The sequence below is a fragment of the Bombiscardovia coagulans genome, assembly GCF_002259585.1.
GTDB classification, from domain to species: domain Bacteria; phylum Actinomycetota; class Actinomycetes; order Actinomycetales; family Bifidobacteriaceae; genus Bombiscardovia; species Bombiscardovia coagulans.
Map to the genome: position 1 here is coordinate 690,918 of NZ_MWWS01000004.1, position 41,335 is coordinate 732,252.

28 protein-coding genes, 1 tRNA gene and 2 rRNA genes (1 of these 31 running past the window's edge) are annotated in these 41,335 nt (G+C 48.3%); 4 read left to right on the plus strand and 27 right to left on the minus strand.

Translation table 11 applies throughout. From position 1 onward, the window contains the following. On the minus strand, window positions 1–356 hold the 5' end (the start) of the coding sequence (gene metG, locus BOCO_RS04705; RefSeq protein WP_094722889.1) for a methionine--tRNA ligase. It extends 1,510 nt beyond the left edge of the window; the window shows 356 of its 1,866 coding nt (coding positions 1–356); it begins with the start codon at window positions 354–356; its stop codon lies beyond the left edge, outside the window. A gap of 1,122 nt (window positions 357–1,478) precedes the next feature. Between metG and BOCO_RS04710 the strand changes: the two genes are divergently transcribed. Beyond that, a complete protein-coding gene (locus tag BOCO_RS04710) occupies window positions 1,479–1,721 on the plus strand; it encodes a variant leucine-rich repeat-containing protein (RefSeq protein ID WP_094722977.1) in 243 nt (80 codons plus the stop codon). A gap of 28 nt (window positions 1,722–1,749) precedes the next feature. Here the strand turns inward: BOCO_RS04710 and rsmI are convergent, their stop codons facing one another. Next, window positions 1,750–2,733 (minus strand): 16S rRNA (cytidine(1402)-2'-O)-methyltransferase, encoded by a 984-nt coding sequence (gene rsmI, locus BOCO_RS04715; RefSeq protein ID WP_094722890.1) that lies wholly within the window; start codon window positions 2,731–2,733, stop codon window positions 1,750–1,752. A 152-nt stretch (window positions 2,734–2,885) separates the two neighbouring features. Here rsmI and BOCO_RS04720 point away from each other — a divergent pair, with 152 nt between their 5' ends. Next, on the plus strand, window positions 2,886–4,433 hold the full coding sequence (locus tag BOCO_RS04720; RefSeq protein WP_244568738.1) for a dolichyl-phosphate-mannose--protein mannosyltransferase: 1,548 nt from the start codon (window positions 2,886–2,888) through the stop codon (window positions 4,431–4,433). A gap of 29 nt (window positions 4,434–4,462) precedes the next feature. On the opposite strand, the gene BOCO_RS04725 is transcribed toward BOCO_RS04720, so the two are convergent. The 21 genes from BOCO_RS04725 to BOCO_RS04825 form a co-directional block, all read right to left on the minus strand. Continuing rightward, window positions 4,463–5,899 carry a GH1 family beta-glucosidase gene (locus BOCO_RS04725; protein WP_094722891.1) on the minus strand — a complete coding sequence of 479 codons (1,437 nt, stop codon included), beginning with the start codon at window positions 5,897–5,899 and terminating at the stop codon, window positions 4,463–4,465. Window positions 5,900–6,413: 514 nt separating this feature from the next. After that, window positions 6,414–13,340 (minus strand): RCC1 domain-containing protein, encoded by a 6,927-nt coding sequence (locus BOCO_RS04730; RefSeq protein ID WP_094722892.1) that lies wholly within the window; start codon window positions 13,338–13,340, stop codon window positions 6,414–6,416. A gap of 378 nt (window positions 13,341–13,718) precedes the next feature. Then, window positions 13,719–13,791, minus strand: a tRNA-Ala gene (locus BOCO_RS04735). Between the two features lie 122 nt (window positions 13,792–13,913). Then, entirely contained in the window at window positions 13,914–14,570 is a 657-nt protein-coding gene (locus BOCO_RS04740) for a DedA family protein (RefSeq protein ID WP_094722893.1), read from the minus strand. 311 nt (window positions 14,571–14,881) lie between these two features. Next, window positions 14,882–16,609, minus strand: coding sequence for a pyruvate oxidase (locus tag BOCO_RS04745; RefSeq protein WP_094722894.1), 1,728 nt, complete (start codon window positions 16,607–16,609; stop codon window positions 14,882–14,884). A gap of 237 nt (window positions 16,610–16,846) precedes the next feature. Further along, window positions 16,847–17,707: an ABC transporter ATP-binding protein gene (locus BOCO_RS04750; protein WP_094722895.1), complete on the minus strand. Its 861-nt coding sequence runs from the start codon at window positions 17,705–17,707 to the stop codon at window positions 16,847–16,849. Window positions 17,708–17,787: 80 nt separating this feature from the next. Next, a complete protein-coding gene (locus tag BOCO_RS04755; protein WP_094722896.1) occupies window positions 17,788–19,002 on the minus strand; it encodes an ABC transporter permease in 1,215 nt (404 codons plus the stop codon). 20 nt (window positions 19,003–19,022) lie between these two features. Continuing rightward, complete coding sequence (locus tag BOCO_RS04760) at window positions 19,023–20,345, minus strand: ABC transporter permease (protein WP_094722897.1); 1,323 nt, start codon at window positions 20,343–20,345, stop codon at window positions 19,023–19,025. 9 nt (window positions 20,346–20,354) lie between these two features. Next, a complete protein-coding gene (locus BOCO_RS04765) occupies window positions 20,355–21,629 on the minus strand; it encodes a DUF2318 domain-containing protein (RefSeq protein ID WP_094722898.1) in 1,275 nt (424 codons plus the stop codon). A gap of 57 nt (window positions 21,630–21,686) precedes the next feature. Beyond that, window positions 21,687–22,322 (minus strand): iron transporter, encoded by a 636-nt coding sequence (locus BOCO_RS04770; protein WP_094722899.1) that lies wholly within the window; start codon window positions 22,320–22,322, stop codon window positions 21,687–21,689. Between the two features lie 19 nt (window positions 22,323–22,341). After that, on the minus strand, window positions 22,342–24,048 hold the full coding sequence (locus tag BOCO_RS04775) for an FTR1 family iron permease (protein WP_094722979.1): 1,707 nt from the start codon (window positions 24,046–24,048) through the stop codon (window positions 22,342–22,344). A 628-nt stretch (window positions 24,049–24,676) separates the two neighbouring features. Beyond that, a complete protein-coding gene (locus tag BOCO_RS04780; protein WP_094722980.1) occupies window positions 24,677–26,398 on the minus strand; it encodes a DEAD/DEAH box helicase in 1,722 nt (573 codons plus the stop codon). A 442-nt stretch (window positions 26,399–26,840) separates the two neighbouring features. Then, a complete protein-coding gene (fni, locus tag BOCO_RS04785) occupies window positions 26,841–27,968 on the minus strand; it encodes a type 2 isopentenyl-diphosphate Delta-isomerase (RefSeq protein ID WP_094722900.1) in 1,128 nt (375 codons plus the stop codon). Further along, a complete protein-coding gene (locus BOCO_RS04790) occupies window positions 27,965–29,203 on the minus strand; it encodes a phosphomevalonate kinase (RefSeq protein WP_211278681.1) in 1,239 nt (412 codons plus the stop codon). The genes fni and BOCO_RS04790 overlap by 4 nt, the downstream gene beginning before the upstream one ends. A 38-nt stretch (window positions 29,204–29,241) precedes the next feature. Further along, window positions 29,242–30,333: a diphosphomevalonate decarboxylase gene (gene mvaD, locus BOCO_RS04795; protein WP_211278682.1), complete on the minus strand. Its 1,092-nt coding sequence runs from the start codon at window positions 30,331–30,333 to the stop codon at window positions 29,242–29,244. A gap of 152 nt (window positions 30,334–30,485) precedes the next feature. Next, entirely contained in the window at window positions 30,486–31,442 is a 957-nt protein-coding gene (mvk, locus tag BOCO_RS04800) for a mevalonate kinase (RefSeq protein ID WP_211278683.1), read from the minus strand. A gap of 695 nt (window positions 31,443–32,137) precedes the next feature. After that, window positions 32,138–32,692, minus strand: a complete 555-nt coding sequence (locus BOCO_RS04805; RefSeq protein WP_094722901.1) for a heat shock protein transcriptional repressor HspR — start codon at window positions 32,690–32,692, stop codon at window positions 32,138–32,140. Window positions 32,693–32,730: 38 nt separating this feature from the next. After that, window positions 32,731–33,756, minus strand: coding sequence for a DnaJ C-terminal domain-containing protein (locus BOCO_RS04810; protein WP_094722902.1), 1,026 nt, complete (start codon window positions 33,754–33,756; stop codon window positions 32,731–32,733). Window positions 33,757–33,818: 62 nt separating this feature from the next. Beyond that, the gene (grpE, locus tag BOCO_RS04815; protein ID WP_420835394.1) at window positions 33,819–34,517 is read right to left on the minus strand and encodes a nucleotide exchange factor GrpE; all 699 of its coding nucleotides are present in this window, start codon (window positions 34,515–34,517) and stop codon (window positions 33,819–33,821) included. Continuing rightward, on the minus strand, window positions 34,507–36,384 hold the full coding sequence (dnaK, locus tag BOCO_RS04820; RefSeq protein WP_094722904.1) for a molecular chaperone DnaK: 1,878 nt from the start codon (window positions 36,382–36,384) through the stop codon (window positions 34,507–34,509). Before dnaK ends, grpE begins: the two co-directional genes overlap by 11 nt. A gap of 387 nt (window positions 36,385–36,771) precedes the next feature. Beyond that, complete coding sequence (locus BOCO_RS04825; RefSeq protein ID WP_244568740.1) at window positions 36,772–37,485, minus strand: histidine phosphatase family protein; 714 nt, start codon at window positions 37,483–37,485, stop codon at window positions 36,772–36,774. Between the two features lie 63 nt (window positions 37,486–37,548). Between BOCO_RS04825 and BOCO_RS04830 the strand changes: the two genes are divergently transcribed. Further along, the gene (locus BOCO_RS04830; protein ID WP_094722905.1) at window positions 37,549–37,926 is read left to right on the plus strand and encodes a DUF4235 domain-containing protein; all 378 of its coding nucleotides are present in this window, start codon (window positions 37,549–37,551) and stop codon (window positions 37,924–37,926) included. A gap of 128 nt (window positions 37,927–38,054) precedes the next feature. After that, window positions 38,055–38,879, plus strand: a complete 825-nt coding sequence (locus BOCO_RS04835; protein ID WP_094722906.1) for a nitroreductase family protein — start codon at window positions 38,055–38,057, stop codon at window positions 38,877–38,879. Window positions 38,880–38,899: 20 nt separating this feature from the next. Here BOCO_RS04835 and BOCO_RS07560 read toward each other — a convergent pair whose 3' ends face one another. The 4 genes from BOCO_RS07560 to BOCO_RS04855 form a co-directional block, all read right to left on the minus strand. Further along, window positions 38,900–39,148 (minus strand): hypothetical protein, encoded by a 249-nt coding sequence (locus BOCO_RS07560; RefSeq protein WP_094722907.1) that lies wholly within the window; start codon window positions 39,146–39,148, stop codon window positions 38,900–38,902. A 76-nt stretch (window positions 39,149–39,224) separates the two neighbouring features. Beyond that, window positions 39,225–40,160, minus strand: coding sequence for an aldo/keto reductase (locus BOCO_RS04845; RefSeq protein ID WP_094722908.1), 936 nt, complete (start codon window positions 40,158–40,160; stop codon window positions 39,225–39,227). A gap of 535 nt (window positions 40,161–40,695) precedes the next feature. Next, window positions 40,696–40,812 (minus strand): 5S ribosomal RNA (rrf, locus tag BOCO_RS04850). A 192-nt stretch (window positions 40,813–41,004) separates the two neighbouring features. Beyond that, window positions 41,005–41,335: ribosomal RNA gene (locus BOCO_RS04855) — 23S ribosomal RNA — on the minus strand; the annotation flags it as partial.

Sequence of the window (41,335 nt, forward strand, 5' to 3'; positions counted from 1 at the left end):
TTGTAGATGTATCCGTTCTCTAAGCACTGCTTAAAGAGTTCTTGGACTACGTGCTCATGATTACTTGTGGTGGTGCGTGTAAAAAGGTCGTATGACAACCCTAAATTACACAAATCCTTGACGATAACCTGATTGTAACGATCCGCAATCTCTTGAGGACTTACACCCTCTGCTTCTGCCTCTACCAAGATAGGAGTCCCATGCTCATCAGTACCTGAGACCATCAGTACTTGATTACCCTTCATACGCTGGTAACGGGCATAGACATCCGAAGGCACACCAAAACCTGCCACGTGTCCGATGTGGCGGGGGCCATTGGCATAGGGCCAAGCGACAGAAACGAGAATATTGCTCATACTGGTAGATTATCGGCTTAGCCGTACAATAAAGCACTCTTTATTTCAGTCTGAATTCAACCGTTAGTATTACAAGTCGCAAACAAAAGAGCATACTCGAAGTTACACCTAACTATGCCAACATCTTGGAAACACCATAGTGCAGTTTTCACATTCTTATCCACCAATTGACTCAACTGGATTCCAGACATCCACATCATCACTACCTTTCAGTAAGCTGATTTTGCAGGCTTCTACGGCTTTTTAATCTGGTGCTATGACTTTCAGCAGAACACCCACTATCTCCAATAGACCAGCTGTCTTACCGGTAACCGCTAGAACAGCTAGCGCTCGTCCTCAAAAGCAAGAAGTGTCCAAAGGCAGACACACAATTCCCCCAAACTTTCCAACAAGAAACCAGCGGAGGACCTTACAAGGAGGCAGGTCACTACACACAGACAATGCACCGATTCCCACCTTAGTTACACTCAGTACCCTACCCGGCCCCAGCAGTATGCACTTACTCATGGTCCTCCGACTCCTCGAACCATTCAGTTCAAGCTGCGCCTTTTTACATACTCGAACAACCAGCTTGTACGGCCGCGCTTCGCTTGTGGAGTTACTCGTACCCTACGATGTTGCCGCTTGTAACCAATTAGCTGCATGGATATGGATCGGTGGAGTCTTTCCCCGCAGGCTCGACATCGTTTCCAACTCACACTTTCGCACCCCTGTATACGGACTTACCCTACGTGTTCATAACCGCCAATTGGCTCAGGAGCAACTGATGACGTTGGGAAGACTCCGGATAACAACGCCGGTACGCACAGCATGCGATCTGGCCTGCGATCAGTCCAGTAACTTCGATGAACAAGCAAAACTATCAACTATCTACAGTATTTTAGAACGCTACCACATACCATGCAGGGCTTGTTTAACCTTGCTCAACAATAACCCTCGCTGGCATGGCCATTCTGCGGGCATTCGCCTTTTTAACCGCCTGAGAAAGATAATGTAATGTGCTGGATATTCTCTTCCCGCTCAGCTCAAGACCATGAGTGTACTACCGATAAACTGAGAAACATACAGAACACCAACCGGAAGCCAGCTGTCAGAAAAAGTAGTCAATTAGACAGCAGATCCTTGTCAGAACGCAACCCCCCTCCTCCTCCTCTTGCCCTAACAGCAGATATTGCGTGTAATCCTGAAACAGATCCAGCAGTGCTTTGGTATATAGCCAAAGAACTGCCCGAACTACGTCGATGGATAGTTGCCAACCCTAAAGCTTCCCCACAACTACTGGAAGCTATCTCTCAAATGGGCGGACCAGGAGTTAAAGATGCCTTGACTGTTTTACTTGATTCACTCGACCATAAACACAGCTGAACGGCATTGCCTTTTCACCTAGCCCAAACTAGCTGGTCTTGTTCTCTAACTGTAAGACAGCTGTATACACTGCCTTACGCTTTGGTAATGAACCGTCTGGTAGTGGGTGTTCAGCTACAACCGTTGCAATTGCATCCTTGATACGCACACCCTCTTCCCGTGAACGAGCGAGCGCCAGCTGGGCCAAGTCAAGTACGGTAAGAATATTAGTATCAGCCGCAGCTGCCTCTTGCGCGGTCGCACCAGCGACAACAAGCACAATCTCACCCCTGGCAGGATTGGCTTGCACAAATTGGCAAATCTGTCCTATACTTCCTCTCTTTACCTCCTCATACGTCTTCGTCAGCTCCCTACACAAGGCCATGCGACGTTGCGAACCAAATACCTCCAGCAAATCAGCCATCGAATCTGCCAGCCTTCTCGGTGACTCATAGAAGACTAATGTACGCTGTTCTGCCAGAAGTGTATGCAAATATTGACGCCGTTCAGAAGACTTACGGGGCAAAAAACCTTCATAGCAAAAACGGTCAGTGGGCAGACCAGACAGTGCCAGAGCATCAAGTACAGCACTAGGTCCAGGAGCACAAGTAACAGGCAGATCTCGTTCAATAGCCCGACGGACAATAGCCAATCCTGGATCATTAATGGTAGGCATTCCAGCGTCCGAAACCACAAGGACGGTGGCTCCTTGCTCAACCTCATCTAACAGACGGTCTGCTAGCTGACGCTCATTGTGGTCATGGTATGCAATAACCCGACCGTTGACGTGTACGCCGAGACGGTTGGCCAATCCATACAGTCTTCGAGTATCTTCCGCGGCTACTATTGTCGCGCCAGCCAGTAGATCCTTCAATCGCTGCGAGGCATCGCCCACATTACCTATTGGTGTTGCAGCTAACACCACAGTGCCTAGCGGAAGGTCTGTAGTTTGCATCTGATGATCTTCGTTAGCAGTATGCCCTACTTGCTGTACCAGCGCGTCTTGTGTTGATTTTTGCTCTGCCTCAGTCATGCTTTCCAGTATCGCTTAACCTAGAGATGATGAGTAGCTTCAACTTGAATCCATTACCACACAAGCTCAGAACGATTGGAGCAACCAGTATCCGTCTTGTAGACAGCCTGCGTAAACAACCACAATTTTGGGAGTGCTTATTATGCACGCTCATGGCACTCTTTGCTGGCCTACTTCGCTTCGTGCGTTTAGGGACACCGCATGACATCATTTTTGACGAAACATACTATGTCAAAGACGCATGGACTATGTTAATGACGGGAGAAGCCCGTAATTGGCCTGAAAAAGTCGGAGCTGCCCATACCCCTATTGATCAATTGTTTGCAAGCGGTCAAACTCATCTCTGGCTTTCGAGTGCAGAATATGTAGTCCACCCTCCGATTGGTAAGTGGTGCATTGCTCTGGGGCTTCGTCTGTTTGGTGGTGCGAGCAACCCCTTCGCATGGAGAGCTGCCACTGCTCTAGCTGGCACCATAGCAGTATTGCTTTTGTGCCGGGTAGCATTTCAACTGTTCCATAATCTTCCTATAGCGCTCATGGCAGGCTTCCTTATGTCCATAGACGGCCTGGGTATCACTATGAGTCGAACCAGTCTTCTCGACAACTTCATTATGCTGTTTGTGCTGGCAGCCTTTTCATGCTTACTGTCCCATCGGGACTGGGCACTACATCGTTTGCAGGAAGCATACAAGCATGATAGTCATACAGGCAACTTCACAGTCGTTGAGACCACTCGTGTTTTTGGTGGACGGCGACAACAAACCAAATTACTCTTGAACGCTCGCGGTCCATTCATAGCTTGTTCTTGGTGGAGGCTAGCCGCGGCCATACTGCTGGGCTTAGCTACAGCTACCAAATGGTCTGGAGCCTACTTTTTTGCTATTTTTGCTGTCACTAGTGTCCTGTGGGATTCATATGCCAGGCACCAGGTTGGCTACCGTTCTTGGTTCACGTCAGCCATCCTGATTGATGGTTTACCTGCAGCAGCATATATGCTGCCGGCATGGGTGATAACGTACTTAGCATCATGGGCTGGCTGGTTCATCCACCCAGACTCGTATATGCACAACTGGGCAGCATCCCATCGAGGAGAAGGCGTAACCTGGCTGCCCGACAGTCTGCGATCCTTTGCGGAATACCACAAGGAGATGTGGCTCTTCCACACAACGCTAGATACACCCCATCCCTATATGTCCAATCCCTTGACTTGGCCCTTACAAATCCGCCCAACATCCTTTTATTGGGAAGAACTTGCCAACAACACCGGCCTGTGCAAGCTGGCACCACATGCAACCTGCGTTGCTGCTATTACTTCCCTAGGTAACCCCATCCTATGGTGGTTGGCCTGCATCTGCTTCATAACTGGACTGGTAATTTGCGTGTTTTCCCAGCATGGTGACTGGCGATTTTTAGCTGTAACGGTAGGACTACTGGCAGGCTGGCTTCCCTGGACCCAGTACCTCCACCGAACTACGTTTACCTTCTACTCAATTGTGATCTTGCCGTGGATGATACTGGCAATCTGCTATGTAGCCGAGTGGCTTCGAAAAAATCTAACCAAGTCAAACTATCGAATAACATGCAGGATCACCCTTGTCGTTATAGGGCTTGTTTCGGCCTTTTTCTACCCTATTTGGACCGCGGTACCGGTTCCTTACGACTTCTGGCTGGCCCACATGTGGTTGCCCTCTTGGCTCTAAGACAATCATCCCGCATGCGCTACTTCTCCTTAGAAAGCATTAGCGCGCACAATTTCACGGAAGTGCAGTCCAGAGTCCTTCCAGATACGCTCCTGGGTCTCGTAGTCCACTCGGATGATGCCAAAGCGCTTCGAATACCCTAGCGACCACTCGAAGTTATCAAGCAAAGACCATGCGAAGTAACCCACAACGTTAGCCCCAGACTCGATAGCATCGGCCAGGGCCTTGAGGTGTACGTCCATGTACGCTACTCGTTTGGGATCGTGGACGATTTTCCCGTTGGTAAAGTTCAGAGAACTGGAATCTGTACTTACATTATCCTGCCAGGCAGAACCATTCTCCGTAACCATTAATGGCAGACCAGGAAAACGCTCAGAAAGTTCAAGCAAGAGGTCTCTCAAGCCTTCTGGCTCCTGATTCCAACCCATATCGGTGAGTTCGCCAGTTGGGGCCAAACTTTCAACTCGTTCTTGAGCGGGCATGGGATTACGACCGGGGGTAGGCCTTCCTGATGGGCCTGGCGCAATTTCAGGCTGAGGATCACAAGCTCGGACGTAGACCGTTGAATAGTAGTTAACTCCAAGAACGTTCAACGGTTGCTGAATAATCTCCATATCTCCAGAACGGTTAAAGGACCAATCAGTTATACCGCTCGTAGCTTTAATGATCCGTTCATCATACCGACCTTCCAGCATGGGTCCTAAAAAGACCTCATTAGCAATAAGATCCGCCCGCTCTTTAGCAGCCAGATCTTCGGCAGCAGAGGAAGCAGCTCGAGTAACTTGTAGGTTGAGCGTAACCGAAACTTGTGCACTCTCGCCAAGTTCAGCACGCACTGCCTGAACTCCAAGACCGTGAGCAAGGTTCAAATGGTGAACAGTCTCCAAGGCCTGAGCATAATCGCTAATTCCAGGAGCATGGCAACCATTACCATAACCCAAGTATGCAGTACACCAAGGCTCATTGAGCGTAGTCCAGACCTCAACACGGTCTCCTAAAGCATGTGCCAGGGAACTAACATAATCTCCGTAACGCATCGCTATATCTCTATTGGCCCAGCCACCAGCATTCTGCAAATACTGAGGCAAGTCCCAGTGATACAAGGTCACTACTGGTTTGATACCAGCATCACGCAAGTCGTCTAGAACTTTCTTATAGTAGTCAACTCCCTGTTGATTTATCTTTCCGTCTGCTTGTGGAACAATCCGCGGCCATGCCACTGAAAACCGATAGGCACCGACACCAAGTTCCTTCATAAGGTCAATATCTTGGCCATATCGGTGATATTCATCGCAGGCTACATCACCATTCGATGAATCCAGAATGTTTCCAGGTACTGCACAATAGGTGTCCCATATCGAATCAGTACGCCCGCCCTCATGAGCACCACCTTCAACTTGAAACGAGGCCGTAGCTGTTCCCCAGGTAAAATTATCAGGAAAAGTATAGTGTTCTCTATTTTCCATATACTGTCTCACTTCCTCGGTAAGTCACTCCATCAATTGCAGTGAAGAGTCTGTAGCCAACACTGATGTGAATCCGCCATGGATGTTCGTGTATGTGGTTACAACTTACAGATAGTCTACCAACTATCGTGCACTACAATAGAGCGAACGAATCGAATCTTCGTTACTCAGTTCCATTCTCATTCAGAGCACCAGTCTTTTACCTTTTATGCTTGCAGATGGCTCTTTTTCACACGTGCACGAACTTTTTGTCATTAGCAGGAAAATAGTAATCGACGATTTGAGCTCCCCCGCGTTTATATGGCTTTTTACCGGATTCACAATCATGAGGGCATTGGTTCCGTTGTACTGTATTTTGCTGTTGTCTGACTACCGAGAAATAGTGAATCAGTAATCCTGCACGAAAACGGTATCCTACCTCAACCTAAATACCGTACACACAGTTGAAGCCGCTAACCTCTCTTGATGTGAGGTTAGCGGCTTCAACTGTATAACTACTCGGCTTTTTTACTAACTAACTGTGCTTCCGAGCGTTGTGACGTCCTGCCTTGCCTTGTAGAGCATACTTTCCTACGAAAGCCGATCCTGCAAACAGACTCAATAGCAACATAGCTAGACCACTGAGACGCACAAGCGGTAGCGCTCCTGCATATGGCAATTTAAAGCGCTTATCTACATACTCGTATCTGAAGTCTTTATCGGGTGGATTAAAGTTTCTTTCGTCACAGAATATATAGTCGTCATCTAAATTCCAGTTTACAGCAACGTCCACCTTGCCGTCTGGGTGAGGAGGTGTCTTCATGTTCCAGTCGTTTCTATTTCTAGGATCTGGTGGATTGACTACCTTTGCAAGTCCTTCAGCTTCAAGGTTCTTAAACTGACCGTTCGTATCTGATGGGTCGAAGGTTACCTTATAGAGAACAACTTTAACCTTAACAGGTTCAGGATTGAACCTTGCTTTAAGTTCCTTTCCTGCAGTCTGCCCAACATCAACAGGCTTATCATCACCGAGCTTACCCAGCACATTTTCACCCCAGCTGTACATTTTTCCATTTTCGTCTATAGCCAACGAATGGTGATCAGCTCCACCGATTTTACTGATTTTTATGGAAGGGTCCATGGCTATCAACCTTGGTAATTGCTGATTTGGAGTACATCTACCTATCCCATCAGTTTGATTTATGTTGGCATCGGTATTGCCCGCGATCTGGCAATATATATTTTCACCCCAGTTCCACATCCGTCCTTGAGTATCTAGGGCAATATCATGGTAGGATCCAGCACTGATCTCTTTGAACTTTACGTTTGGATCAGAATCGATTTTTCCAGGTTTCAAGCGCTTACTTGGCACTGGATTACCTGGCGCTTGAGCGCCCGTTGCCAAAGCTATACCCCATGTCCATACTTGGCCTTTGTCGTCGAGACCCATAGAACCGTCAGCTCCAGCACTTATAGACTTGAAATATATACTTTCATCAGTATGTACTTTCTCCATCTCGAATCCGCCACCTCCATTTGTGCCATTTCCGAGCTGCCCAAAGTCATTTTCACCCCAACCATATGCGTTTCCACTATCGTCAAGAGCTAAGGAGAAACCTGTGCCGGCACTAATACTGGTAAATTTAATGTTGTTGGGATTAGGAATTTTGATTGGTTGGAGTGCCCCACCTCCATATATTCTTAAATTAGCAATCTCTGAGTGACCGTTGTAACCCCAACCATACAAACTTCCATCTTCTGCCAGTGCTAGTGAATGATGGTCACCAGAACTGATACTCTTGATTCTGAGCTGAGGGTTGCTAGGATCAATATTGAGTTTTATAGGAGTTGTTTCATAACGCCATATTTTGGGATCTGAAGCCGGCCTGTTATTGTTTTCTTCGACATCTTCATGACCATTCCCCAAATCACCCACATCGTTACGACCCCAAGTATAGACTTGTCCATTTTCTGACAACGCTACGGTAGAAACATATCCTGCATCAACCTGAGTGAAATGTAAACCTTCTGGAGTATGTACTCTAACCGGCACACTAGAGTCTCCAGCGACGGTGTTGACGTTACCATTACCTCTCCCATCACCTAAGACCCCTCTTAAGTTTCTTCCCCAAGAGTAGATACGACCATCAGAGCCTAGCGCCACAGAGTGGTTGAAACCTCCGCTCACTTGGAGAAATACGATGTCTTTTGGCGGATCTGGAGCTTCGACAGTAAAATCTTTATGTCCAGAAGTTGGTCCACTATCTGGTCGTCTGTCAAACTTGTAAGGCTCCCACTTAGCTACTAAGGTCATATCCTTAGTGACAGGGTCATTGAAGTCCCATGCTTTCCCAGTCGTTTTATCGAACCAGCCATCGAACCAATGTTTTCTCCATTTATCCTTGTATGCTGGCCACTTGACTTGCTGACCATCAGCGACATCTTGCGGTGGAATATTATGTGGTCCGGGTGCGTCTGGATCATTTATTTCGAAACGGACCTTGTGACTCCCCGCAAAAAATGGCAAGTACTGGAAACCATTGTTTTCAGCCTTTTGGAATATCCAGTCATCCTGAGGGTACCCGCCCAATTCCCAATTGACAGTAACATCAACGAAACCTTCTGGATGAGCCGGACTACTTACCTGCCAAGCAGTTCTATCATTTCCGACCATACTTGGTTTTGGATTGGTTTTGTTCGTATCAAAGGTTACATCAACCAAATTAACTTGTTGCTTGCTAACATCTCCGGGCAGAGTTGCGTATGGAGTCGATGTACCAATCCCGAGCTGACTTTCGTCATTTCTTCCCCATGCCTGCAATTTGCCATCCATATCCAGTGATACAGAATGCCCATTGCCCGCAGTTGATGTTTTCATCTCCGGAGACGTAGATATTTGCACTGGCTCGGTCTTGTTGACAGTATCTCCGCTTCCAAGTTGTCCTTGGGCATTCGTTCCCCAGCTCCAACGATAACCGCCCAAACCTGTTGCGAGCGAATGATTGAATCCTGCACTTATATCTTTAAAACGAGTACCAGAATCCACCTTAACTGGTGTTGGAGTTGTACGTGGTGTATTCGTTCCATCACCCAACTGCCCATAGTTATTAGAGCCCCAAGCATAGGCTTTTCCACTAGTATCAAGACCGATCGAGTGGAACTGACCTGCACTTATCTTAGTAAATGATATGTCAGACTTTACTCTTACTGGGTGCCACTGGCTTATATTACTGCCGTCACCTAACTGATTATATTTATCTGCACCCCAGGCCCAAACTTTACCATTTGTATCTAGAGCTAGAGAATGCCAACCACCACCACTGACACTGGTAAATTTAACACCTGTCAATGCTTCTTTATTCGTTGCCCGATCAATTGGTGTAGGCGTTAGTTGAACAGCAGTAGATTGGTTTCCAACTTGACCGTCCGTATTCAAACCCCAGCCATATACTTCACCGTCAGTACTCACTGCCAGAGAATGCCAACCACCAGCACTAACATTAGAGAATTTAATATTCGTATTTATACGAACAGGAGTTCCTACAGGTTCAAGACCAGCTGCACCGTTTCCAACCTGACCATTGGAGTTATAACCCCACCCGTAGAGATTACCATCAGTGTCAATAGCTAAAGAGTGGTTGTATCCGGCGCTCACTTTGAGGAAACGGACACCAGGTGGTGTTTTGACACGTACAGGTGTACTGCGGTTGATGTTAGTTCCGTCACCTATCTGTTTAGTACCATTCCAGCCCCAACCGTAGATGAAACCATCTGATCCAATTGCCAAGGTGTGTGCGTCGCCTGCATCAATCTGTGTAAACACAAGATCCTGCGGAGGCTTGGGGGCAGTAATAGCTACTGGTGTACCTCCACTAACAGGGCCCTTATGTGGGTTCATCTCAAATTGATAGCTTTCCCAATGGGCTTTGAGTACCATATCCCGCGTAACTGGATCGTTAAAGTCCCAAGCTTTTGTACCGTCGAGAAACCATCCATCGAACCAGTGGTTGGCCCACTTAGGGTTAGCATCAGGCCATTTGACAGGTTCTCCACTCTTTACCTGTTGGGGAGGCAGATTCGGGCCGCCATTATCTACCTGAAAAGTAACCGTGAACAAGTCAAAGTAGTTGTAGCCTCTGATGAAAGTATCGTCATTACCTGAATCCCAATGGAAGGTTACATCAACCCATCCTTGTGGGTGAGCTGGAGTATTAAGTGTCCAGACCTTGTTTGAAGCATCCCATACCGGTTGGCTCCCGTCACTTTTGTCGAAAGTTACGCTCTTAAGTCCAACAAATGGGCGAGCAATACCTTCAGGAGCTCTTGTCGATGTACTATTCCCGTTACCAAGCTGAGAAGCGGTATTACTACCCCATGCATGAATATCTCTTATGTAACGTAAAGCAACAGAATGGGCACCTCCAGCAGATACCATCCTAAACAAATCGGGTGTTCTGACTTTTACTGGATGCCACTGTTGGGTAACGGAATCATCACCTAATTGTCCCTCAGAATCAGCACCCCAGCTATAGCCCGAACCATCGGTAGTTACTGCTAAGGAGTGAGTACCACCAGCACTGATACTTCTAAACTTTAAACCACCAATAACTTTAACAGGATGCCATTGTTCTACATTGCTGCCTATTCCTAGTTTTCCATTATCATTACTGCCCCAAGCCCATACGTCTCCATCATCGGACAAGGCGAGTGTATGATCCTTACTTGCACTCACACTGGTAAACTTCACACCAACTGAGGAATCAGAGTTTATAGTACGTACGATCTTTACCGGATGCCATTCCTGATGATTTGGAAATTCTTCAATACCGAGCTGTCCACCGGTGCCAGGGTGGGTAGGGCTTTCATTAGAACCCCAAGTCCACACTTCACCAGTAGAATCCGAGGCTACTGTATGGTATCCACCAGCACTCACGTCGGTAAACTTCACACCCTGAACTTCAGGATTTATTGTACGGTTAATCTGTACTGGATGCCACTGCTCACCAGCAGGTTTCTGATCTCCCAACTGTCCATAATTGTCGAAACCCCAGCTCCAGATGTCACCATTTGCGTCGAGCGCTGTTGAGTGTTCTCCACCAGCACTCACCTTAGTAAACTTCACGCCTTGCACTGCTGGATTAACAGTTCTATTGATCCTAACAGGCGTATTTTGTTGAGCGGTACTCTGATTGCCTACCTGACCATGAGCATTGCGACCCCAACCCCAGACATCACCGGTCGTATCGAGGGCCAGAGCATGACCACCTCCTGCACTCACTTGAGTGAAACGTATGTTTGTCGGAGTATGTACCCTCACTGGTTTGGTCCTATTGGATGTTGTGCCATCACCCAACTGACCAGTAGCATTATTTCCCCAAGAGTACAGGTATCCATCGGCACCTACAGCCAAAGTATAGTTATCACCAGCACTGATATCTGTATAACCAAGACCTGTACGATCAGTCGGATCTCTTTTAACAGTCACTTGCTCGCCGCCGCTAGTACGTCCCTCTTTAGGATTATAGGTGATACGGTACGGCTCCCATCTGGCCACTAGCGTCATACTTTTATTCACAGGATCGTTGAAATTCCAAGCACCGTTTTCCTCACCTCCACCTTCCACAAACCAACCATTAAACCAGTTGTTATCTTTTTTGGGATTAGAGTCTGGCCAATGTGCCGGCTGCCCTCCAGCGAATTTCTGATCCGGCGCATTGCCTGACCCCCCGTTTAAATTAAAGTGAACTGTAACTTCGCTCGGTTCTGGCTTTGGATCGGGCCTCGGTTCCGGAGATCCTGAATACGTATAGTGCAGAGTCGCAGGTCTTCCACTCGGAACTCCGTTCACCGTATATGAAACTACTACATCTACTGTCCCGGGTCCATGCTGGGGAGCCCTGACTGTCCATTCTCCAGAAGAACCTATTGAGTCAGGGTTAACAGATGTACCACCAAAAACTACTCCGGTTATTCTGTAGTCTGACGTAGATATCTTATCGTTTATCGATTTCAATTGCCAACGTTGAACACTTGGGTCTGAACCATCGCCTAGTTTGCCTTTTGCATTTTCACCAAAAGTGTATACGGTTCCATCGTTGCCTAATCCTACAGAAAAACCAAGCCCTGCGCTAAGACTTTTAAGATTCGTAGGAGGATCATATCCTGGCACGGTTCCGAACCGCGCAGGAGTTGCCATCCTCGTTTTTTCATAGTCTGAGTAATTATTGCTACCTATCTGATAGTGTTCAGCAGCTCCCCAACCCCAATTATAATAGTTAGTATCATAGCCATCCTGCGCAATTCCCAAAGAATGATTCCAGCCTGCGTCGATAAAGCGTGCACGGCCATATGGTTCTGGAGCAAACTCAAAACTATTACCATCCACCGCTCGTGCGGTAGTGAAAGGCAACTTACCGTAGTCAAAACCTTTTGATATAGGGTAGACTATCGGCTGGTCTCGAGGCGTACCATTTCCAACCTGCCCACTATGGTTGTCACCGCACCCTATGACATAAGACTCAGTCATAATAATAGTGTGATATCCACCTGCACTCACACCGAGCAATCCAGGCATATTGTACCTTATAATAATTGCGGGTGCACTCCGGCTATTATCACCTCCACCAAGTTGTGCCTCATTGTTTCTACCCCATGTCCAAATGGTGTCGCCCACATCCACTGCGACTGAATGGTATCCACCAGCACTCACACTTTTTGCTTTATAGTCTTTTCCATCAACATCCCTCAGTATTATCTTGTCAGGATAGCCTTGGTCTACACCTCGTTGGTTGTCACCAACCTGACCGTCAGAATTCGATCCCCAACCCCATGCATTAGCATCAGTATCTACTGCTAAAGAATGGAAACCACCAGCACTGATGTCTTTATATTTCCTGCCCTCGGGTGTCTTCACCTGCATAGGCCGTGGCTGGGAAGAAGTATCGTCCCCGATTCCCAGCTGTTTATTAGCGTTATATCCCCAGCTCCAAATTTTACCATCGCTATCCAGGGCTAAGGAATGATTTTTGCCAGCACTGATCTTGGTGAAGACTTTACCTGCAGGCGTCAGCACCCGTACTGGAACATTACGAGTCCCGCCTATGCTTCCGATCCCTAGTTCACCGTTGCTGTTGTCTCCCCAAGCATAAATGCTGGTTCCATCGTCCGAGAGTGCTAGAGCGAATTCACCAAAAGCAGAAATCTGAGAAAACTTTTTTGTTGGACCGCCGCTGGAGCTTGAACCAGGAGGTGTGATTTTCACAGATGTACCAACTGGACCAGCATTGGGGTCAAGAGTAAAACCGTCAGCAGAATCTACTGCACGAGTAAGACCAGCCGTTTGCATATTGTTGATCTTGCTTTCAGGAGCAGCATGCGTTAAGGCACTCAGCCCTCCTCCTATAAAAGTGCATGCTAAAGCTAGCACTATTATACCGATGTTACGCATCTTACGCATTTTCATAATCCCCTTTAAGCACGAGCAAACGACTCGTGAGAGTACCCCAAGTTCTTATCATGCTGTGAAATCCCCCAATTCCACACACGAGTAAAGACACTTTTCCCATGTATATGTCTGTATAGTATCACTGTTTATTGAACAAATAGCAGTGAAAAAATGTTCAATATATCACATTTATGTAATTGGTAAGTCATAACGGTGCCGTCGAGAACCATGGAGTTCCCCAATTGACAGAAAGCCTAGCAGACAATACTTTCAATAGAAGGACAGAATTATAATTGGTTGAACCAGCACAACGAACAGTCTTACATCTGCTGCAACAGCTGACTTTCTTTTATGCTACACTTACGCTCCCAGACTCAATCTGAGTACAAAACCTTGTGGAGCTGAGGGTAGTCGAAACCCCGACCTCTTCGATGCGAACGAAGCGCTCTACCAACTGAGCTACAGCCCCAAGTTTTACTTTGCTCTTCTGAGCAACGATGTAACTTTATCGCTTGGTAAGGTCAAATGCAACACGATACGTTGCTCACCAGCAGACTCAAGCTTGTGGTCATGTGCACTTGAAGCACCATCTCATGATGAATGCTTCTTACCAAACTTAGCCTTGCACAGTCCAATAACTGTAGGCAAGACCGAAATAAGCAAAATGAGAACGATAATTAACTCAAAGTGTTCTTGTACAGTTGGAATCCCTCCGAAGAAGAAGCCCAAGAGTGTAAAGAGCGAGGACCAAATAAAGCCACCCAAGATTGAAAAAGGTGTAAAACGTGACCACCGCATTCCAGAAAGACCACATATAAAAGGCATAAAGGTACGAATAAACGGGAAAAACCGACCAAGAAAAACAGCCAGAGGTCCCCATTTTTCAATCATGCCTTCAGTTTTTGCGATGCGCTCGGGGGTCATAGCTTTTACCCTGCCTGAGCGCAGTATTGCCTGACCAAAAAAATGCCCGATAACATAATTACTTTGGTCACCAATGATGGGGGCAAGCCAAACCACCGGAAGAAGGATACTTAAGCTCATGCCAGATTTAGGATCATGGGCAAAAACTCCAGCAGCGAAAAGAAGAGAATCACCGGGCAAAAAGGGCATGAATACCACACCGGTCTCAACAAAGATGATAAGGAATATAAAGGCGTAAGTTGGTACCAAACCCATAGCTATCCATGAAGCAATAGCAGATCGTGGGTCCTTCAAGAGTCCAAGAATCCAATATATAAAGCCCATAATTGGCAAGTCCTATTCATCTGGTGAGCAAAACTCATGCGCTAGCAACCTTAGTTAGCCTACCAAGGGGAGCGGAGAGAAAGAAGAAATATCAACTTCTGCCGGTAACTAGCTCGGACCATACACCGGATAATCTTAACTGCCCCGCAGATAGCATGCTAGTGTCATCCCACCATCTTTGTAGATCACCAACCGGATACTAAGCCACCTAGTGAACAGCCAGTTCTACATACTGCATGATGTAAAACTGGCTGTTTCTTCATAACGATTTCAGCTTAAGTGCATAGCACAAGCCGGCAGTCTCCTCCGGCTCAGAGGAACTGGCGCATAATTTCGCGCAGTGGTGGCATTTCTGGAATACGGAACTGTTCGCGCATGTACCCCATTCCAAATTTCATGTAGCCCTCGGCGTCATCCCAAACAATCTTGCCTGGAAGAGGTGCCTCATCTGTCGATGCACAGTTAATCAGCACTGGGCGATCAGGGTTTCGGTACTTTTCGATAGCTGCATCGAATTCCTGGTCAGTACTGACATTCACGCCAATGCCTCCACAAGCTTCAGCGAACTTTGCAAAGTCGATATCAGCTAGGTCAATACCATAGTTCTGCTGTCCAGCAGACTGCTGCTCATACTTGATGAAGGCAAGCAAATGGTTATTGAGAACAACTACAACCATTGGTAGCTGATATTTAACAGCTGTAACAAAGTCCTGCATCACCATAGAGAAAGCACCGTCACCACAAATGGCATACACCGGTCGGTCTGGCATGGAAATCTTAGAAGCGATTGCTCCCGGCAGGGCACAACCCATTGTTCCCAGCCAAGCAGAAATAATGTACTTTTGGGTGGATTTGGCAGTAATGAAACGTGCCCCAAAGGCAGTAGCAGTACCCACGTCCACGGACCACACTGTATTATCTGGTGCGATATCACTCATCTTAGAAAATGCGCGAGAAGGTAGAACACCCTGGTGCGATTTCGTAGTGACATCCTTCATCCACTTTCGCCAGGTCTTCATATTCTCTTGACAAGCCTTGAGCCAAGCAGTTTCAGGAATATGTTCACCACGCGAATTCAGTAGAGTCAAAGCATCCTTCGCATCCGCCACCATACCGACTTCTACCTGGTGGCGTTTGCCTATGTGGGTAGGATCAATTTCGATTTGGATAGCAGGGATTTTACCGTTGAGATAAGGTGCGTAAGGATAATCTGTACCAACTAAAATTAGTAAGTCTGCATCAAACATAGCTTCATAAGCAGGTTTTGTGCCCAGCTTACCAATCTGTCCTAAGGCGTTGGGATGGTCATCGTCAATGGTTCCTTTGGCAGGCATAGTCTGAATGAAGGGCAAGGAATACTTCTCAACAAACTCTTTAGCCTCAGCTTGGGCACCTCGGGAACCGACACCGAAGAAAGCAACAGGCTTCTTGGCAGCATGAATCATTGCAAGAGCGCGGTCAACATCCTCAGGATTGATAGCAGGGTGCGACTCATGGAACAACTCTGCGGTGGGATGGAAAGAATCTTCAATTTTGTTATCCGGCACATTGTCTGGAATTGTTAATACTGCCACTCCCTTATGGAGATAAGCCATGCGGATAGCTTCATCCATAACCTCAGGCAAGGTCTGAGGGCTAACAACCAACCTATTAAACACAGCCACATCGTCACATAGCTTGGGAGTGTCCACTTCTTGGAAGTAACCAGTGTTTAATAACTGGGATTGAACCTGCCCTATGATAGCTACGACAGGTACATGGTCCATTTTGGCGTCATACAAACCGTTAAGCATGTGAATAGCACCGGGACCACCAATGGAAAGGCACACACCTACTTGACCAGTCAACTTTGCATGGGAGGCGGCAGCCAAAGCTGCAACTTCTTCGTGGCGAACATGGGTGAAGGTAATCTTGTCACGCTCCCTATAGAGCGCTTCCACTGTCGTATCGACAGAGTCCCCCGGTAGACCATACACATTATCGATACCCCAAGCTTCCATCACTTGAACCATCTTGTCAGCAGCATTTATTTTCGCCATTCTTTGTTTACCTCGTTGTTTAGCGATTGATATGTAACGTGGTCAACCATAGCACTCGCGAACCTATCAGAACCGCATAAATGTTGGGTTTGCACTCATGAATCATATGAGTTTACTCACAGTTACCCCACACTTACTAGAGTTGGAGAACTCCACTACTGGTTAGCTACCACCTGTGTTTACAACCGTGTGCGGAAAATAAAATGCTTAACTCTGCAAAACCAGTTTCAAGTAAACTCACTGCTGAGAAATCGAACGAGGTACACCCTCCTCTACAGAACCGGTAAATCCTACTGGAAGATCTTCAGTAAGCAGGTCAACAGGAATACCTCCACTGACATCTGCAAGCGCTGATCTACCACCAGCAGCTAAGTATGCTTGGTGGGCATGGTCATCATTCCAGTGTTCGCCTACCAACTGACCGTGACTGAGCATAATCTCCCGTTGGGCACAAGAAGCCACCAGGGCATCATGCGTAACGACAATCAAGGTGGTACCTTGTTCATGCAGTTGCTGGAACAGTTCCAACACCAACTTTTCGTTAGCTTCGTCAAGATTACCTGTCGGCTCATCCGCCAAAATAAGCTTGGGCTCATTAATCAATGCGCGCGCAATACAAACCCGCTGCTGCTCACCACCGGAGAGTTCAGATGGCAAATGGTGGGAACGATCTACCAAGCCAACTCTTTCCAAAGCTCTCATAGCCTGATCCTGGTCTACAACCGAATGATAATACTGGGCAACCATTACATTTTCTAAAGCAGTGAGGTGAGGCACGAGATAAAACTTTTGAAAGACCAACCCTATAACATCTTTGCGTATGTCGGTCAGCTGAGATTGGCTCATATCTTCCAAAGCTTTTCCGCTAAGGCGTACCGAACCTTGGCTCGGTGTATCCATACAGCCTAAAATATTCATGAGAGTTGTCTTGCCTGATCCCGAAGAACCCACAACAGCCAGCCACTGGCCTTCATTCACTTGTAAACTCACATCATCTAATGCATGTACGTCACCGTAAATTTTAGAAACATGTTCTAAATCAAGTAAAAGTTGGACCTGAGGCTGAACTGTATGCCGCTCATCATTTCCCTCTGTCATTCTCATTTTCCTTCCACTTGCCTTCTGAAAAACTCTGGAACTCTCAACTTGTGTGTTGTATTGTGTATAACCTTCACGATTCACTCCTCTCGCAGCACCACAGCAGGATCAATGCGAGATGCTCGAACAACGGGATGTATGGAACCGATGACAGCAATAATGGCACTCAGTAATACCGAAGATATACCCAACCACCAGTTGAATATTAAGGCACGCCCAAACACTGAAGAGCACAGCCAGTAGGCGAAAGCATATCCCAGTCCAGTACCCACTAGTCCACCCAATAATCCGTATGCACCAGATTCCACAAAAAACTCAGATGCCAGACTTGCAGCGGAAGCTCCCAAAGCCTTGCGTAGACCAATTTCGCTGCGCCGTTGAGAGACCATAGAAGTTATGGTGGCTCCTACACCAACCAATGTAAGCACTAAAACCACTAATGAGATCATCCAGAAGAGCGTCTGCAACATAGTAATAATTCGCGTATCTGCAGATGAAATTTTCGTAACAGTTTGTGCCCTCACTCCCATAGAGGTCATCTCGTTGATGCTGTCAGCAATTGCTGCAAGCTCTGGTCCGACTGCGCTAGAAGAGTACTCGATGACATCGGTACCACGTTTGAGATGGGTTACATGTTCCATATCAGCCAGAGTTGCATACACGATTTTATCTTCAGCACCACCAGTATCAACAATTCCAGCTATTTGATAGTTTGCCGCGCCGATGATCTGGTCTTTCTGCCACTGACCAGCAACTTTAGGCTCTTGACTATCTTCACGCAAGAAACGAGCTTCGACCGTACTCCCTATAGATACTCCCAGATTATCTGCCAAATCTCGACCGACAAGAATCTTTCCAGGGCTAGGCCAATGTCCAGTTACATTCCAGTGTTGGTTGAGGGCATGCACCTGACTAGGATCAATACCCGCCATCAGGTAGGAGGCGTTGTTAATCCTCACATTCTCATAACGGTAACAAGCATGACGAGCAGAACTTTTGGCAGTGACCATCTCAGTGGTATGTTCCACCATCGCATTGTCGATGTCCCGACGAGCATGATCACCTCGTTCAATGGGAGCTACAACTAGATTGGCTCCATAAGCCCTCATCTCTTGATTCATTTGTGCTGGTACTGCTATACAGACCGCAGCTAAGCAAAAGAGTGTTGCCGCTCCTACAGCTGAAGCTAACACTGCCATGAGGGCTCGGCTGCGCCTACGAAAGAGGGCCCCATATACCATCCTGAAAAACATCCGGGTATTGCCGCTCGTGGTAACTTTTGTATTCTTTTTCATAAGACTCACTACCTCAAATGTCAGCGCCCGTGCAGGGCCTGGGCCGGGCTCAAACGAAGAATGGAACGAATAGCAGAAACTGAGGCCAGTAAAATCACGAGAGCAAGCAATACAAACACCCACACAAAGACCATCGGATGCATGTCAATGGAGGCATGGAATACCACCATGCCCACAATCTGCGCCATGCCAGTACCTAACAGTGACCCCACTATCGCGCCAAACAATCCAATGCATCCTGTTTCAGCGAGGATCAACCGATAGATAGACCCATCTGTGGCTCCCACTGCTTTGAGAAGAGCAAACTCTGAGACTCGTTCAGTGATAGATGAGGCCAGAAGATTTGCCACAGCTACTGCGGCGGCAAGTAGACTCAATACAGTCATGAGCAGCATCACCGCTTGAGTCTTGTTGAGTACATCTCCCTGGAGGGCAGCAACCTGCCGAACCTGCTTGGCGACCGAACCGGAGATAACTTCCTCAATTTGGTAGGCGATCGATGAGGCATACGCTGTGCAATACCAAGTCTCCCACTCATCTTGAGTTAAAGCAGCGGGATTACGGGCTGCTTTACGGGCTAATTCATTTTCAGGAGTTGTCAAAGCTTTGACTTCTACCCTGTCGACTTGTCCAGGCATAGCAGCAAGTTCTTGAGCCACAGCAGTGGGAAGGTACAGGGAAGAAGAATCATCATCACCAGAATCGAAGCTACCTACTATGACCACTTCTACTTGCTGGCTTCCCAGGCTCAAAGTCAGCCTATCGCCTACACCCTTTCCTCCTAATTCAGCCATCAAGTCTTTTCCTATCATGGCTTCCTTGGTGTTGTCTCGCGGCCATTTTCCTTGCACTTTCCACCAAGGACGCAGGCCAGGCATTCCGACCTGACTGCTGCCGCCAGAATCTAACTGGAGGGTCTTATGAAACCAAGTGCCAACAATAGGGACACTAACTCCATTGCAATTGGCCGTAATATCTAGGCGGGGAGCAAAATCCTCAATGTTGTAGGCCCAAAAAATGCTTTTAATCTTAGCTACTTCAGACTCTTGAATCACTGCACTAGGAGTTGCCGAACCTGCATTGGGGGTAGAAAGCTGTGATGAGGATTCAGCTGATTTTTCAGAACGAGTGTACAAATCTGCAACAACGGCTTGCGACTTGGGCTGCACGGTAATGTTCGAACCGTAAGTCGAAAGCTCAGCATTGAGTTTATCCCCTACATCAAAAACTACACCTAGCATAGCCACAGCTACGCACGCAGAAAGACCGACAGTAAGCGCAATAAGCAGCTTGCGCCCCTTCTGCCGTTTGAAGGAACTAGTTATCATTTTCAGGAAAAACATATCAATCCTTCATCCTTGAAAGACAGCCGACAAGGCATCTAGAGTGGATGTTTGGATCACAATGTTCCCCTGTGCGGTGGTATACGCAAAGGGTATTGGGTTACAGCCACCCTTATAACCAATAGTCGCAATATTGATAGCCACGTCACAACGCTTGCAAATAATCTTGCCGTCGCGCTCATAGTAACCTGCTGAACCACAATTTTCACAAGCGTCCAAACCCACACCGTAAGCTCCGCCGTTCTTTTTAATAGCAATAAAGCGCATTAGGGTTCCGTCTTTGGCTTTGTACTCAAAGCGGTGAAGGTGTCCATCTCCAATCTGAGACAGAGGAATAGCTATATGGTCAGCCTTGCGAGCGTATGCCTCAGGCGGAGAAAGCACTGGCTGCTTATAGGCTTGTTGCACCCCGACAGTGAGCGCTGTGGTGACACCAATTATTGCCAACAAACTCCATGTAGCTCCTCTAATGGCCTTTCGCCTAAATGCCTTATGGATACGGGCCTGTGCTAGGTCAGGTGCCTGCAAAGGCATTTTGTATCCGGCAATGACTGAACCAAGAGCTGGAAGGAGGAAAATACCCACCTGAGCGATAGTTAGACTTCTCTTTGCGTTGTACAAGTATGCCATCAACCTAAAAGCAGTCCCATGCAAGACCAGATTGCCACTATTTTGCAGTACAGCAGCAAGAGCAGTCACCTGTTGAATGATAATCAGAGCAAGAAGCAAACAACTGGATACAGTAAAGGCTATTCGGGGGCTTGTCGCCCTCAGACTCCGGAAGATACATGCAACTAGTACGGCAGTCAAACATCCTAGGAGGAAACCAAGAGCCCTGAGCAGCATGTCTGACGTAAACATAGGTGCGCCAGGTTCCACAAAATTAGTTAGTTGAAGGATAACATCCGGTAAAGCACGAAAGATAGTCAACCCAAGAGAAGTGCCAGCTACCGCGTTCAACACCAGCATGAACTTCGTGTGCTGCTTCCCATTATGAACAGCACTGCTAGCACATATTACCAATGCCAAAGACAGCATATTAACAATCACGCAGGCCCAGAGAGTTGGCATATTGATCATCGTGCGACGATTAATAACAGCCATGGCCCGCATGCCAGCGAACACCAGAGCAGCCAGTATGCCCAATACCAACCCCAGCAAACGAACATAAGCACTGGCTGGTTTCTTTCGACTGTTACCTGGTGATAACAGGACGCTATAAGCCATGGTGAGGAGAGCAGGACCTAAAACCCCTTGTAGGGCCGTTACGAATTGCACCAACATCAGTCTCGCTCTCCTTTCACCTTAACTACGCCACTATTTCACTATGTAAAACATGGTTTACCACTCGTGAGGAGTGTAATCCCAATCCCAAGAAACAACTATAGGCTCAGTCCAAAAATGCCCTTTGACGCCAGTCTCCGGGTCCGTATGCAGCATCCATCCTCGACGCGCAGGTGATTCAATGGTATACGTGAGTTTATAGGAACCAGCCTTATCCATCTTGATGTTGGCACCATAGTGAGGTCCATCAGATGCGTTCATTTGCATGAAGGTACCCTCTTGAGGTTGGCTGGCGCCACTCTTATCTTCGATTTTGTATTTCACCGTCAAATCGGGGACAAACTCACCCTTAGCATAGCCTAAATTATTGTCAGCAGTTGCATGGATATCAGCTTCCAAATGCAAACTTGCCTCAGCAGCTTTCAGTCCCATGCCAGCCGGTTCCATATCGATGGGCTGGAAGAAGACGGTACCAATCGTGAGTGGACCTTTCACTTGATCTTCTGGAGGAATGGGAATTTCTTCAAATCCCGCACCTTTATCCTTTTCCTTACCTGACTGCTCAGTTTCAGCAGAAGCTTTTGGTGAGGATGCTTCACGCAGCCCTTCAGACTTATTACCGCCACAACCTGATAGAGCCAAGGCTCCAACGAGAATTAAAGCGGCGAGCGCTGATACCTTCTTGCACTTCATGAGTAATCCTTTACTACTATTATGGGTGAGATACTACTTGTTGGGATGCTGCTGCCTTTTGAGCTTCGCTGCGCCCGCTCTGCATGACCAGAGAGACGATAAACAGTACAACAACTGCAATGATGGCCAATATTTGAGCGCCTATACTCTCCTTGTAAGGGTAGAATCCCAACCAATCACTGGTTGGCAATCCAGGTACATATGATGCCGGTATGAGGTCACCCTCTATCAGCGCATGTACACCACCACCAGCAAAAATGACTACCATAACTGCCATCAGAGCAGATGTAATGATAAAAAATGGACGAATAGGAATATTCACCGAAGTGAACCGAATGAGTACAAAGATCAGTACCAGCACAACTGTAGCGACTGCAAAGCCTGCCCAGATTTCTTGGTGCCCGCTAGGAGCCATAGCAATAATAGCCTGATAGAACATGACTGTTTCTGCACCCTCTCTAAATACTGCCAGGAAGGAGAGTAAAGCCAAGGATAGGATACTACCGCGAGAGATAGCTGCTACCGTTTGAGCTTTAATATACTGATTCCAAGAGGTAACTGAAGATTTTGAGAGCATCCAATTACTGGTAAAGAGAAGCATGACCATAGCAATGAGTGCAACTACACCTTCCAGAATCTCCTGTTGCGGACCATTGCCATGAAACAGTAGTGTAAAGAGCAAGGCCACTACACACGATGCGAACAAGCCTGCAACAATCCCCCAGTAAATAGGTTGTACTTTGTCCTTATGCCCAGATTTCACCAGGTAAGCGATAATGGCTGCCACAACGAGGATTGCTTCCAAACCTTCCCGGAGCAAAACGATAAAAGCCTGTCCGAAGGCTGATGTGATAAAGTTCGTGAAACCGCTTACCTGTCGGGCTGCTCCCCTGTCGAGCGTCTGAGCGTCTGCCACTAGCATCGTTTTGAGGTCGCTGACCAAGGGTTTAATACTTGCTGCATCTTTCCCCGCAGACATAGCCATACGAGTTTGCTTAAATTGGTACTCAACCTCGGAAACCCTACTGCCCGAGATAGCGTTCATCACGTTCTTTTCAAAACCTAGCTTTTCGTAGTATTGATAATAGGCTTTATTCACCAAAGTCGAGCCTTGGGCACCGTCCCCAGCAGCAGATGCCTTGTATGCATCGTCAAGGATTACTGTCATCTCTTGAGCCACTTGGGTCCAGGTCTTCTCTCCTCTACCTGCGTTGCTGTGCTTTTTACTGGCATCAAGCTGCTGACGCTCACGCTGAATCTGCTGCTCAAGCTGCTTGGCGTATTCACGAGGTTTTGGTGTACCTGCTTGACTATCTAACTCTTGAGCTGTATCCATCAAACCGACGCTCAGCTCTTGAACGAGCTGGTTGATGTGTTCTGCTTGATTGGGCGTATATGTTGCGTCCAAGAGACTTCGAAACAGTTGATCCAGATTCGAACGTCGCTCAACGCCCAATCTCTGTGCTGTCATGACAGCTAAGTTTGAAGCCGTGTACGAGGTGTTCAAGGCAGCAGAAAAATCTGAATCTGCTTCCACTGCATCACCGCGTGTGTATGCTTCCTGACCTGAAGACACATAGGCAACGGCTTCTTGAGCCGCTTGTGACCAGCTATCATAGCCGTGAGCGACGGGTGTAACCGCAGCCGCCGTGGTGGTATGAGCTGGTGAGTGCACCAGTGACACAGCAACTACTTCAGCAGGAGCGAGTGTGGACAGCACCAGCATGAGTAGACCGAAGCATAGGCCTATACAAGCACGCAAAAAGCACCTGTACACACAGCAGAACACCGAATCGGCCATGCCCTGCCCGCTGCCTCGCAACCTACTTAACCAAGTCATGCTCTTAACCCATGCCATCCTTCATGAACTCGTATCACGAATACCTACTTACACATAATGTAAGGCAGGAAAAGCAGGAAAGAAAGACTTGATTTTCTGTAAAAAATAGAGTATTTTGACCTTTTTTATACAAGGCTAGTAATTGACAGAAGTGCTCATCTACGCGAGGTTGTCCACTATAGACAGCGGGACACTCTGCACTGGTGCACTTTGGGATGCAATCGTCTTCCAGGCGACACTTTCACCAGACGGGGTTTCAATGCCGATGAGAATAAGCAGCAAACCAACTGCTCTTCTTTTACTGAGCACCTACCCTGCTGCATAACACAGCAGCCGCTGTCGTCTTTACTACCAAAACACATAGGAATACAGTAAAACCGTATTCCTAGTGCCTCTATTCACTATGAAAGATGACAATACACGAAGTATCCGTCCCGTAAGCTACCGAATCAGGTTCGCTACACGACAGTTCACACTTGCTGACGAATGGCTGGAAGCTTATCAAACGCGAAGTTTAGCGACCGCGGAAGGGATTGCTTGAGCGCTTGCTGCGGTTAGTGCGATGCTGGATACCGCGTGGTGCACCAGATCGGGTGCTACTAGTTCCACGACGCTTTTCTCCACGTTCTTCCTGACGACCAGTGCGGAACTTACCCTGCCCGCCCTCAGCATGACGCTTGTAACCGCGATCACGACCGCCGCGGGCATCAATGGGACCGTCCTGCTGGGAGTCATCCTGATGCTTGTAGCCTTTGCTCCGGTTACGATTGCGCTTGTCTGAGCGCCGGGAAGACTCATCGCTAAAGCCTTGCGAATACCGAGTATCTCTAGAGTCGTGGGAACGATATGGACGCCTACCACCCTTGCGGTCGTCACGATGACCGCCGCGGCCGCCGCGACTACCACCACTTCTGCGGCCTGAACCCGGGGTTTTAGCTGGGCGCAAAGACTCCAAAGTCCAACCGTCAACGCGGGGTGCTGCCTCCCCTACGAGTTCTTCAACGATTTCAGAATCGGCAGTTACTTGATAGTTAGGTTTAGCATCAATGTGAGCAATCTTGAGCATGCGCCTGGTGTCACGCCTCTGGTTTGGAAGCACAATAGTAACTACATCACCAGCTTTACCTGCACGGGCCGTACGACCAGAACGGTGTAGGAAGGACTTAGGATCTGCTGGTGGATCGACTTGGACCACCAGGTCGACTCCAGACACGTCCACTCCACGCGCAGCCACATCTGTAGCTACTAGTACACGCACCTGTCCACTACTAAAAGCTGCAAGGTTGCGATCACGCTGGTTTTGCGAAAGGTTACCATGTAGCTCAGCTGCCGGAATACCGTTATTAGTCAGGTGAGCAGCTAACTTTTTGGCTTGGAATTTGGTTCGGGTAAAGAGAATCCGCTTACCCTTACCGGAGGCCAGCTTGCGAACCAAATCATGCTTATCTGCCTGGGTTGTTTCGAAAATATGATGGGTCATCTGATCGACATGCTGGGTAGCTGAATCGACCTCGTGAACCTTAGCATCATGGAGGAAGCGACGAACAACAGCATCTACGCCATGGTCAAGAGTGGCAGAGAACAGCATGCGCTGACCGTCATCACGAACCTGACCTAATATCCGCTCCACAGCAGGCAGGAAGCCCATATCTGACATCTCATCGGCCTCATCGAGGACGGTAATTTCTACATCATCTAACGTCAGTAAATGCTGTTGGAGAAGATCCTCTAAGCGTCCAGGGCAGGCAACTACGATTTGCGCACCAGAGCGCAAGGCATTGACCTGTCGGTTTTGACGTACTCCGCCGTATATAGTGCACGTATTTAAGCCAACTGCATGCACTAAGGGAGACAACACCTCGTCAATTTGGTTAGCGAGCTCGCGGGTAGGAGAGAGAATAAGGCCTCGTGGCGCCGGCAGCGAACGACGGTCCCGGGCATTACGAGTGTCACGATGATTGTGAGCAGACTCTGCTAAGCGTGCAACTAGTGGCAGCACAAAGGCCAATGTTTTGCCTGATCCCGTGCGACCACGACCCAGAATGTCCCTTCCTGCCAAAGAATCTGGAAGGGTATCTTCCTGGATAGGAAAAGCAGTGGTCATCCCCTTGGATTTGAGGACACGTACAAGAGAATCTGGTACTCCTAATTGAGCAAATGTCTTGGGCTTATCATGGTCCTGATGACCGTTGGTTTCGCTACTATCTGCACTCTGTTGTATAGCTGTTTCACTCATTTTGTTTACTGTTAACGTATTCATCTGATCCGTATCTGCATTATCGAAATTCGCAACTGAATGGTGCGTTTGAGAGCGCACTTTACCCACTGAGGGTATTGTAATTGTTGACAACATCAACCTTCCACCAAGTAAGTCCAGCAGGCAACCGGTCAGCAGCCCACATGGCCGCGAGCAAAGCAAAGAATTTCGCGGATATTACCGGCAATCAGAGCATTCAGGCGACGATTGACCCGATGCATTTTTCATAAGAGCATGTGAGCCAACCGGTTCAGTCTAGCACAGACCATGCCTGCCGAACACTAATGACTGCCGCATGTCCCACAATGAACCGCAAGGACTACTACTACCTAGAACTAGTAGGAACACCAAACAATGGAAGACGCACTTCAGCCAAGAGCAACTGAAGTACCTGGTCAGTAGACAAGAGCTTGCATACCCTTTACAGGAGATGGCCCTCACTACGCCTTGCGAAGGCAGACACATCTACACCGAGGAGACTTGCTTCCTGAGCCGTTGAACCAGTAATCAACAAGTCAGTAGCTTGCAAATCACTAATCGTGGAAGCTCCCAACAGGGACATCAAAGACCTAAGCTGCACAGACCACGATTCAATTTCTGCAACAAGCCCTGCTACCCCGTTTTGAGTGAGCACCTGCAAGAAGTGACCAGAAATACCCACAGCCTGAGCGCCTAAAGCAAGCGCCTTTACGAGATCCAGAGGACTGCGGACACCACCGGAGGCCAGCAATTGAAGGCCAGCAATCGGTTCCGGTTGGTTGGCTACCAGCAGAGACAAAACTGTCGAGAATCCCCAGTCGTCCATGTACCAGTAAGCATGATCGGTACGCCGACTGTTCTCGATAACAGCAAAATTCGTGCCTCCACGACCTGACACGTCTACACTCGAAACACCCAGAGAGGCTAAAAGCTCAATTGTAGGACGACTGAATCCGAATCCAACTTCTTTAGCTACCACGGGTACTGGTACAGCCTGTACTATCGCCCGAATGCGCTCAGGCCAAGAGGCAAAATCTCTGTCACCCTCGGTCATGACTGCTTCTTGGACAGGGTTGATATGTACCTGAAGTGCATTAGCTTCAAGCATCTCAACAGCTTGCACCGCTTGTTCTGGGCTGACCGTTGGTCCCACGTTAGCAAAAACAAAACCTACCGGATCGTGTTTGCGCACAGTCGTAAATGTAGGGACCAGCTCAGCTCTGCGTAAAGCAGCATGCTGGGATCCTGTAGCCATAGCGAGATCTGTCCTCTGAGCAGCTTGTGCAAGAAGAGCATTAATGTGACCAGCCTGAGCTGAACCACCCGTCATCGCGTTAATGTAAAAGGGCATCCGCCAATGTGCACCACATACTCTGGTGCTGGTGTCGACACTAGACTGGTCCACCGCTCGCAAGGAATGATGGACAAAGCGAATATCATCAAAAGCATTCCGTTGTACGGTCTGCTGTTGCTCTAGAGCCAATCGAATATGGTCGTTTTTTCGTTGAGAATCGGGATTAGCATCTACTCCAGGATTGAAACCTTCATGCTCATACTCTTGGCTACTCATGCAGCCTCATTCTCCTGACTCTCCGTGGGAGACCATGGTTGGACAGGGACCAGTTCATTACTGACCGCTAGTCCTAGTGGTTCGATGCCCGACGCAGCCCAAGCATCTTCAATACTTTGTGCTTGTGCTTGATGATCAGCAGCTACAATAGCGATACCACAGTCACCGCCGCCAGCTCCGGACGATTTAGCAGCACCGCCATACTTTGCAGCTATTTCAACTAATGCCCGCAAAGCATCTGTCTCAATGGCGGTATCTGTCAATTGTGACAGACCCGAGAGGAGATCTCTTGCTCGGACTATTTGATTATTAACGGCAGCAATATCACCGGTTTCTAAGGCTCTAGCAAGCGCGTCGACGCACACATCTGAACTGCTTAAGAATTCCTCGTAATCGTGGCGTTTTCCATCAGCAGAACCTGCTTTGACTGAAGCCACCAGTGATGGGGTAGACGCCGGACTACCTGTCCAACCTACTAACAGTTGCAAGGCTGAGTCATCACCAAAAGCATCCAGACGGTTTATGGCTAGCCCCGGCCAAGGTCTCTCGACAAGTTCAGCCAAAGGCACCTGATCAGCTAATGAGCGCACCCAAATCCTGTCTGGAGAACAGAAGCGAATACAACCGCCAAAAAGACTGGCGGCTAAATCTCCACCAGAACCTAAACTCTGCGCCTTGCCTGTAGCCAGATAAGCCAGCTTGTATGTAGCCAATGGTGACAGTTCTATACCATAGAACTGTAGTAGAGCCCGAACCGTAGCCACGGTCACAGCGGCAGACGACCCTAAACCATATTTTTTACAGGAATCTGCGTCTAGCTGGCTAGAGATAGACACATCAAAGGGACGAACTAGGACGCCTTTATATACAGCAAGCTCTTCTACAGTTTGCAGTGCTGCCAAAATATAAGAATTCTGAGCACACTCACTATCCGGAGTTATGATCCCATGTTCACGATGCCACTGCAAGCTATCCTGTGGACGTCCTACAGACTCGATCTTTCCGCATTGAAGGTCTATGTCTGAAACCAACGCCGAAAGATTGACAGTATCTTCGTCCCCTTTACACCCTGTAACTTCTGCTGTAAGCATGCGGTTTACTGCTACTACTACAGCAGGATGACCAGGTTCTACAACAGCATATTCGCCCGCCAAGTACAGCTTGCCTGCCGCTTGAGCCTGGCATCGAATCCTAGTAACCGTCTTTCCCATTTGCATACCCCATCGTTTATCCATGCCGGTGTTCTTGTTCCACCACAGTCCTGTTTACCTGTTTATTTCAGCGTTCTCCCGTCCCCAGCACCATTGACTTGAAGACCAGGACCTGGCCTATGTACTTGAATATTGACACCAGGTAGACGCTCGCGCAACTCCTCGGCAACTTGTATGGCCTGCTGTCCAGAAGTTAATACCTTTATATTCGGACCCGCATCCATAGTTGCCCACGCATCCAATCCATCAGACCGGATCTGATGTACGGCTTCAAAAGCGACGAGCGTGTCTGGCAACCAATACGAAACAGCAGGTCGAGCTGCCATCATCGCAGCATGCATGCTCAAAGCGTTTGCCTCCACAATCTCACCTAACGTATTGATATCGTTAGTGTGCACCGCAACAAGCGCTTGCTCCAAATCATCTTTACTTTGCTCCACCCAAGCTCGATAAAATGGGGAGGTACTCATGGTGTGTCGCATAGCCTGTCGGCTCGAAATATGCTTCTCTTGCCCGGATATAAGTACCACAATCAGAGCTAAGTCCATATCAGTTTCGACAGGCTCAGCATAAGAAGACGCATCGTCATGACCAGCCTGCCACTGAACTAGTCCACCATAAATTGAACGACAGGCCGAACCTGATCCTCGGCGCGCTAGGCGAGAAAGATCTTGTCTGCTCACGTTCAACCCTGCTGCGGCACAGGCGGCTCCTGCCAAGGCAGCAAATGCTGATGAAGAGGAAGCGAGCCCAGCTCCGTACGGCACCGTGTTATATGAACTCACTCGAGCAGGGGCGTCAATATCTGCCCGCTTGCGAATGACGTCTAAAAATTGAGAAATACGCCCTAAAGCCCTGCCACCCTGTGGTTGATCGTCAATAGTTAACAAATCAGAACCAGCGGTTGCATCAAGAAACTCAACTTCAGTGCGGGTCGATAAACCATCAAGAGTGAGAGAAAGACTAGATGTCATCGGTATGATGAGATCCTCATCAGCTTTGCCCCAATATTTAATGAGGGCAATATTTGCATTGGCTCGTGCCTGACCCCGGCCTATGACCGGTATACCCTCTTCCCTCATTTGTACACGGTGAGAAAGGGTCGCTGTACTCGTCTGCACGCTAGTCGCCTGCTCGTCATTACTTTCACCCATCTGTGACTGTACTCTCCTCACGTTCATATCTCATAGGTTACGCACAGACAGACACTCGTTTGACTGTAACGGTAAAAATCTGACAGTATCCCCACTATCAGAGCACCATATGCGGTGCACAAGAAAACGATTGTCTGCCCTTGCAAGCATGCTCAAGCTACCATTTGATGAAGCCAAACCTGCTGAGCACCGTCAGACCGAAGAGCTTTGCTAATTCTATCTGCATCTTCTTTAGTGCTTGCTAAGGCCAACACGCAACCGCCCAAACCGCCGCCGGTGAGCTTCGCCCCCAATGCTCCACACGAGCGCGCAGTCTCAACGAGTAGATCCAGCTTAGGATGCCCTATCTGTAGAGCATTCAGCAGCACCTGAGCTTCATTCATTCGATGGCCCAGAGATTCCATCTGCCCGTTTTCAAGATCTCGAATAGCCGCCTCAGACTGTTCACCTAAAGAATCCATCAACTGACCAACACCCGTTGGGTCTTCCTGGAAGCGACTGCGCACCCCTTCTACAGCTTCTTTAGTAGACCCGACAACGCCAGTGTCAGCAATCACCAGGTAAGCATCACCTTGAGGTTGTATCGTACTCATGCTCCCTGCAGCCAAACGAACTGGTTTCAGCCCAGATGTGGTAGCAGCATCCAGTCCTGATGGATGCCCATGTGTTATCTTTTCAGCCTGGTTCGTTAAGTCCAATAGCTGCTCTCGACTTACCTCTACATCATATGCATCCAAGATGGCTCGTATGACGGCTCCTGAAGCAGCAGCCGAAGAACCTAATCCCCGTCCCGCAGGAAAATCAGATTGGGTTCGGATGTTGAAGGCTTGTTGTGGATGATGTAGAAAATTGAGTGTGACTTCCACAGCACGTTTCAAGCCACCAAACGTTCCCCCGGACTCTTCCAAAGACCCTGAATAATCTAAGGCTTCTAATTGTGCCTGCTGTCCTGAAGCAATGGGAGTAGCCCACGCTTGCATTTTCAAACTGTGCAAGGGCAACGCTAGGGCAGGGTGTCCGTAAACCACCGAGTGCTCGCCTATGAGGATTGTTTTTGCCCAAGTTTGACCGTAGCCTTCGTGCGGCAACGCTTGCACCTTTCTGCTCACCTCTTGCGAGTCTTCCCCATATGCGAACCCCAACGTAGTCTCACTCCCTGCCTAAGCTCTAGTTATTTCAGTAGCACATGACACCTGTCTGTAGTGCACAGTCATAACGTTCTCAGTTTGTAATTGTATTCCCTCTAACAAGTGTCTGGGCCAAAAAATCATAGGGATTTTGCACAGATTACAACCTATTGTCAGTTAAGCAAACGGACACCAATTATTTGTTTATTGCTTGATAACAGCTACTCTGCCGTCATATGTCGCGTACATTCTGAACTATCTACACACACGCTGACTATATACTCTCAATTACACCTGAAACAGCACTAGTAGAGTTTATGCCTTTACCAATCACCATGGCTACTACTTAACTCCATTTTGTTACCATCGCCAGAATTCTCTGTTACCATCAGCGAGGACTACTCTGGTATCCAACAGCCTACCATCTCAACCAATGCGCCTGCGCAATCTGAAATAGCTCAATTGTCAATTGCTGCGGTAAGGATACACAACCGCGAATCCCATCCCACTGTTTCAGCAAAAGTACCAGACGATGAAACCTAAAGGGTTTTCACAGCATCGTAGTTTTTACCTCTTGTGTGACGGCAACCTTGTTGTTCGCGCTACTTGCTTAAGGCAATAGTGCAACATACACTATGTCCGAATTTCCTTTGACACACATGCAAGTACTCACAGCTTTAGTGTAAACCCCATACAACTAGAGATTTTGACATCGAATGAGTATCAGACTTTGAATGATGAGACAACTCCTCAACGTAAACACTTGTTTGCCGATGCCAGACTTGAGAATGACCGGTCCGTTCAACTTCAACTACTTCTCCGTTGACTCTTGCCTCAAAAATATTACTACCCTCAGGTTTGCGCATGCGCCGAATCTGTCTACGCAATTGCCGGTTTTCCTCAGCTAGATCCAGAATGCGACTTACACCAGCAATATTAATCGACTCATCCTGGCTCAAATGCTGAGCCTGATAGAGCCTATCTATATCACGCAAAGAATATCTCCTAGCACCACCTTCTGTTCGATCGGGGACAATGAGTCCCAAGCGGTCATACTGGCGCAAGGTTTGTGGGTGAATGTCTGCCAGCTGAGCAACTTGGCCAACACTGAATACTGGCAAATTAATGTCAATACCACGATCATCAATGTGATCCAAATTTGTTTCAGATGCCACTAGCGCTCGTGCACACGCCAAGTACACGTTCCGCATCTGCTGATCTAACGCTGCCATTACATTCACCCCTAGTTTTCAGGTGACAAACACCACCTTTATAGTCTCATCCGTTCATCAGCAAGCTCTTGTTCAAAGTTCTCAGTTGCTTTAGCAAACTCTTTGATGACGTGTTTGGCCGCCAAACCAAGCTTGTTGGGTAGCTGTATCGAAACCTTGCCTACAAGATCACCCTTCTGACGCCTATCTTGAACACCCTTGCCGCTAATACGAACTTCGTCACCGCTAGACGAACAAGCCTGTACCTTAAAAGTTACTGGTTCACCATCGATGTCGCGAACTTCTACCTTGGCCCCCAAGGCAGCCTCTTTCACCGTAACAGGCAAATCCATAACCACGTCTTTACCCCGCATCGTAAAACGACTGCTGGGCTGAACGCTAATGGTCAAGTAAAGGTCGCCGTTAGGACCACCATATGTTCCAGCGTGACCTTTGCCAGCAAGGCGGATCTTCTGCCCATCTTTCACACCGGCTGGGATGTGGGTCTTAAATTTAGACCCACCTACGCTCAGAGAAACCGTTGCTCCTTTGACTGCCTGTTTAAAAGTCAACGTAATGTGGGATGTCCTGTCAGCCCCCTTAGTAGCTTCCGGCTGCTTATACGATTGCCTTCCACTACTGTATGCACCATCATCATGGGAGGCAGCACCTCCAAATGCCGAAAATAGATCAGACAAATCTGGGCCACCGCCACTTGTTGAAAAGCGAATACGAGAACTTCCAGGTCCTCCAGTTCCACCGCCAAACACGGATCCAAAAATATCTTGGAAACCGTCAGCAGAGAATCCACCATCCGAGCTGGCCGAACCGCCCGCAAACCTAGCTCCGCCTAAACCAAACTGTCGAATAGCATCATACTTCTTACGCTCATCTTTATTACTTAAAACATCATAAGCCTCAGAGACATCTTTAAACTTCTCTTCTGCTTCCTTTGTTTTATTGAGGTCAGGATGGTATTTGCGAGCGAGTTTGCGGTAAGCCTTAGTAATGTCCGCATCACTAGCGTCCTTGGAGACACCAAGGACCTTATAGAAGTCCTTGCTCAGCCATTCGTTTTCAGCCATCCATGTCTCCTTTCTTTGTCTTAGTGCCGTGAGTATCTACAAATCAGACGTCAACAGGAAAGTTACTGCTCTTCGGGTGCAGCAACAACTACCCGAGCGGCTCGAATAACTCGATCACCGATCTTGTATCCTGCTTCAACTACGGTATCTACAGTTTCCTTCTCAGCTTGAGAATCTGGCTTATGCAGGATAGCTTCGTGCTTGGTGGGGTCAAAATCCTCACCCTTTTCACCGAATTTCTCAACGCCAAACTTTTCAAAGGTCTTGTCAATTTTCGCCGCAACCGCAGCAAATGAATCGTCCAGACCACCGTGTTCACGAATACGATCAATGTCGTCAAGAGCCGGCAAAAGAGCAGTAAGTACATCGATAATTCCGTGCTGGCGGAAAGTCTCCTGCTCTTTAGCTGTCCGGTTGCGATAGTTTACAAACTGAGCCCGTTCCCTCTGGAGAGCATCTAAGTAGTCGGCGGCCTCTTTCTTTGCCTTACCTAGAGGCGTCAAACTCTCGTCCCCTTGATCCGGTATTTGTTCACCTTTGCCACTGTCAGTATTGGCAGACTCTTGGGAACCATTAGAAGGCTTTTCTGAAGCAGTAGCGCTTTCCTGTTCTTTGGCCTGCTGGGAATCAGTAACAGTAGCTTCATCGTCTTCATTACGATCGACATTTCCGGCGGACGCCGGGTCACTTTTGAGTGACTCGGCGTCCGGCATGCCATTCAGATAATCATCCTTATCGAATGCTGGCATGTCACTCGCCATCCTTCTTCTTATCGTCATCATCTACGACTTCAGCATCAACTACATCATCATCAGCCGTTGAGCCGGTGCCAGTAGCGCTTTCGCCTGTAGCGCCAGCAGCATCACCTGCAGCCTGCTGTGCGTATAGCGCTTGACCAATTTGCTGAGCAGAAGTCATCAGCTCAGACTGCGCGGACTTAATCTTCTCCATATCATCACCCTTGAGGGCTTCCTTCAAGGCCTCTACCTTGTCGGTCACCTCTTTGGCAATGTCCTCAGAAATCTTGTCCTTGTTGTCTGCAACAAGTTTCTCAGTCTGGTATGCCGCTGCCTCTGCGCCATTACGGGTATCAGTATCCTCACGGCGCTGCTTATCTTCAGCTTCGTGGGCCTGAGCTTCCTTAACCATCTTGTCGATCTCTTCCTGAGGAAGAGCCGAACCACCCGTAATGGTCATAGACTGTTCTTTGCCAGTCCCCTTGTCCTTCGCAGAAACGTGCACAATGCCATTAGCATCAATGTCGAAGGTGACCTCAATCTGAGGAACACCACGAGGAGCAGGTGCAATACCAGTGAGCTCGAATGTACCTAGTGGCTTATTGTCACGGGCAAACTCACGTTCACCTTGGTAGACCTGAATGAGCACTGAGGGCTGATTATCTTCAGCTGTGGAGAATACCTCGGAACGCTTGGTTGGGATGGCTGTATTGCGGTCAATCAGCTTAGTCATAATGCCACCCTTGGTTTCAATACCTAGCGACAGTGGGGTCACATCAATCAGCAGCACATCCTTACGATCACCCTTAATGACGCCGGACTGCACAGCAGCACCGACAGCCACAACCTCATCTGGGTTAACGGATTGGCTAGCTTCCTTACCCCCCGTAAGTTCTTTGACCAAATCCTTAACAGCAGGCATACGGGTAGAACCACCAACGAGCACCACATGATCAATGTCTTGTACGGAGATGTTGGCATCCGCAAGCACATTGTTGAAAGGCGTGCGGCAACGGCCCAGCAAGTCAGAAGTCATATCTTCAAAACGAGCACGGGTTAAGGTTTCATCCAAATGTACTGGAGTACCGTCAGGGGTCATGGCTAGGTACTGCATAGAGATGCTGGTCGAAGTGGAAGAAGAAAGCTCCTTCTTAGCCTGTTCAGCGGCTTCCTTGAGACGCTGAAGAGCAATCTTATCCTTAGACAGGTCTACACCGTACTTATTCTTCACTTCACCAACGAGCCAGTCAATTATCTTCTGATCCCAGTCGTCGCCACCAAGCCTGTTGTCACCATTTGTGGCCTGTACCTGAATAGTTGAGAAGCCATCGTCGTCCTTGCCAATCTCCAACAAGGAAACATCAAAAGTACCTCCGCCCAAGTCGAAGACCAAAATGCGTTCATCTTCTTGGCCTTTTTCTAGACCATAAGCCAAAGCAGCAGCTGTAGGCTCATTGATGATACGCAAAACATTCAGCCCAGCAATCTTTCCAGCATCTTTCGTTGCCTGACGCTGAGCATCATTGAAGTATGCAGGGCAGGTAATGACCGCATCAGTGACAGGCTCACCAAGATACGCCTCAGCATCTCTCTTGAGCTTCATCAAAATCTGAGCTGAAATCTCCTGTGGTGTCCACTTCTTCCCGTCAATTTCTACTGTCCAGTCAGTTCCCATGTGGCGCTTAACTGAGCTGATGGTACGGTCTACGTTGGTCACCGCCTGACGCTTGGCCACTTCTCCGACCAGTACCTCTCCTGACTTACTGAACGCCACCACCGAAGGTGTAGTACGAGCACCTTCAGCGTTAACAATGACGGTGGGTTGACCGCCTTCGAGTGTGGCAATGCACGAGTTTGTAGTTCCTAAATCAATACCTACTGCACGAGCCATGTTGTTGCCTCCTGGCTATGTATATGTCACGTTTCAAACGTGACCTTTCATTTCTTACGTTTATCGCTCACATCATTCGGTAGCTCATTGCCCTTCCTCCTACCAGGAGAAGTGTTTATCAACTACCTCTAAACTTGAGCCTACATCACTCAACTTCCAAGAGCAAGTTAGTATTCCCGAATTTGAAAAGAATTTTTGTCAATGTCAAATGTATCGAACTGACGCCCCCAGTCAGCCTACTAACAAGTTTCATCACACCTGTCTGTAGGCCTAGTACAAGTAACAAAATCCGCAATGACTATCCAAGCCCGTCGTTCATGAATGCAGCAACACTTTCCGCCATGTGTTGTAGACAGCCGGTATCGATACAATCCCAGCAATCAGGATTCAGCAATTCCACCGTTTGAGGACATTGCTACCTTGGTAGCGAGAAAGTACTGCATAGTGAGCTGTATCCAAGCGGAACAGTTGAGCGTCAGCAGGATCTAATCCCAACCATTGGGTAGTCACAATACGAAGAATGTGAGCATGTGCTACTAGTAACACCCGGTGCCCGGACTCAACCATCGGCTGTACGTCATGCACTACCGTCAAAGCTCGCTGCGCAGCCTGCTTCAAACTCTCACCGTCACTGTTTCGCACAAACACACTTCCGCCAGATGGAAGAGGAGCTTGCCGGTCACCACCTAACCGCTCATCAATTGCTTGAGGCCCATCTCGCCAGAGCATCCAGTCCCAGCCTAACTCTGCGTCTATTTCACTGGATTTGCGCCCTTCTGCACGACCGTAATCCCATTCAGCCAATGCGTCCAGTGTCTGCACACCACTAAAACCCGCAAGTTGGGCCGTCTCTTGCGCCCTTTGCAGGGGGCTCACCAACATACAACCATCATCGAATCCTTCTGGGAAATCGTGAGCTAAGCGCTGACCAACCTTCCGAGCCTGCTGACGCCCTTCATCTACCAGTGGTAAATCTGTTCTGCCGGTGTACTGTCCGGACTTACTCCACTCAGTCTCACCATGCCGCAACAAGACTAAGCATCCCCGCTCTTCAGCTTCTTTGCTGGTTAATTTTGCAGAATAATTCATAGTTTGTACCATACCATTCTCCCCTGTCGAGATAACCCATATCCCACGCGAAGGCACTTGTGCCATAATAGGAATATGAGCCAAGCCGATGGACACCAGTCGAGCGCCACTGCCGACAAGGTAGTAGCACAGCTTCAAGCAATAGATGAAAGAGTCAACGCCATGCGTATACAAGTGAGCAAGGATCCTGATTCACTAGGCGATAAGCTACTCAAATTTGCCATTCCCAGCTTGACCGGCTTACTGGTAGGAAAACTCTTTAAGATGGTATGGGATCGTACCATCGCCAAGACCTCCACTGGCAATATAGACAATGACAACAATGATCAAGAAGAAGGCTTTATCGCGAGCGCCATATTCGCAGGTTTATCAGCAGCCCTCACTGCGGTAGTCTCTCAGCTCTCAGATAAAGGTTCACAGGCGCTCGTAGACCGCAGGCACGCCCGTAAATAGTTTGGCGCAGTTATTTACTGATACATTCATCTACTGGTAAGATCTATCACATTTCAGATGAAACTCTGAAAAAGTGCTTGCAAAATAATGTCACCTATTTGCATAATCAGTGTATGAGCGTTTCTAGCATGAACAAATACACCAGACCAGATTATTCAACTTCATCATCGCAGGCCCCAAACGAAACAATTCGAACACTGTTGGAACGACGAACTATCCGTGCCTTTGACAGCGACCCCATTGATTCGCAAACAATAGAGATGCTAGAACTCTCAGCCCAGCATGCTGCTACCAGTAGATACTTTAACGAATGGTCCGCTATTCGCGTTACTGACCCTAATCTCATTGAGACTATCGCACAAGATGCGCATCAACTATATATCACAAAAGCTCCCTTACTGTATATTTTCTTAGCTGACCAGCGCCGCAATGCAGACTTGGTAGCCGCCGAAGATCCTTCTATGACCGAATCTGACGACAGTTTTATACTTAACTCCGGATACTCCTTCCTGCAAGCACAAAATGATGCAGTGCTCGCACTCCACGCCATGGAAACGGCAGCTAATTCACTAGGTTTGGGATGTGTTATTTTGGGGTCGGTTATCAACGACCCAGACCTACTAATAGACATATTGGACCTTCCAACATTAGTGTATCCAGTCCTCGGCTTAGCCATTGGCAAGCCAGCACAAAACCCTGATCCCAAGCCCCGCATGCCCCATCGTGCACAGATATTTGAAAACAGCTACCAACGTCCCACTCAACAGGATATCGGTGAGGCTCTAGGAGAATTCGACCAAACCGTATACCAGTATTATCGTGATATCCGGCACAAGGATGCACCCCGAAAAACCTTTAGCCGCATTATGAGGGATAAAGCCTTTAACCCAAAGGAAAACCATTCTCCCATGGCTCCCTCCATACATAGGCAAGGGTTTGACTTAGAGAAATGACGATGCTAACCGTATGGGTTCTAACGGCGCCGAGGCTTGTACCCACGCTTACGTGAACGTTGCCTCTGCTGCCTATTTGCTGGGGACGGCAGGTAAGAGCCTGGCTCATGGCTGGTAAGATGCCAGCAGCCACAATACTGGCAACGGTAGGTCCACAGCTGTGTACCGCGGTCAATGTAACTTTGCTCCGCCGCACGTTGTGCCGTCACCTTGTCGTGATACATAATCTTTGAAGTTGACGCACAACGTTTTGGCACAAAGTAATGCATGATTAATTCCGGTGGCTCCTCGCTCTACTATCGATACTACCTATAATATGTCAGATAGCTCGGAACCGGACGGGTGTTAGGGAAGTTTGTTCCCTGCGGCCGTATACAACTCATACCACTCTTGGGCGCTGAGTTCCAGATCTGCACCTGCAGCCATCTGCCTGATACGTTCAGGATTCATAGAACCCAGCAAAACTTGAAAGCCTGCTGGATGGCGAAGAATCCATGCAACAGCTATCGCGCTTGTGCTTACCCCATACTTACTGGCCAGATCATCCAATTTCGCATTTAGTTCGGGGAACTGAGGATTGTCCAGGAAAACTCCTTCGAAAAAGCCGTATTGGAATGGGCTCCAAGCTTGAATACTCATGTGCTTTAACCGTGAATACGAAATCAGACCACCGTCACGGTCCAAGCTCGAGTCATCCCCCATGTTGACGTGAAACTCTTGCTGGAGCATACTCGTATGTCCCAGTCCAAACTGAAGCTGGTTCACTTCCAGCTTTTGCTCAACAGCCGATTGCAGCATCTCTATTTGCATGGGATTGACATTGCTTACCCCGAAATGTCTGACTTTGCCTGATGACTCCATCTCATGAAACGTCTGTGCTAGTTCTTCCAGATTAACGAGGGTATCTGGCCTATGCAGCAAAAGAAAATCTATATAATCGCTCTGGAGGTTGTCTAATTCTTGGTCGACTGCTTCTGTGAGATGGTGTTGAGAAAAATCATAGCGAGCTATAGCATCATTGTGATCGCGCACAATTCCTACCTTGGTCTGCACGAACACTGAACGTCGATCTACACCTGTATCTTTAAGGGCCTGCCCTAGTTTGCGGCTACTCTCTCCTGCATGGTAGCAGTCGGCAGTATCAAAGAAATTGATGTGTGTTTCTATAGCTGTCTCAACTATGTGTCCAGCTTCAGTACGAGACTTACTGTCCATCCTCATAACACCTAGGGCCACTGTAGAGGCTTGAACATTTGATTCACCCAGTTGGACATACTTCATAACCGCTCCTTTGCCTGTTATTGTGTTGTTGGTTGGTGTTTGTTGGGTGAGAAGGACTGGTATACAGTTAAAACCCTTATAACCAAACTTTCACCAGCTGATAAAACTACCCATTACTACCAGAATACGCTCCACCCACTTACCTGGTGGGATACTATCGTAAGCCCGTCTCCGCCAAGCCCACACGAAGAAAACACTGAACACCCGCCCCCTCGAAACCCAAAGCGACCACCACACACAAGAGCACCATCATCACACAAGCACCACCTCACACCAGCACCACCTCACACACTCAGGCACACTCACAAACTCACATACACACCCAGCATCCAAGACCAAACCAACAACCCAAGACCACTAATACCACCCCAGCAACTCAAGATCGGCACTACCAAACCAACACACTCTCACACAGCCACACTCACACACTCTCACACAACCACTCTCACACACCACTCTCAAGCCAGCACACGCCATCACATACAGTAAAACCCTGGGAAACAAACGCTTCCCAGGGTCCTACCCATAACGTGTAATGCGGCGGTGTGCTACTCTCCCACACCCTACCGAGTGCAGTACCATTGCCGTGCTGGGCCTTAGCTTCCGGGTTCGGAATGGAACCGGGCGTATCCCCCAGGCTATGACCACCGCAAATCTTAACTTATCCCACCACCTCCACAACAGAAGTGAGGTTCCGGGTGACAATCGGGGAACCGGCTAGTAGACGCGTTTCATATAATCCATTCATTACTAGACTGCTTGCAGAACGACCCTGACCATCACGCATGCTTCACGCCTGATCACGTTCATCACTCTCATCAACCAACCCCTATCAAAGGCTGGGATTATGATTACCATCAGCCATTAGTACCGGTCAGCTTCACCCCTTACAGAGCTTCCACATCCGGCCTATCAACCACGTGTTCTACATGGGGCCTCTCACACTTCAAGAGTGCACGGAATCCTTATCTTGGAGGGGGCTTCCCGCTTAGATGCTTTCAGCGGTTATCCCATCCGAACGTAGCTAACCGGCCGTGCCACTGGCGTGACAACCGGCATACCAGAGGTTCGTCCACCCAGGTCCTCTCGTACTATGGGCAGGTCTCCTCAAGATTCCAACGAGCGCAGAGGATAGAGACCAAACTGTCTCACGACGTTCTGAACCCAGCTCGCGT

Bases quoted from the DNA above. Each gene is read 5' to 3' on its own strand.
- BOCO_RS04755 (WP_094722896.1), bottom strand. From the start codon at position 19,002: ATGAAAAAGAATACAAAAGTTACCACGAGCGGCAATACCCGGATGTTT.
- BOCO_RS04835 (WP_094722906.1), top strand. From the start codon at position 38,055: ATGAACAAATACACCAGACCAGATTATTCAACTTCATCATCGCAGGCC.
- fni (WP_094722900.1), bottom strand. From the start codon at position 27,968: ATGAGTAGCCAAGAGTATGAGCATGAAGGTTTCAATCCTGGAGTAGAT.
- BOCO_RS04750 (WP_094722895.1), bottom strand. From the start codon at position 17,707: ATGACAGAGGGAAATGATGAGCGGCATACAGTTCAGCCTCAGGTCCAA.
- mvaD (WP_211278682.1), bottom strand. From the start codon at position 30,333: ATGGGTGAAAGTAATGACGAGCAGGCGACTAGCGTGCAGACGAGTACA.
- BOCO_RS04770 (WP_094722899.1), bottom strand. From the start codon at position 22,322: ATGAAGTGCAAGAAGGTATCAGCGCTCGCCGCTTTAATTCTCGTTGGA.
- BOCO_RS04810 (WP_094722902.1), bottom strand. From the start codon at position 33,756: ATGGCTGAAAACGAATGGCTGAGCAAGGACTTCTATAAGGTCCTTGGT.
- BOCO_RS04830 (WP_094722905.1), top strand. From the start codon at position 37,549: ATGAGCCAAGCCGATGGACACCAGTCGAGCGCCACTGCCGACAAGGTA.
- BOCO_RS04720 (WP_244568738.1), top strand. From the start codon at position 2,886: ATGGCACTCTTTGCTGGCCTACTTCGCTTCGTGCGTTTAGGGACACCG.
- BOCO_RS04775 (WP_094722979.1), bottom strand. From the start codon at position 24,048: ATGCTGGTGCTGTCCACACTCGCTCCTGCTGAAGTAGTTGCTGTGTCA.
- BOCO_RS04760 (WP_094722897.1), bottom strand. From the start codon at position 20,345: ATGTTTTTCCTGAAAATGATAACTAGTTCCTTCAAACGGCAGAAGGGG.
- BOCO_RS04845 (WP_094722908.1), bottom strand. From the start codon at position 40,160: ATGAAGTATGTCCAACTGGGTGAATCAAATGTTCAAGCCTCTACAGTG.
- BOCO_RS04790 (WP_211278681.1), bottom strand. From the start codon at position 29,203: ATGGATAAACGATGGGGTATGCAAATGGGAAAGACGGTTACTAGGATT.
- BOCO_RS04730 (WP_094722892.1), bottom strand. From the start codon at position 13,340: ATGAAAATGCGTAAGATGCGTAACATCGGTATAATAGTGCTAGCTTTA.
- BOCO_RS04725 (WP_094722891.1), bottom strand. From the start codon at position 5,899: ATGGAAAATAGAGAACACTATACTTTTCCTGATAATTTTACCTGGGGA.
- BOCO_RS04740 (WP_094722893.1), bottom strand. From the start codon at position 14,570: ATGGGCTTTATATATTGGATTCTTGGACTCTTGAAGGACCCACGATCT.
- BOCO_RS04780 (WP_094722980.1), bottom strand. From the start codon at position 26,398: ATGAGTGAAACAGCTATACAACAGAGTGCAGATAGTAGCGAAACCAAC.
- grpE (WP_420835394.1), bottom strand. From the start codon at position 34,517: ATGGCGAGTGACATGCCAGCATTCGATAAGGATGATTATCTGAATGGC.
- rsmI (WP_094722890.1), bottom strand. From the start codon at position 2,733: ATGACTGAGGCAGAGCAAAAATCAACACAAGACGCGCTGGTACAGCAA.
- BOCO_RS04765 (WP_094722898.1), bottom strand. From the start codon at position 21,629: ATGTTGGTGCAATTCGTAACGGCCCTACAAGGGGTTTTAGGTCCTGCT.
- BOCO_RS04805 (WP_094722901.1), bottom strand. From the start codon at position 32,692: ATGGCAGCGTTAGATCAGCAGATGCGGAACGTGTACTTGGCGTGTGCA.
- BOCO_RS04825 (WP_244568740.1), bottom strand. From the start codon at position 37,485: ATGGTACAAACTATGAATTATTCTGCAAAATTAACCAGCAAAGAAGCT.
- BOCO_RS04745 (WP_094722894.1), bottom strand. From the start codon at position 16,609: ATGGCGAAAATAAATGCTGCTGACAAGATGGTTCAAGTGATGGAAGCT.
- BOCO_RS07560 (WP_094722907.1), bottom strand. From the start codon at position 39,148: ATGCATTACTTTGTGCCAAAACGTTGTGCGTCAACTTCAAAGATTATG.
- dnaK (WP_094722904.1), bottom strand. From the start codon at position 36,384: ATGGCTCGTGCAGTAGGTATTGATTTAGGAACTACAAACTCGTGCATT.